Origin of the sequence: Paraburkholderia sp. UCT2, from assembly GCF_014397665.1 — a bacterium.
GTDB classification, from domain to species: Bacteria; Pseudomonadota; Gammaproteobacteria; order Burkholderiales; family Burkholderiaceae; genus Paraburkholderia; species Paraburkholderia tuberum.
Map to the genome: position 1 here is coordinate 1 of NZ_VZQO01000043.1, position 56,667 is coordinate 56,667.

General features: G+C 64.9%; 53 protein-coding genes and 1 pseudogene (1 of these 54 only partly in view). 24 read left to right on the plus strand and 30 right to left on the minus strand.

All coding sequences use genetic code 11. From position 1 onward, the window contains the following. Window positions 1-125: 125 nt before the first annotated feature. The 4 genes from F6X39_RS27745 to F6X39_RS27760 all read right to left on the minus strand — a co-directional run bounded on the left by F6X39_RS27745 (window position 126) and on the right by F6X39_RS27760 (window position 3,495). Complete coding sequence (locus F6X39_RS27745; RefSeq protein WP_187618935.1) at window positions 126-1,403, minus strand: MFS transporter; 1,278 nt, start codon at window positions 1,401-1,403, stop codon at window positions 126-128. Between the two features lie 278 nt (window positions 1,404-1,681). Next, window positions 1,682-2,251, minus strand: a complete 570-nt coding sequence (locus F6X39_RS27750) for a YceI family protein (RefSeq protein ID WP_184034536.1) — start codon at window positions 2,249-2,251, stop codon at window positions 1,682-1,684. Between the two features lie 111 nt (window positions 2,252-2,362). Then, window positions 2,363-2,926: a YceI family protein gene (locus F6X39_RS27755; RefSeq protein WP_187618936.1), complete on the minus strand. Its 564-nt coding sequence runs from the start codon at window positions 2,924-2,926 to the stop codon at window positions 2,363-2,365. A gap of 8 nt (window positions 2,927-2,934) precedes the next feature. After that, window positions 2,935-3,495, minus strand: a complete 561-nt coding sequence (locus tag F6X39_RS27760; protein WP_187618937.1) for a cytochrome b — start codon at window positions 3,493-3,495, stop codon at window positions 2,935-2,937. Between F6X39_RS27760 and F6X39_RS27765 the strand changes: the two genes are divergently transcribed. The 8 genes from F6X39_RS27765 to F6X39_RS27800 all read left to right on the plus strand — a co-directional run bounded on the left by F6X39_RS27765 (window position 3,494) and on the right by F6X39_RS27800 (window position 10,682). After that, complete coding sequence (locus F6X39_RS27765; protein ID WP_187618938.1) at window positions 3,494-3,742, plus strand: hypothetical protein; 249 nt, start codon at window positions 3,494-3,496, stop codon at window positions 3,740-3,742. The two genes, F6X39_RS27760 and F6X39_RS27765, sit on opposite strands and share 2 nt — an antisense overlap. Before the next feature lie 203 nt (window positions 3,743-3,945). Then, window positions 3,946-4,737 (plus strand): paraquat-inducible protein A, encoded by a 792-nt coding sequence (locus F6X39_RS27770; protein ID WP_184034545.1) that lies wholly within the window; start codon window positions 3,946-3,948, stop codon window positions 4,735-4,737. Between the two features lie 7 nt (window positions 4,738-4,744). After that, window positions 4,745-5,395: a paraquat-inducible protein A gene (locus tag F6X39_RS27775; protein ID WP_184034548.1), complete on the plus strand. Its 651-nt coding sequence runs from the start codon at window positions 4,745-4,747 to the stop codon at window positions 5,393-5,395. Continuing rightward, window positions 5,388-7,049 carry an intermembrane transport protein PqiB gene (locus tag F6X39_RS27780; protein WP_187618939.1) on the plus strand — a complete coding sequence of 554 codons (1,662 nt, stop codon included), beginning with the start codon at window positions 5,388-5,390 and terminating at the stop codon, window positions 7,047-7,049. The genes F6X39_RS27775 and F6X39_RS27780 overlap by 8 nt, the downstream gene beginning before the upstream one ends. Continuing rightward, window positions 7,046-7,819 carry a membrane integrity-associated transporter subunit PqiC gene (locus F6X39_RS27785; RefSeq protein ID WP_184034554.1) on the plus strand — a complete coding sequence of 258 codons (774 nt, stop codon included), beginning with the start codon at window positions 7,046-7,048 and terminating at the stop codon, window positions 7,817-7,819. Before F6X39_RS27780 ends, F6X39_RS27785 begins: the two co-directional genes overlap by 4 nt. Before the next feature lie 180 nt (window positions 7,820-7,999). Further along, on the plus strand, window positions 8,000-9,286 hold the full coding sequence (locus F6X39_RS27790) for a class I SAM-dependent RNA methyltransferase (RefSeq protein ID WP_187618940.1): 1,287 nt from the start codon (window positions 8,000-8,002) through the stop codon (window positions 9,284-9,286). 228 nt (window positions 9,287-9,514) lie between these two features. Next, entirely contained in the window at window positions 9,515-9,898 is a 384-nt protein-coding gene (locus F6X39_RS27795) for a VOC family protein (protein WP_184034560.1), read from the plus strand. Window positions 9,899-9,938: 40 nt separating this feature from the next. Continuing rightward, window positions 9,939-10,682 carry a helix-turn-helix transcriptional regulator gene (locus tag F6X39_RS27800; protein ID WP_187618941.1) on the plus strand — a complete coding sequence of 248 codons (744 nt, stop codon included), beginning with the start codon at window positions 9,939-9,941 and terminating at the stop codon, window positions 10,680-10,682. 293 nt (window positions 10,683-10,975) lie between these two features. Here F6X39_RS27800 and F6X39_RS27805 read toward each other — a convergent pair whose 3' ends face one another. Further along, window positions 10,976-11,395 carry a type II toxin-antitoxin system VapC family toxin gene (locus F6X39_RS27805; protein WP_187618975.1) on the minus strand — a complete coding sequence of 140 codons (420 nt, stop codon included), beginning with the start codon at window positions 11,393-11,395 and terminating at the stop codon, window positions 10,976-10,978. Continuing rightward, complete coding sequence (locus tag F6X39_RS27810) at window positions 11,392-11,643, minus strand: type II toxin-antitoxin system prevent-host-death family antitoxin (protein WP_184002374.1); 252 nt, start codon at window positions 11,641-11,643, stop codon at window positions 11,392-11,394. Before F6X39_RS27810 ends, F6X39_RS27805 begins: the two co-directional genes overlap by 4 nt. Window positions 11,644-11,817: 174 nt before the next feature. Here F6X39_RS27810 and F6X39_RS37060 point away from each other — a divergent pair. After that, window positions 11,818-11,907 (plus strand): annotated as a pseudogene (locus tag F6X39_RS37060) (DNA-binding transcriptional regulator); the annotation flags it as partial. A 52-nt stretch (window positions 11,908-11,959) separates the two neighbouring features. Here the strand turns inward: F6X39_RS37060 and F6X39_RS27815 are convergent. Genes F6X39_RS27815 through F6X39_RS27825 form a run of 3 tightly spaced genes read right to left on the minus strand, consistent with a single transcriptional unit; the run spans window position 11,960 to window position 14,891 of the window. Continuing rightward, window positions 11,960-13,411, minus strand: a complete 1,452-nt coding sequence (locus F6X39_RS27815; RefSeq protein WP_090803056.1) for an NAD(P)(+) transhydrogenase (Re/Si-specific) subunit beta — start codon at window positions 13,409-13,411, stop codon at window positions 11,960-11,962. Further along, the gene (locus tag F6X39_RS27820) at window positions 13,412-13,738 is read right to left on the minus strand and encodes an NAD(P) transhydrogenase subunit alpha (RefSeq protein WP_018419437.1); all 327 of its coding nucleotides are present in this window, start codon (window positions 13,736-13,738) and stop codon (window positions 13,412-13,414) included. Between the two features lie 10 nt (window positions 13,739-13,748). Continuing rightward, window positions 13,749-14,891, minus strand: a complete 1,143-nt coding sequence (locus F6X39_RS27825; RefSeq protein WP_187618942.1) for a Re/Si-specific NAD(P)(+) transhydrogenase subunit alpha — start codon at window positions 14,889-14,891, stop codon at window positions 13,749-13,751. 251 nt (window positions 14,892-15,142) lie between these two features. Here F6X39_RS27825 and F6X39_RS27830 point away from each other — a divergent pair, with 251 nt between their 5' ends. From F6X39_RS27830 to F6X39_RS27865, 8 genes are all read left to right on the plus strand, one after another. After that, a complete protein-coding gene (locus F6X39_RS27830) occupies window positions 15,143-15,622 on the plus strand; it encodes an NUDIX hydrolase (RefSeq protein ID WP_184034572.1) in 480 nt (159 codons plus the stop codon). A gap of 58 nt (window positions 15,623-15,680) precedes the next feature. Continuing rightward, window positions 15,681-16,934, plus strand: coding sequence for a tRNA 2-thiouridine(34) synthase MnmA (gene mnmA / locus F6X39_RS27835; RefSeq protein WP_187618943.1), 1,254 nt, complete (start codon window positions 15,681-15,683; stop codon window positions 16,932-16,934). A gap of 262 nt (window positions 16,935-17,196) precedes the next feature. Next, complete coding sequence (locus F6X39_RS27840) at window positions 17,197-18,807, plus strand: FMN-binding glutamate synthase family protein (protein WP_187618944.1); 1,611 nt, start codon at window positions 17,197-17,199, stop codon at window positions 18,805-18,807. Window positions 18,808-18,988: 181 nt separating this feature from the next. After that, complete coding sequence (gene glyQ, locus F6X39_RS27845) at window positions 18,989-19,996, plus strand: glycine--tRNA ligase subunit alpha (protein ID WP_008921090.1); 1,008 nt, start codon at window positions 18,989-18,991, stop codon at window positions 19,994-19,996. 15 nt (window positions 19,997-20,011) lie between these two features. After that, window positions 20,012-22,111 carry a glycine--tRNA ligase subunit beta gene (glyS, locus tag F6X39_RS27850; protein ID WP_187618945.1) on the plus strand — a complete coding sequence of 700 codons (2,100 nt, stop codon included), beginning with the start codon at window positions 20,012-20,014 and terminating at the stop codon, window positions 22,109-22,111. Between the two features lie 10 nt (window positions 22,112-22,121). Beyond that, complete coding sequence (gmhB, locus tag F6X39_RS27855; protein ID WP_184034583.1) at window positions 22,122-22,676, plus strand: D-glycero-beta-D-manno-heptose 1,7-bisphosphate 7-phosphatase; 555 nt, start codon at window positions 22,122-22,124, stop codon at window positions 22,674-22,676. 38 nt (window positions 22,677-22,714) lie between these two features. Then, window positions 22,715-23,473 (plus strand): lysophospholipid acyltransferase family protein, encoded by a 759-nt coding sequence (locus tag F6X39_RS27860; RefSeq protein ID WP_187618946.1) that lies wholly within the window; start codon window positions 22,715-22,717, stop codon window positions 23,471-23,473. A gap of 48 nt (window positions 23,474-23,521) precedes the next feature. Then, complete coding sequence (locus tag F6X39_RS27865) at window positions 23,522-24,415, plus strand: M48 family metallopeptidase (RefSeq protein ID WP_187618947.1); 894 nt, start codon at window positions 23,522-23,524, stop codon at window positions 24,413-24,415. Between the two features lie 9 nt (window positions 24,416-24,424). Here the strand turns inward: F6X39_RS27865 and F6X39_RS27870 are convergent, their stop codons facing one another. The 5 genes from F6X39_RS27870 to F6X39_RS27890 form a co-directional block, all read right to left on the minus strand. After that, entirely contained in the window at window positions 24,425-25,174 is a 750-nt protein-coding gene (locus F6X39_RS27870; protein ID WP_184067183.1) for an IclR family transcriptional regulator, read from the minus strand. A 100-nt stretch (window positions 25,175-25,274) separates the two neighbouring features. Then, window positions 25,275-26,027, minus strand: a complete 753-nt coding sequence (locus F6X39_RS27875; protein WP_311539811.1) for an amino acid ABC transporter ATP-binding protein — start codon at window positions 26,025-26,027, stop codon at window positions 25,275-25,277. Next, a complete protein-coding gene (locus tag F6X39_RS27880) occupies window positions 26,024-26,668 on the minus strand; it encodes an amino acid ABC transporter permease (protein WP_187618948.1) in 645 nt (214 codons plus the stop codon). Before F6X39_RS27880 ends, F6X39_RS27875 begins: the two co-directional genes overlap by 4 nt. 21 nt (window positions 26,669-26,689) lie before the next feature. Then, window positions 26,690-27,406 (minus strand): amino acid ABC transporter permease, encoded by a 717-nt coding sequence (locus tag F6X39_RS27885; RefSeq protein ID WP_187618949.1) that lies wholly within the window; start codon window positions 27,404-27,406, stop codon window positions 26,690-26,692. A 51-nt stretch (window positions 27,407-27,457) separates the two neighbouring features. Then, window positions 27,458-28,294: a transporter substrate-binding domain-containing protein gene (locus tag F6X39_RS27890; protein WP_184034601.1), complete on the minus strand. Its 837-nt coding sequence runs from the start codon at window positions 28,292-28,294 to the stop codon at window positions 27,458-27,460. 351 nt (window positions 28,295-28,645) lie between these two features. Between F6X39_RS27890 and gloA the strand changes: the two genes are divergently transcribed. Then, the gene (gene gloA, locus F6X39_RS27895) at window positions 28,646-29,041 is read left to right on the plus strand and encodes a lactoylglutathione lyase (protein ID WP_184034604.1); all 396 of its coding nucleotides are present in this window, start codon (window positions 28,646-28,648) and stop codon (window positions 29,039-29,041) included. A gap of 218 nt (window positions 29,042-29,259) precedes the next feature. Next, window positions 29,260-30,207 (plus strand): DMT family transporter, encoded by a 948-nt coding sequence (locus F6X39_RS27900; protein ID WP_187618950.1) that lies wholly within the window; start codon window positions 29,260-29,262, stop codon window positions 30,205-30,207. A 42-nt stretch (window positions 30,208-30,249) separates the two neighbouring features. Here F6X39_RS27900 and rsmA read toward each other — a convergent pair whose 3' ends face one another. From rsmA to F6X39_RS27920, 4 genes are all read right to left on the minus strand, one after another. Next, the gene (gene rsmA / locus F6X39_RS27905; RefSeq protein WP_184034614.1) at window positions 30,250-31,092 is read right to left on the minus strand and encodes a 16S rRNA (adenine(1518)-N(6)/adenine(1519)-N(6))-dimethyltransferase RsmA; all 843 of its coding nucleotides are present in this window, start codon (window positions 31,090-31,092) and stop codon (window positions 30,250-30,252) included. A gap of 108 nt (window positions 31,093-31,200) precedes the next feature. Further along, window positions 31,201-32,211, minus strand: a complete 1,011-nt coding sequence (pdxA, locus tag F6X39_RS27910) for a 4-hydroxythreonine-4-phosphate dehydrogenase PdxA (protein WP_187618951.1) — start codon at window positions 32,209-32,211, stop codon at window positions 31,201-31,203. A gap of 13 nt (window positions 32,212-32,224) precedes the next feature. Then, window positions 32,225-33,589, minus strand: a complete 1,365-nt coding sequence (locus F6X39_RS27915) for a peptidylprolyl isomerase (RefSeq protein WP_187618952.1) — start codon at window positions 33,587-33,589, stop codon at window positions 32,225-32,227. A gap of 65 nt (window positions 33,590-33,654) precedes the next feature. Continuing rightward, on the minus strand, window positions 33,655-36,027 hold the full coding sequence (locus F6X39_RS27920) for an LPS-assembly protein LptD (RefSeq protein WP_187618953.1): 2,373 nt from the start codon (window positions 36,025-36,027) through the stop codon (window positions 33,655-33,657). A gap of 224 nt (window positions 36,028-36,251) precedes the next feature. Here F6X39_RS27920 and F6X39_RS27925 point away from each other — a divergent pair, with 224 nt between their 5' ends. Next, entirely contained in the window at window positions 36,252-37,319 is a 1,068-nt protein-coding gene (locus F6X39_RS27925; RefSeq protein WP_187618954.1) for an aminoglycoside phosphotransferase family protein, read from the plus strand. Window positions 37,320-37,322: 3 nt separating this feature from the next. Beyond that, a complete protein-coding gene (gene murU / locus F6X39_RS27930; RefSeq protein ID WP_187618955.1) occupies window positions 37,323-38,036 on the plus strand; it encodes an N-acetylmuramate alpha-1-phosphate uridylyltransferase MurU in 714 nt (237 codons plus the stop codon). Window positions 38,037-38,039: 3 nt separating this feature from the next. Here the strand turns inward: murU and F6X39_RS27935 are convergent, their stop codons facing one another. Further along, window positions 38,040-39,938, minus strand: a complete 1,899-nt coding sequence (locus F6X39_RS27935) for an ABCB family ABC transporter ATP-binding protein/permease (RefSeq protein ID WP_187618956.1) — start codon at window positions 39,936-39,938, stop codon at window positions 38,040-38,042. Between the two features lie 206 nt (window positions 39,939-40,144). Here F6X39_RS27935 and F6X39_RS27940 point away from each other — a divergent pair, with 206 nt between their 5' ends. Both F6X39_RS27940 and F6X39_RS27945 read left to right on the plus strand, forming a co-directional pair. Next, on the plus strand, window positions 40,145-40,540 hold the full coding sequence (locus F6X39_RS27940) for an acyl-CoA thioesterase (RefSeq protein ID WP_090803024.1): 396 nt from the start codon (window positions 40,145-40,147) through the stop codon (window positions 40,538-40,540). 124 nt (window positions 40,541-40,664) lie between these two features. Further along, window positions 40,665-41,276 carry a glutathione S-transferase family protein gene (locus F6X39_RS27945; protein ID WP_187618957.1) on the plus strand — a complete coding sequence of 204 codons (612 nt, stop codon included), beginning with the start codon at window positions 40,665-40,667 and terminating at the stop codon, window positions 41,274-41,276. A 61-nt stretch (window positions 41,277-41,337) separates the two neighbouring features. Here the strand turns inward: F6X39_RS27945 and F6X39_RS27950 are convergent, their stop codons facing one another. Continuing rightward, window positions 41,338-44,538 carry an EAL domain-containing protein gene (locus F6X39_RS27950; protein ID WP_187618958.1) on the minus strand — a complete coding sequence of 1,067 codons (3,201 nt, stop codon included), beginning with the start codon at window positions 44,536-44,538 and terminating at the stop codon, window positions 41,338-41,340. Between the two features lie 210 nt (window positions 44,539-44,748). Further along, entirely contained in the window at window positions 44,749-45,225 is a 477-nt protein-coding gene (locus F6X39_RS27955; protein ID WP_184062390.1) for a nitrate reductase associated protein, read from the minus strand. A gap of 158 nt (window positions 45,226-45,383) precedes the next feature. Between F6X39_RS27955 and fdhD the strand changes: the two genes are divergently transcribed. After that, window positions 45,384-46,268, plus strand: a complete 885-nt coding sequence (gene fdhD, locus F6X39_RS27960; RefSeq protein WP_187618959.1) for a formate dehydrogenase accessory sulfurtransferase FdhD — start codon at window positions 45,384-45,386, stop codon at window positions 46,266-46,268. Between the two features lie 65 nt (window positions 46,269-46,333). Here the strand turns inward: fdhD and F6X39_RS27965 are convergent, their stop codons facing one another. From F6X39_RS27965 to aspS, 9 genes are all read right to left on the minus strand, one after another. Further along, window positions 46,334-47,104 carry an enoyl-CoA hydratase gene (locus tag F6X39_RS27965; protein WP_187618976.1) on the minus strand — a complete coding sequence of 257 codons (771 nt, stop codon included), beginning with the start codon at window positions 47,102-47,104 and terminating at the stop codon, window positions 46,334-46,336. A gap of 117 nt (window positions 47,105-47,221) precedes the next feature. Continuing rightward, complete coding sequence (locus F6X39_RS27970) at window positions 47,222-48,421, minus strand: acetyl-CoA C-acyltransferase (protein ID WP_187618960.1); 1,200 nt, start codon at window positions 48,419-48,421, stop codon at window positions 47,222-47,224. Between the two features lie 74 nt (window positions 48,422-48,495). After that, the gene (locus tag F6X39_RS27975; RefSeq protein ID WP_187618961.1) at window positions 48,496-50,931 is read right to left on the minus strand and encodes a 3-hydroxyacyl-CoA dehydrogenase/enoyl-CoA hydratase family protein; all 2,436 of its coding nucleotides are present in this window, start codon (window positions 50,929-50,931) and stop codon (window positions 48,496-48,498) included. 85 nt (window positions 50,932-51,016) lie between these two features. Then, window positions 51,017-52,804, minus strand: coding sequence for an acyl-CoA dehydrogenase C-terminal domain-containing protein (locus F6X39_RS27980; RefSeq protein ID WP_187618962.1), 1,788 nt, complete (start codon window positions 52,802-52,804; stop codon window positions 51,017-51,019). Between the two features lie 98 nt (window positions 52,805-52,902). After that, entirely contained in the window at window positions 52,903-53,502 is a 600-nt protein-coding gene (locus F6X39_RS27985) for a TetR/AcrR family transcriptional regulator (protein WP_187618963.1), read from the minus strand. A gap of 89 nt (window positions 53,503-53,591) precedes the next feature. Beyond that, a complete protein-coding gene (locus F6X39_RS27990) occupies window positions 53,592-53,771 on the minus strand; it encodes a hypothetical protein (protein WP_187618964.1) in 180 nt (59 codons plus the stop codon). 24 nt (window positions 53,772-53,795) lie between these two features. Beyond that, entirely contained in the window at window positions 53,796-55,055 is a 1,260-nt protein-coding gene (clsB, locus tag F6X39_RS27995; protein ID WP_184062400.1) for a cardiolipin synthase ClsB, read from the minus strand. Beyond that, window positions 55,052-55,567, minus strand: coding sequence for a dihydroneopterin triphosphate diphosphatase (nudB, locus tag F6X39_RS28000; RefSeq protein ID WP_187618965.1), 516 nt, complete (start codon window positions 55,565-55,567; stop codon window positions 55,052-55,054). Before nudB ends, clsB begins: the two co-directional genes overlap by 4 nt. A gap of 220 nt (window positions 55,568-55,787) precedes the next feature. Next, window positions 55,788-56,667, minus strand: partial view of an aspartate--tRNA ligase gene (gene aspS, locus F6X39_RS28005; protein ID WP_187618966.1) — the 3' end only. The gene runs 920 nt beyond the window's last position; the window shows 880 of its 1,800 coding nt (coding positions 921-1,800); its start codon lies off the right edge, out of view; it ends in the stop codon at window positions 55,788-55,790.

Here is a 56,667-nt window from a genome sequence, read left to right on the forward strand (position 1 = left end):
GTGCCTTTGCGCGCGTATTGCGGCGTCGGTCGTCGCTTGTTTGGCTCGGCCAAACGGCGCTCCTCTCTCCTTGCACTACGCGCGCAAAGGCACGTTCGCAAGCCCGTTATTAGCGTGAACAGGCCCTAGCGGAACCCCAGCTTGCGCCGTGCGCCGATCAGCGCCGCGATGCTCAGCAGCGCGGCAAACATCACGTAGTAGCTCGGCGCTGCCTTCGAACCGGTCGCGCTGATCAGCCACGCGATGATGAACGGCCCGAAGCCGCCGAAGATCGTCACCGCGATGTTATACGCGAGCGACATGCCGGTCGTGCGCGTCTGCACCGGGAATATCTCCGACAGCAGTCCCGGCGTCGCGCCGAAGTAGCCGCTGACGAGAAAACCGAACACGATCTGCCACACGATCAGCGTGCCGAAGCTCGGATGCGCGATCAGGAACGCGAACGCCGGATAGACGAGCACGAACAGCAGCACGGCCGCGCCCAGCATGATGCGTGTGCGTCCATGCAGGTCCGACCAATGCCCGGCCACCGGCGAGAACACCATCTGGATCAGACCCGTCACCGCGATCGCCGAGAACGCGACCGACGGCGCGAGCCCCAGTTGCCGCACGCCATAGGTCGGCATGAACAGCATCAGATACGCGGACACGGTCCCGAGGATCACCACGCCCATCGCGATCACGAGCCGCAGCTTCTGCGTCGCGAACGTATCGCGCAGCGGCGTCTGCGTCGTTTCGGCGGCGAGGAATTCGGGCGTCTCGTCGAGCCTGGTGCGGATGTAGAACGCAACGGGCCCGATCAGCAGACCGAAGAAGAACGGCACGCGCCAGCCCCACGATGCCATCTGTTCCGGCGACAGCTGGCCGGTCAGCAACGCGCCGAAACCGGCCGCGAGCAGCGTCGTCAGACCCTGGCTCGCCATCTGCCAGCTCGCGTAGAAGCCGCGCCGGCCCGGCACGTGCTCGGCGAGAAACGCAGTCGCGCTGCCGAATTCGCCGCCGGCCGAGAAGCCTTGCATCAGCCGCGCGAGCACGAGGATCAGCGGCGCGGCGAGACCGATGCTCTGGTAGGTCGGCAAAATCGCGATGATCAGCGTGCCGCTCATCATCAGCAGGATGGAAAGCGTGAGCGCCCCCTTGCGCCCGGCGCGGTCCGAGTACGCGCCGATCACGATCGCGCCGAGCGGCCGCATGAAGAACGACACGCCGAACGTGCCGAGCGTGAGCAGCAGCGATACGGTCTCGTTGCCGGCCGGAAAAAACAGCTTGGAGATGGTCACGGCGAAAAAGCCGTACACCACGAGGTCGAACCATTCGAGCGCGTTGCCGATCGAGGCGGCCACCACCGCGCGCCACGAATTCTGCCGGCTTCCCGCGACGCTTGCTGCTGTCGTTGCATTCATCCAGATCTCCTGTGCTGCGCGAAATATTTATCGACACGAACGCATAACGTCCGCCCAGGCCATCCCGGCAACGCGCAGCACCGGCATGACTGCTTGCGCTCTATTTAACTGAAAAAATAAAAGCGATGCGAGCGACAAATGGCCGAGGCGTTCGCAACGGGCGACAAAAAACCGCTTCGTCGGTGAACGACCGAAGCGGTTTTCGTATTGCGGCGCAGCGCGGATTGAATCGCAACTGCGGCCCGCGCGCGGCGCCGGCCGCGAAGCTGCCGGCGCGCCTACTGCTGCTTGATACCTTCCGACTGGATATGCAGGCGCGTCTGCATGCTGAAGCCGTACTTCGCGCCGAACTCCATGCCGTAATCGGCGCGATTGAATTCGGTGCTCGCCTCGACGCCGCAGACTTCGCGCTTGAGGACCGGGTGCTGCATGCACTTGAACGAATCGATCTTCAGATTCACCGGCTTCGTGATGCCGCGAATCGTCAGCGTGCCGATCACCTCGACGGGCTTGTCGCCGTCGAACTTGATCTCGGTGCCCTTGTAGGTGACGGTCGGATACTTCTCGACGTCGAAGAACTCGGCGGCCCTCAGGTGATCGTCGAGCTTCGGGTTGCCGGTCTGCACCGAAGCGGGATCGACGGTGACGTCGACGGTGCCGGTTTTGGCCGCGCGATCGAGCGTCACCGTTCCCGTGGTCTTCGTGAATTTGCCACGCCAGATCGACAGACCGCCAAAGTGGTCGGCCTCGAAGCTCGGAAACGTATGCATCGGATCAAGCAGATAGGTATCGGCGGCGAAGGCGCCGAGCGACAGCGACGAAGCCAGCGCGCCAACAGCGATCAACATGGACGTTTTCAATTCGTGCTCCTGTTTTGCGTTGAAAATCGCGGTGCAACCTGCGGTGGGAAAGCGGCCGCGCCCCACGTGGCGCGGCGGACCTCGCGAGCGCCGTGCGCGTTACTTGCGCGCGGCGACGATATGAAACTTGATCACGACCTCGTCGGCGACGACCGATGTGTCCTTCCATTCGCCGGTGCCGATGTCGAATTGCGAGCGCTTGATCGGCAGCGCGCCGTCGAAAGTCTGCATCGCGCCCTGCTGGCCGACCGTGACCGGCACCACGACCGTCTCCGACTTGCCCTTGATGGTCAGCTTACCGGTCACCTTGAACTGGCTGCCGCCGGCCGGCGCGATCGCGCTCGACACGAACGTCGCGCTCGGAAAGGTCTTCGCGTCGAACCATTCCTTGCCGCGCACCTGCTCGTTGTAGCTCTCGTCGCCGAGATCGTAGCTGGCGACGTCGATGTTGAGCTGCGCGCTGCCGGCCGTCGGTTTGGCCGGATCGAAGCTGACCTGCGCCGTGAACTTGTTGAACTTGCCTTCGACCGGCACGTTCATCTGCTTCGAGGTAGCCGTCACCGAACTCTTCGCGACGTCGACCTGCGCGAGCGCCGCGCCTGCGGCGCTCAGCGACGCCGCTGCGAACGCGGCCAGCATGTAGCGATAAAACGAACCCTTCATGGTTGTCCTTATTTGAGGAAGGGGATCATGCGCGACAGCAGGCCGTCGCGATCGAGCCATTGATGCTTGAGCGCCGCCGCGGTGTGTAGCGCGACCAGCACGAGCAACGTGTAATTCAACGCGATGTGCAGGTTCTTCAGCACTTCCTTCAGGTGCGGATCGGGCGCGATGATCCGCGGCAGTGGAATCAGCCCGAGGTAGACGACCGGCACGTTCGCCGCCGAGCTATACAGATAGCCGGACACGGGAATCACGATCATCAGCACGTACAGCAACAGATGTGTGACATGCGCGGCGCCACGCTGCCAGGTGGGCATGCGGCGCGGCATCGGCGGCGAGCCGTGGGTCGCGCGCCACAGGATGCGCACGATCGCGAGCGCGAACACGGTCACGCCGATCCATTTGTGCCACGAGAAATAGCGCAGCTTGGTGGGCGTGAAGCCCGGGATGTCGGTCATCACCCAGCCGAGCGCAAAGCCGCAGACGATCAGCAGTGCGATCAGCCAGTGAAACGCGATGGCGGTCCGCGTGTACGACTCCCGGGTACCGAACGATGGATTGAGTGTCATGACAGATCAACGCAGGCAGTTAGAAGTTAACGGCGCGCCGCGGCCAGCTATTCCGCGATCACCGCCGCGCATCGGCGCGGCACGCGCGGCCGATGCGGCGAACATCATCGCCACAAAAGGCCGCCGGGCATGCCACGGGCGCCATGCTACCCCAAGCGCGAAAAGCTGGCTGGAGCGCGTCGGCGGAACCGGCCCGAATTTTGCGCTGAAATGGCCCCAGGGCGCCGCGTCACCGCCCTTGCGTTGAACGATTCGGGGACCGAAAGCCCCGAAGCGACGCCATCTCAGGCCCGGACCAGCGCGCGCGGGGGACGGCGCCACGCCCCGCGCCGCGCGCGGCTCGCGTCGGTCGCGAGGCCGCGTTTGGTACTATTGCTGCTCACCGCCGTCCGACCCCTCGTAACGAGCAGGCCTTGCACGCCGCCACTACGTCGTTAGCCCATCTGCCGCATGGAACATGACAACCTGATCGCGTGCCATGAATGCGATACGCTGTTCCGCAAGCCACGGCTTGTCGGGCGCGTCGCCGCGCGTTGTCCGCGCTGCGGCGCGACGCTCTATCGCGGCGTCTCGCGCAAGCTCGACGCGATCTGCGCACTGACGCTCGCCGCGCTGATCACGTTCGTGATCGCGCAGGGCTTTCCGATCGTCGAACTCGAAACCAACGGCATCACGTCACAGACTACGCTGTTCGGCGCGCTCGTCGCTCTGTGGGGCGAGGACATGGAGATCGTCGCCGTGATGGTGTTCTGCTCGACGATCCTCTTTCCGTTCACCGAACTCGTCGCGCTGCTGTACGTGCTGGTGCCGCTACGCGCCGGCTACGTGCCCGCGCACTTCAATCGCGTGCTGCGCGCGATCCAGTTCGTGCGGCCGTGGGGCATGATCGAAGTGTTCATGCTCGGCGTGCTGATCACGATCGTGAAGATGGTGAGCCTCGCGCGCGTGATTCCCGAGGCGGCGCTGTTCGCGTTCGGCGCGCTGACGCTGATGTTCGCGGTCGTCGTCACATTCGATCCGCGCGTGCTGTGGGATGTCGCCGACGAGATCGACGCGAGCGGCGATCGGCCGTTGCCGCGCACGTCGGCCGACAGCGCGGCGGTCGCGGTCGGCTCGCTCGCCGGTCCGCCGGCGCCGTCCGCGCGCGTCGCGGGCTCGACCAGCGGCAGCGCTGGTGGCACAACCAACAGCACGGCGGACGGCACCCCGCCCGGCTTGCCGCCCACGCCGCGCGAAGGATGAGCCCGCGATGAAATACGTCACCGCGAAACGCGCGGGCCTGCTGTCCTGCCATTCGTGCGGGCGCGTCGAACCGCGCATCCGCTCGGTCACGCCGCAGCACTGCGGCCGCTGCGGCGCGCATCTGCACTCGCGCAACCCCGACAGCCTGATGCGCACATGGGCACTGCTGATCGCCGCGGCGCTGCTGTATATCCCGGCGAACCTGCTGCCGGTGATGCACACGTCGTCGCTGCTCGGCTCCGAGGACGACACCATCATGAGCGGCGTCGTCTATTTCTGGACTTCCGGCGACTGGCCGCTCGCGATGATCGTGTTCATCGCCAGCATCCTGGTGCCGATGCTGAAGCTCTCGGTGCTCGTGCTGCTCACCGTCACCGCGCAGCGCCGCTCGCGCTGGCGTCCGCAACAGCGCACGACGCTGTACCGGATGGTCGAGCGGATCGGCCGCTGGTCGATGCTCGACGTGTTCGTCGTCACGCTCACCGTGGCGCTCGTGCGTTTCAAATCGTTGGCCGTGATCACGGCCGGGCCGGGCGCGATCGCCTTCGGCTCGGTCGTGATCCTGACGATGCTGGCCTCCATGCAATTCGATCCACGACTCATCTGGGACCCCGTGGAAAGCCGTACCCCAACACCTCAGGATCTCGACCATGACTAGCCCGCAAGGACCGACGCCCGCTTCCGATGACGCGCCGCGCAACGATTCGAACGGACCCAGACTGCCGCCCCAACTGCCCGACCCCGAGATCGAGCCACGCAGCCGCTGGCTGCCGTCGCTCGTCTGGGTGATTCCGCTGATCGCCGCGCTGATCGGCATCGCGCTCGTGATCAGGTCGGTGAACGAGCGCGGGCCCGTGATCACGATCAGCTTCGTCAGCGCGGAAGGGCTCGAGCCGGGCAAGACCAAGGTCAAGTACAAGGACGTCGACGTGGGCGCGGTGAAGACGATCACGCTGTCGCAGGATCTGTCGCACGTGCTCGTGCAGGTGCAGTTGACCAAGGAAGGCGGAAAGTTCGCGGTCAAGGACTCGCGCTTCTGGGTGGTGCGTCCGCGCGTCGGCGCGAGCGGCGTGTCGGGTCTGACCACGCTGCTGTCGGGCTCGTACATCGGCGCCGACGCGGGCCGCTCGACCGAAAGCGAGAGCAACTTCGTCGGCCTCGAAACGCCGCCGCCTATCACCGGCGACCAGAAAGGCCACCAGTACACGCTGCACGGCGATTCGCTCGGCTCGATCGACATCGGCTCGCCGATCTTCTACCGGCGCGTGCAGGTCGGTCAGGTGGTCGGCTTCTCGCTCGACAGGGACGGCACCGGCGTGACGATGCGGGTGTTCGTGTCGGCGCCGTTCGACCAGTACGTCGGCACCAACACGCGCTGGTGGCATGCGAGCGGCGTCGATCTGCGGCTCGATTCGAGCGGCTTCAAGCTGAACACGCAGTCGCTCGCGACGGTGATCGTCGGCGGTCTGTCGTTCCAGTCGCCGCCCGGTCAGAACATGGGCCCGCAGGCGCCGAACAACCAGACCTTCCGCCTCGGCTCGGACGAAGCGGACGCGATGCGCGAACCAGACGGCGTGCCCTTGCGCGTCGTGATGAACTTCAACCAGTCGCTGCGCGGGCTGTCGATCGGCGCACCGGTCGATTTCCGCGGCATCGTGCTCGGCCAGGTGACCAATATCGGCATCGACTACGATCCGAAGACGCAGAGCTTCACGATGCCGGTCACGATGAACGTGTACCCGGACCGCCTCGGCAAGCGCTTCCGCGAGAGCTCGCCGCAGCCGGGCACGCTCGCCGGCGAGAACCTGATGCAGGAACTCGTCAGGCACGGCCTGCGCGGCCAGTTGCGCACCGGCAACCTGATCACGAGCCAGCTGTACGTGGCGCTCGATATCTTCCCGAAAGCGCCGCCGGCCAAGGTCGACGTGACGACCGATCCGCTCGAGCTGCCGACCATTCCGAACACGCTCGACGAATTGCAGCTGCAGGTCGCCGACATCGCGAAGAAGCTCGACAAGGTGCCGTTCGACCAGATCGGCGCGAATCTGAACACCGCGCTGAAGAACGCCGACCAGCTGTTCTCGCGTCTCGACAAGGAAGTCGTGCCGCAGGCGCGCGACACGCTGACGGCCGCGAAGCAGACCTTCAGTTCCGCCCAGGCAACCTTGCAGCAGGATTCGCCGATGCAGTCCGACGTTCATCAGGCGTTGCAGGAACTGACGCGCACGTTGCAGTCGCTGAACGCGCTGTCGGACTACCTCGAGCGTCATCCCGAATCGCTGTTGCGCGGTAAATCAGGAGATAAACCATGATGTTTGCCCGGCTCCCCCGTCCGCCGCGCGCGCTCGTGCGCGGTGCCGTACGCGGCGTCGCGTACGGCACCGCACTGGCTGCGGCTCTCGCCATCGCGGCGTGCTCGTCGCCGTCGAGCCGTTTCTATACGCTGGGTGGCGCGGATAGCGCAAGCACCGCCGCGAATGGCGCCGCGCCGGCCGTCGCGCGCACGAGCGCCGCGCCTGCCTGGCTGATCGAAGTCGCGCCGGTCAACGTGCCGCCGCAGGTGGCGAGAAATCAGCTGGTCGTGCAGACCGGGCCGACTCAGGTGCAGTTGCTCGAACAGGAGCGTTGGGCGTCGCTGCCCGGCGATGAAATCCGCCGCGCGCTGTCGACGAATCTGACGCAGCAGCTCGGCACCATCGATACGTTCGGCACCGCGCACCCCGACGACGCGGCCGTCTACCGGATCGCCATGAACGTGCAGCGCTTCGAGTCGTGGCCCGGCTCGCATGCGTTGATCGATGCGGTGTGGAGCGTGCGGGCCGTGCGCAGCAATGCGGTGATGACCTGTCGCAGCGTGGTCAGCGAGACGGTTGGCGGCGGGTACGACGCGCTCGTCGATGGACATCGGCGCGCGCTCGCGGAAGTGTCGACACAGATCGCGATGGGCGTGCGCGCGATGGCGGCAACGGCCGTCGCTTCCACGAACACGACGGGCCGGCCTTCGTCTTCGGCCAGACCGGCCGCGGCGCCGGCCGTGCCGCCCTGTCCTTCGGCGGGAACGGCCGCGGGAGCCGGCGCCTGACAGGCCCGGCTGGCGCGGCGAGCTCAACGGTGTCCGCATGCCGGCGGGCGTCGCCGGCCAAAGCGGGACGCGAGGCGAGATGACGCAACGACAGACGACGGCCCGGCGCGCCAATCGTGCCGGCCCGCCGACCCCGACCGCGTACAATAGCGCCTTATCCAACGCCTTGCGGCAACCTCAATGTCCTTCGATTTCTTCCTTCCTTGCCCGCGCGGGCTCGAAGCTCCGCTCGCGGCCGAACTCGCCGAAATTGCCGCCAAACATCTGAACGGCGCCGCCTTCACGGCCGGCGCCCAGGTACCGGGCGGCGTGCATTTTCGCGGCGGCTGGGCCGCCGGTATGGCCGCCAATCTGCACTCGCGTCTCGCGAGCCGCGTGCTGCTGAAAATCGCGGAGCGGCCCTACCGCAGCGAGCAGGACATTTACGCGCTCGCGCTCGAGCAGCGCTGGGAGCAGTGGTTCTCCGCGCACGAGACGCTGCGCGTCGACGTCACGGCGATCAAGTCGCCGCTGCGCAGTCTCGAGTTCACGACGCTGCGCGTGAAGGACGCGATCTGCGATCGTCTGCGCGAAAAGAGCGGCGCGCGGCCGAGCGTCGACACCGCGATGCCCGACGTGCGCGTGTTCGCGTTCCTGAGCGCGACCGACTGCACGCTGTACCTCGACACTTCCGGCGATCCGCTGTTCAAGCGCGGCTGGCGTCTCGACAAGGGCGCGGCGCCGCTGCGCGAAAACCTCGCGGCTGGCATTTTGCGTCTGACTGGCTGGCAGGCCGGCACGCCGCTCTACGATCCGATGTGCGGCAGCGGTACGTTCCTCGCGGAAGCGGCGCAGGTCGCGTTGAACATCGCGCCGGGCGTCGAGCGGCGCTTCGGCTTCGAGAAGCTCAAACAGTTCGACGCGCGGAGCTGGCAAGCGCTGAAGGGCGCCGCGCTCGAAGCGAAAAATGCGGCGCGCGGCGCGCGCGGCGCGGATCTGGAGATTTTCGGCAGCGACATCTCCGGCGACATGCTCGAAAAAGCGCGCGCGAACTTCGAGCGTGCCGGCTTGCCGCCCATTTCGCTCAAGCAGCTCGATGCGCGCGACATGACGCCGCCTGGCTCGGCGCCGGGCATCCTCGTCGCGAATCCGCCGTATGGCGAGCGGATCGAAGTGCGCGGCCGCAATGCGCGCGGCGAGCTTCGCGAAGGCCGCGGCAATCGCGACGACGACGGCTTCCGCCGCATTCAGGAAGAAGCGCCGGACAGCGAGTTTTTCCAGTTGCTCGGCAATGCGTTGAAGCAGCGCTTTGCCGGATGGCATGCGTTCATCCTGACGTCGGATCGCAAGCTTCCGGGGCAACTGCGGCTGCGCGAATCGACGAAGACGCCGCTGTTCAACGGTGCGCTCGAATGCCGGCTGTTCCGCTTCGATCTGATCGCGGGCAGCGTGCGGCAGCGTCCGCAGGGCGATACGCCGGCGGGCTGAGGCTGTTTCTAGCGGGGCGGCGCGCTGTCGTCGCCCTGTCGTCATCGCGTCGCTCGAAAAGCAGGCCACGCGCATGAGCGATGTGGTCGGCGTGTTTCAGTTGCTGGTGGGGTGAAGCGGTCGCGTCTTCGCACCCTACTGCCACCACGCTGTCAGCAGCACCCCCGCACACTCCTTCTCACGCCATCCGGCGCTTGAACGGCCTACTGCCAACCGAAGGAGAGTGTCATGTCCGCATTGCCCAAACTCGTTGCCTGGTTCGAAATCCCGTCCGTCGATTTCGATCGCGCGGTGCGCTTTTACGAAGCCGCGCTCGACGCCCCGCTGAATCGACAGGAGATCGGCGGCCAGCCGATCGCCGTGTTCAGCTACGAGGAGCCCGCGACCGGCGGCGCGATCGTCCACAATCCGTCGATGACGCCCGGCGTCGACGGCGTCACCGTCTACCTGAACGCGCTGCCCACCGTCGACGCGGCGCTTGCGCGCATCGAACGGGCGGGCGGCAAGACCGACGGCCCCGTGATCAAGCTGCCGCAGGACATCGGCTATATCGCGTTCTTCACCGATACCGAAGGCAACCGCCTCGGCCTGCATTCGCGCACCAACGGCTAAGCGCGCACCTGAAGCCGCTGCGCCCGGACCGAAGGCCGCCATGCGGCGCTATCATCGCGGGACCGTCCCCTTCCTCCTCTACCCGACGCCCACGATGACGCGCCGTGCCGACCGCCTGTTCCAGATCGCCGAGCTGCTGCGCGGCCGGCGCCTGACCACCGCGCAGCAACTAGCCGACTGGCTGAACATCTCGCCGCGCACGGTCTATCGCGACGTGCGCGATCTGCAATTGTCGGGGGTGCCGATCGAAGGCGAAGCGGGCATCGGTTATCGGCTGTCGCGCTCGGCAAGTCTGCCGCCGCTGACCTTCACCGCCGACGAACTCGCCGCGCTCGCCGCCGGCGCGCGCATGCTGGAATCATGGGGCGGCGCGGGCTTCGCGAGCGGCGCGCGGGGCGCGCTGGCCAAAATCGCATCGGCGATGCCCGCCGACAAGCGCGCGGCGCTCGAACGGCTCGCGATCTTCGCCCCGTCGTTTCACATCAAGGGGGATTTTTCGACGCAGCTCGACTCGCTGCATCGCGCGATCGATGCGCGCCAGGTGGTGCGCTTCGCGTACACCGACGCCAACGGCGCCGACACCGAGCGGCGCGTCTGGCCGCTCGCGCTCGCGTACTGGGGGGCGCGCTGGACGCTCGGCGCATGGTGCGAGCTGCGTGCTGATTTCCGCAACTTCGGACTGGAGAAGATGCGCGATCTCGAAGTGCTCGAGACGTATCCGGATCAGGAAGGCAGGCGGCTCGCGGATCTGCTGCGGCACGTAAACGCGAGGCCGAAAAGATGAAAAGGATCGCGGCGCGACGCACCGCGATCTCAGGGTCTGTTTACCGCTAACGAGCTACTCGACCGCCTTCACCATATCCTCGATCACCTTCTTCGCGTCGCCGAACACCATCATCGTCTTGTCCATGTAGATGCGTTGATGGTCATTGGGTCAAGCTCCCTATGAAAGCCCGCCGCATCAGGCTTACGGCCGCGGTGCCTGGCGATCCAGGCAGTTATCGCAGGTAAAACACATTCCGGTAAGTCCAGTTACCGGCATTGACCCGACGCGAAATTTTTCGCGTCCGCGAAAAATCACGCGGCCTGCCAAGGGTTCACAAGGCAGACGCCCGTTGCTACGAAATCAGCGACATTTCGCGTCACCACGGTCATACCATGAACGATCGCCGTAGCGGCGATAAGCGCATCACGCTCCGAGCGCCGATCCGGTACATGCAAGCGCGCGCAGCGTAAGGCAACGCCCGTATCGACAGGCAGCACGCGATCCGCAAATTCAGTTAAGACGTGCTCATCGAGCCATGCGCGCAGCAACGCGCCTTGGCTCGGGTCGCTGCGCTCCTTCAGCAAAACGCCCGTTGCCAGCTCCATGATCGTGATTGCAGAAACAAAGAGCGCCGAAGCATCGACGCTCTTTGCCCAGGCGACGAGGTTGGCATCCGCCCTGCGCCCCTTACGGAGTTCGGAAACGACATTCGTATCGATAACAAACATCAGAGTTCAGCCGGCCGGATAGATATATCCACGCGCGGCGGATCGAATTCAATGTCAGCAACCTCGGGCATGGCCAGGGCGTCCACGATGTTGCGACGCTGTCTGGCGAGAAGCCAGTATTCCTCGATGCTCAGCAAAACATGGGCGGGCCTGCCGCGATCGGTGATGAATACAGGGCCGTCCTTGGTCGCCTTTTTCGCCCGGGTCACGTCCTGATTGAGTTCCCTGCTGGATAAGGTCGTAATCGTCATATTCCCTCCCGCTACCGAACGTAGTAACGTTACTACATGTCAGGAATGTAGACAAGTCACTACGTTGTGAGTTCCGAAAGAGAAATTTTCGCGTCCGCGAAAAATCCGCCGACGGCGGCTCACTTATGCTCGCTCTCCTTATCGAGAGCGAGCAACGCAAGGTGGTCCTCCAGCGATCTCGAAGTGCTCGAGACGTATCCGGATCAGGAAGGCAGGCGGCTCGCGGATCTGCTGCGGCATCTGAACGCGAAGCCGAACAGATGAGAAGGATCGCGGTGACCCACCGCGATCCTGACGCCTATTCACCGCTAGCGAGCTAGTCGACCGCCTTCACCATGTCCTCGATCACCTTCTTCGCGTCGCCGAACACCATCATCGTCTTGTCCATGTAGAACAGGTCGTTGTCGAGCCCGGCGTAGCCCGCGGCCATCGAGCGCTTGTTGACGATCACGGTGCGCGCCTTGTACGCCTCGATGATCGGCATGCCCGCGATCGGCGACTTCGGATCGTTCTTCGCGGCCGGATTCACCACGTCGTTCGCGCCGAGCACGAGCACCACGTCGACCTGGCCGAACTCGCCGTTGATGTCCTCCATCTCGTACACCATGTCGTACGGCACTTCGGCTTCGGCGAGCAGCACGTTCATGTGACCCGGCATGCGGCCGGCCACCGGGTGAATGGCGTACTTCACCTCGATGCCCTTCTCGACCAGCTTGTCGGTCAGCTCCTTCAGCGCATGCTGCGCGCGCGCGACGGCCAGCCCGTAGCCCGGCACGATCACGACCGTTTCCGCGTTGCCCATCATGAACGACGCGTCATCGGCCGAACCCGATTTCACCGGACGCTGCTCCGCCGCGCCGCCCGCGGCCGCGCCCGGCTCGTTGCCGAAGCCACCGAGGATCACGTTGAAGAACGAGCGGTTCATCGCGCGGCACATGATGTACGACAGGATCGCACCCGACGACCCCACCAGCGAGCCGGCGATGATCAGCATCGGATTGTTCAGCGAAAAGCCGATGCCCGCCGCCGCCCAGCCCGAGTACGAGTTCAGCATCGACACGACCACCGGCATGTCCGCTCCGCCGATCGGAATGATGATCAGCACGCCGAGCACGAACGCGATGATCGTCATGATGATGAACGGCAGCCACGACTGCGTGAGGAAGAAGAGGACGCCGAAGCCGAGCATCGCGAGCGCGAGCATCAGGTTGATCAGATGCTGGCCGCCGTAGACGACCGGCGCACCCTGAAACAACCGGAACTTGTACTTGCCCGACAGCTTGCCGAACGCGATCACCGAGCCGCTAAAAGTAATCGCGCCGACGAACGTGCCGATGAACAGTTCGATGCGGTTGCCGTACGGCAGGAAGCCCTCGATCGGCACGTCGGGATCGACGAGGCCGAACGCGGCCGGCTCCGACACCACCCCATACGCGATGCACACTGCCGCGAGACCGATCAGCGAGTGCATCGCCGCGACCAGTTCAGGCATCTTGGTCATCTCGACGCGCGCGGCGACGAACGCGCCGATCGCGCCGCCGATCACGAGCCCGAACAGCAGCAGGCCGAGCCCGAGACCGAGATTGGAGCCAAGTACTTCGGCCTGCCGCGAGATCAGCGCGATGGTCGTCAGAATCGCGATCGCCATGCCGACCATGCCGAAGGTATTGCCGACGCGCGCGGTCTTCGGATTCGACAGCCCCTTGAGCGCCTGGATGAAGCAGACCGACGCGACCAGATACAGCAGCGTGACGACGTTCAGGCTCATTTACGTACCCTCCTTGCCGCCAGCCGGTAGTTTCCTGGGTTCCTTCTTCTTGAACATCTCGAGCATTCGCCGCGTGACGAGGAATCCGCCGAACACGTTGACGGCCGCGAGCGCCACCGCGATCGTGCCGAAGAACTTCCCGGCGCTGCCGACGGTGAGACCCGCCGCGAGCATCGCGCCGACGATCACGATCGCCGAGATCGCATTGGTCACCGCCATCAGCGGCGTATGCAGCGCGGGCGTGACGTTCCAGACCACGTGATAGCCGACGTAGATCGCCAGCACGAAGATGATCAGGTTGATCACCGTGTGATTGATGACTTCCATCTTCGGCCTCCTATGCGTTGCGCGTGACCTGGCCGTCGCGAGCCAGCAGCGTGGCCGCGACGATGTCGTCCGCGAGATCGATGTTCAGCGTGCCTTCCTTGGCGATAATCAGCTTCAGGAAGTCGAGCACGTTGCGCGCGTACAGCGACGACGCGTCGGCGGGCACCATCGCGGCGAGATTCGTGTAGCCGACGATCTGCACGCCATAGCGCACCACCACCTGGTCCGCCTCGGTCAGCGGACAATTGCCGCCGCGCCGGCCGTCGACTTCGGGGCCGCGGCCGGCCGCGAGGTCGACGAGCACCGAGCCCGGTTTCATCGCCTGCACGGTTTCGACCGACAGCAGCGTCGGCGCGGGGCGGCCTGGAATCAATGCGGTCGAGATCACCACGTCGGCCTGCCTCGCGCGCTCGTGCACGAGCGCCGACTGGCGCGCGAGCCACGACGGCGGCATCGGCCGTGCATAGCCGCCCACGCCTTGCGCGGCCTCGCGCTCCTCGTCGGTCTCGTAGGGCACGTCGAGGAACTTCGCGCCGAGCGATTCGATCTGCTCCTTGACGGCCGGGCGCACGTCGGACGCCTCCAGCACGGCGCCGAGGCGCTTCGCGGTGGCGATCGCCTGCAGGCCGGCCACGCCCGCGCCGAGAATCAGCACGCGCGCGGCCTTCACGGTGCCGGCCGCGGTCATCAGCATCGGCATGAAGCGCGGATAGAGCGTCGCCGCGAGCAGCACCGCCTTGTAGCCGGCGATGTTCGCCTGCGACGACAGCACGTCGAGGCTTTGCGCGCGCGTGGTGCGAGGCGCGGCTTCGAGCGCGAACGCGGTGACGCCGGCCGCGGCGAGCTTGCCCGCGTTGTCGGCGTTGAACGGATCGAGCATGCCGACCAGCGTCGCGCCGCGCTTGAGCAGCGGCAGTTCGGAATCGGTGGGGGATTGGACTTTGAGGACGAGATCTGCGCCGAATGCAGTGGCGGCATCGACGATTTCCGCGCCCACGGCCGTATAGGCGTCATCGGGAAAGCTCGCGCCGGCGCCGGCGCCGCTCTGGAGCGTGACCCGGTGGCCTTGCGCCACGTACTTCTTGACCGTCTCGGGCGTCGCGGCAACGCGGGTTTCATGCGCGCGCGTCTCGGCTGGCACTCCGATGTGCATCGTTGTTCCTCCTCGACTTCCTGTTTGACGACAGATCTGCCGACGAGGCTCGCCGGCTTGCACATGCAACGGCTAACGCAGGCCCCACTTTAACCGGAAACCGCCACATCACAAATATCGGGGTCGATGCGAATGCGCGGCAGACCGCCAAACTGTTACGGATCGGTCGCGATGCCACCTCGAACACGCTGCGAACCGGCTGCCAGCGGTCACCAGGCAGCCGGCGCGCATAACCGGTAAAATGCGCACCCATGAAACCGGAAACCTGGCGGCCGCACGTGACCGTCGCGGCGATCGTCGAGCGTGACGGGCGCTTCCTGCTTGTCGAGGAACACACTGCCGCCGGCCTGCGCCTGAACCAGCCCGCCGGCCACCTCGAGGCGGGCGAAACGCTGCTGGAAGCGGTGGTCCGCGAAACGTTCGAGGAAACCGCGCATCCGTTCGCGCCCGAGGCGCTCGTCGGCATGTACATGACCCACTTCGAGCGGCCGGACCGCGCGGGCACCACGTACCTGCGCTTCACCTATTGCGGCGCGGGCGGCGAACCGGACCCGGCGAGTTCGCTCGATCCCGACATCGTCCGCACGCTGTGGATGAGCGCCGATGAATTGCGCGCCTGCCCCGAGCGGCATCGCACGCCGCTCGTGATGCAGTGCATCGACGATTACCTGGCCGGCCGGCGTTTCCCGCTCGACGTCGTCCATACGCATTCGGTTGCGCCGAAGCAATAAGGCCGTCACGAGCGGCCCCATAGATCCATGCAGTCACGCAGCACCCAGTGAGTACCTTATGAGCAAGCGCAAAGTCGTAGTAGGCATGTCGGGCGGCGTCGATTCGTCGGTCACCGCGTGGCTGCTAAAGGAACAGGGCTACGACGTGGTCGGCCTGTTCATGAAGAACTGGGAAGACGACGACGACAGCGAATACTGCTCGACGCGCCAGGACTGGATCGACGTGGTGTCGGTGGCGGACCTGATCGGTATCGACGTCGAGGCGGTCAACTTCGCGGCCGAGTACAAGGACCGCGTGTTCGCCGAATTCCTGCGCGAATATTCGGCCGGCCGCACGCCGAACCCGGACGTGCTGTGCAACGCCGAGATCAAGTTCAAGGCCTTCCTCGATCACGCGATGTCGCTCGGCGCGGAAACGATCGCGACCGGCCACTACGCGCGCGTGCGCGAGAACGATGGCCGCTTCGAGTTGCTGAAGGCGCTCGACCATACCAAGGACCAGTCGTACTTCCTGCATCGGCTGAATCAGGCGCAGTTGTCGAAAACACTGTTCCCGCTCGGCGAAATTCCCAAGACGAAGGTCCGCGAGATCGCCGCGCAGATCGGCCTGCCGAACGCGAAGAAGAAGGATTCGACCGGCATCTGCTTCATCGGCGAGCGGCCTTTCCGCGACTTCCTGAACCGCTATCTGCCGACCAGGCCGGGCCCGATGAAGACCACCGACGGCAAGATCGTCGGCGAGCACATCGGCCTCGCGTTCTACACGTTCGGCCAGCGCAAGGGCATCGGTCTCGGCGGCAGCAAGGACGGCAGCGGCGAGCCCTGGTTCGCCGCCGGCAAGGATATTCCGACCAATACGCTGTACGTCGCGCAGGGACACGACCATCCGTGGCTGCTGTGCCATACGCTGTCGGCGGGCAACACGAGCTGGGTCGCGGGCGAGCCGCCGGCCGACGGCTTCGCGTGCGGCGCGAAGACGCGCTACCGGCAGGCCGACGCGGCGTGCACGTTCAACGCCCCGGCGGCAGGCGGTTCGGGCGAAGGCCTCTTCGAACTGAGCTTCGACGCCGCGCAATGGGCCGTCACGCCGGGCCAATCGGCGGTGCTGTATGACGGCGACGTGTGCCTCGGCGGCGGCATCATCGAACGCGCGATGACTGGGCAACCGGCCGAGCTGCCGCAGGATCAGGCGCCGAAGCAAACCCGCGCGCAGCGTCGCAAGCAGGCGCACAAGCCAAAGCAGCCGCAAGGCCAGGCGCAGGACGAGCCGCAAACCCCGCGGCAAAAAGCGGCTCTGCTCGGCGCGCGTTGAGCGATGCATAACGGCGGGCGCGGCGGGTCGTACCATTCCGACAGGTTCGCGCCGTTCACCATGTTTCCCCCGCCTGGCGCATTCACACACACTTCACCTTCGCGTGCGACGCTTGGCTCCCATTCGCAGGCCTTATCTTCGGGCTTCGCCGGTCCGCGTCGCACCGTGACCCGCAACCGCCAGTTTTCCCTCGCGACCGATACCGCCCGCACCCCCGTGCGGACGATGCCGCCGCCATGATCTTCACTGCACTGGAGTCCCCATGTTTTCTCGACGCTATCTGGCCATGTGGTGCGCAATCGCCGTCACCGCGGTATGTGCCGCGCTCGCCGCGACGCATCGCCTGTCGTGGTTCTGGATCCTCGTGCCGGCCGCGCTCGTCGCGCTCGGCGTGTTCGACCTGAGCCAACAGCGCCATGCAATCCTGCGCAATTACCCGCTGTGGGGCCACCTACGTTTCATTTTCGAATCCATCCGCCCGGAGATCCGTCAGTATTTCGTCGAAGACGATACCGACGAGAAGCCGTTCTCGCGCGCGCAACGCAGCATCGTCTATCAGCGCTCGAAGAACGATGTCGACAGTCGCCCATACGGCACGCGGATCGACGTGAAGGCGGTCGCGCACGAATGGATCAGCCACTCGCTCGCGCCGACCACGCTCGACGGTCACGACTTTCGCATCGTCGTCGGCCCCGATCGCGCGCGGCCGTATTCGATGTCGATCTTCAACGTGTCGGCGATGAGCTTCGGCTCGCTATCGGCCAATGCGATCATGGCGCTGAACCTCGGCGCGAAGAAAGGCAACTTCGCGCACGACACCGGCGAAGGTTCGATGTCGAAATATCATCGCGAACATGGCGGCGACATCATCTGGGAAATCGCGTCCGGCTATTTTGGATGCCGTAACGACGACGGCACCTTCAACGCCGGGAAGTTCGCGAAGCAGGCCGCCGAACCGCAGGTGAAGATGATCGAGGTGAAGCTGTCGCAAGGCGCGAAGCCCGGTCACGGCGGCGTGCTGCCGGGCGCGAAGATCACGCCCGAAATCGCCGAGACGCGCGGCGTGCCGATGGGCCGCGACTGCATCTCGCCGGCGACGCACTCCGAGTTTTCGACGCCGCGCGAGCTGCTCGAATTCGTCGAGCGGCTGCGCACGCTGTCGGGCGGCAAGCCGACCGGCTTCAAGCTGTGCATCGGGCATCCGTGGGAATTCTTCGGTATCGCGAAGGCGATGCTGGAAACGGGCATTCTGCCGGACTTCATCGTCGTGGACGGCGCGGAAGGCGGCACCGGCGCGGCACCCCTCGAATTCACCGATCACGTCGGCGTGCCGTTGCAGGAGGGGCTGCTGCTCGTGCACAACACGCTGGTCGGCATCGGTCTGCGGCAACGCATCCGCATCGGCGCGAGCGGCAAGATGATCACCGCGTTCGATATCGCGAAGACGCTCGCGATCGGCGCGGACTGGGTCAACGCGGCGCGCGGCTTCATGTTCGCGGTCGGCTGCATCCAGGCGCAGACCTGCCATACCGGCCGCTGCCCGACCGGCGTCGCGACCCAGGACCCGGTGCGCCAGCGCGCGCTGGTGGTGCCGGACAAGGCCGATCGCGTGTTCAACTTCCACCGCAACACGCTGCACGCGTTGCAGGAAATCATCCAGTCCGCCGGGCTCCGGCATCCGGCTGAGTTGCGCGCGCATCACATCGTGCGGCGCGTGTCCTCGCATGAGGTGCGGCTGATGTCGGATCTGCTCAAATATCTCGAACCGAACGACCTGCTCAACGGCAACTATCGCTATACCCTGTTCGAGACGTACTGGCCGATCGCGCAAAGCGATTCGTTCTCGCCGAAGGCGGAGCTGGCGGCGAGCTGAACGTGCGCGCGGCCCTTGCCGCGTCGCCTGTCGCCCAAAAACCGCATCGCGGCCCGTCCGACCCCGCAAAACGGGCCGCCCCCCTTCCTTTCCGTTAAAATCTCGGGTTTAGCACTTCGCTCCACGGCCCCCTCGCGCGCTTAGGCGCACGCGGCATGGCCCCATGCCCGAAAGGCACTTCATGCTCACGTTTCAGCAAATCATCCTGACCTTGCAGTCCTACTGGGACAAGCAGGGCTGCGCGTTGCTCCAGCCGATCGACATGGAAGTCGGCGCGGGCACGTCCCACGTCCATACGTTCCTGCGCGCGATCGGCCCCGAGCCGTGGCGCGCCGCCTACGTGCAGCCGTCGCGCCGCCCGAAAGATGGCCGCTACGGCGAGAACCCGAACCGTCTGCAGCACTACTACCAGTATCAGGTGGTGCTCAAGCCCGCGCCGGAAAACATTCTCGACCTGTACCTCGGCTCGCTCGAAGCGCTCGGCTTCGACCTGAAGCAGAACGACGTGCGTTTCGTCGAGGACGACTGGGAAAACCCGACGCTCGGCGCATGGGGGCTGGGCTGGGAAGTGTGGCTGAACGGCATGGAAGTGACGCAGTTCACGTACTTCCAGCAGGTCGGCGGTCTCGACTGCAAGCCGGTGCTCGGCGAAATCACCTACGGACTCGAGCGCCTCGCGATGTATCTGCAGAAGGTCGAGAACGTCTACGACCTCGTCTGGACCGAGTGGGAAGAACAAGGCCCGAACGGCCCCGAACTGCGCCGCCTGACCTACGGCGACGTGTATCACCAGAACGAGGTCGAGCAGTCCACCTACAACTTCGAGCACGCGAACGTCGATCTGCTGTTCACTTTCTTCAACAGCTACGAAGCGGAAGCGAAGCGCATGATCGATGCGCAGATCGCGCTGCCCGCCTATGAGCTCGTGCTGAAGGCCGGCCACACGTTCAACCTGCTCGATGCGCGCGGCGCGATTTCGGTCACGGAACGCGCGGCGTACATCGGCCGGATTCGCGCGCTGTCGCGTCTGGTCGCGCAGGCCTACTACGACTCGCGCGAAAAGCTCGGCTTCCCGATGCTCGGCAATCCGGTGCACGGCGTGCCCGGCCTCACCACCGACGAGCAGGAAGCCGCGATGCCCGCGTGGGCGCCGCCGCTGAAAGTCGAACGCAAGATCGACCAGGACTGACGAGAACTTCAACCAATGACTCAATCTCAACACGCTACCCTGCTCGTCGAGCTGCTGACCGAAGAACTGCCGCCGAAGGCGCTCGCCCGTCTCGGCGACGCCTTCGCCGAAGGTATTGCGCAGCGCCTCGCGGCGCGCGACCTGATCGAAGGCGAGCCGTCGTTCGAACGCTTTGCTACGCCGCGTCGTCTCGCGGTGACGATTCACAACGTGCGCGCGGTCGCGCCGGAAAAACACGTGCGCGAAAAAGTGCTGCCGGTTTCCGTCGCGCTCGATAAAGACGGCCAGCCCACCGCGCCGCTCGCGAAGAAACTCGCCGCGCTCGGCTTCCCCGACTTCACGGTGAACGACCTCGAACGCGCCCAGGACGGTAAAGCCGAAGCGTTTTTCCTGCGCTACGCGGCGCCGGGCGCGACGCTCGCCGACGGCCTGCAAGGCGCGCTCGACGAAACGCTCGCGAAGCTGCCGATCGCAAAGCCGATGACGTATCAGCGCCCGGACGGTTCGAGCGTGCAGTTCGTGCGCCCGGTGCATCGACTGACCACGCTGCACGGCGAAGAGGTCGTGCCGGTCAGCGTGCTCGGCATCGACGCCGACGACACCACGCTCGGCCACCGCTTCCTGTCCGAAGGCTTCGTGCAGATCCAGCATGCGCAGTCGTATGCCGAAACGCTCGAACACAGAGGCCGCGTGATCGCGAGCTTCGCGAAGCGCAAGGAAGCGATCCGCTCGCAACTGCTCGCGCAAGCCGGTGACGACAAGGTCTTGATGCCCGAAGCGCTGCTCGACGAAGTGACGTCGCTGGTCGAATGGCCGGTTGTCTATGAGTGCCGCTTCGAGGACGAATTCCTGCAAGTGCCGCAGGAATGCCTGATCCTGACGATGCAGACGAACCAGAAGTACTTCGCGCTGACCGATGCGAACGGCAAGCTGCGCTCGCGCTTCCTGATCGTGTCGAACATCGAGACGGCGACGCCGGTCGAGATCGTCGAAGGCAACGAGCGCGTGGTGCGTCCGCGTCTCGCCGATGCGAAGTTCTTCTTCACGCAAGACAAGAAGAAGCCGCTCGCGGATCGCGTGCCACTGCTCGCGAACGTCGTTTATCACAACAAGCTCGGCTCGGCGCTGCAACGGGTGGAGCGGCTCGAAGGACTGGCCGGCGCGATCGCCGCACTGACCGGCGCCAACGTCGCGCTCGCGACGCGCGCCGCGCGCCTCGCGAAAGCCGACCTGATCACCGACATGGTCGGCGAATTCCCTGAGCTGCAAGGCACGATGGGCACGTACTACGCGCGCCACGACGGCGAGCCGGAAGAAGTCGCGCTCGCATGCTCGGAACACTACCAGCCGCGCTTCTCGGGCGACGCCTTGCCCACCACCACGACCGGCACCGTCGTCGCGCTCGCCGACAAGCTCGAAACGCTGGTCGGCATCTGGGGCATCGGCCTGCAGCCCACCGGCGAGAAAGACCCGTTCGCGCTGCGCCGTCATGCGCTCGGCGTGCTGCGCATTCTGGTCGAGAAACAGTTGAACGTCGACTTCGTCGAGCTGCTGCGCATCGCTTATGCGCAATTCGCCGGCGTGCCGAACGTCGCCGATTCGACCGACGCGATCTACGAATTCAGCATGGACCGCCTGCGCGGCCTGCTGCGCGAACGCGGCTACGCGGCCGGCGAAATCGACGCGGTGCTCGCGCTGAACCCGACGCGGCTCGACGACCTCGTCGCGCGCCTCGACGCGGTGCGCGAATTCGCGTCGCTCGCCGAAGCGGCGTCGCTCGCGGCGGCCAACAAGCGTATCTCGAACATCCTGAAGAAGTCGGAAGGCGTGACGAATGGCGGCGTGCAGCCCAGCTTGCTCACCGAGGCAGCGGAGAAGGCGCTCAACGCGCAGCTCGAACAGGTCACGCCGCGCGTGCAATCGCAACTGGCCGTGCGCGACTACACCGGCGCGCTGACGGCGCTGGCCGCGCTGCGCGAGCCGGTGGACACGTTCTTCAACGACGTGATGGTCAACGCCGAAGACCCCGCGTTGCGCGCGAACCGTCTGGCTCTGCTCGGCGCGCTGCATCAGCAGATGAACTGCGTCGCCGATATTTCCCGACTCGCCGCCTGAGCACCGCGCCATGCCGATCAAGAAAGTGGTGATCCTCGACCGCGACGGTGTGATCAACGTCGACTCCGACGCGTTCATCAAGTCGCCGGACGAATGGGTCCCGCTGCCCGGCTCGCTGGAAGCGATCGCACGCCTGAACCAGGCCGGCTATCGCGTCGCGATCGCGACGAACCAGTCGGGCATCGGCCGCGGTCTGTTCGACATGGATGCGTTGAACGCGATGCATCTGAAGATGCACCGGATGGCGGCAGCGGTCGGCGCGCGCATCGAAGCGGTGTTTTTCTGCCCGCACACGGCGGAAGATCAATGCGAATGCCGCAAGCCGAAGCCCGGCATGCTGAAGATGATCACCGAGCGATTCGAGGTCGATCCGGCGCATACGCCGACGGTAGGCGATTCTCTGCGCGATCTGCAGGCGGGCGCTGCGCTCGGTCACCCGGTGCATCTGGTGCTGACCGGCAAGGGCCGCAAGACCCTCGCCGCGGGCGGCTTGCCCGAAGGCACGATCGTGCACGACGACCTGCGCGCGTTCGCGCTCGACTTTCTCGCCGACGCTCAGGAATAAACGCGCGCACCGCGCTCCCCCCCCCACCGACCACGCCGATGCGCTTTATCCGTTCCCTGCTGCTGCTGATTTATTTCGTTGTGTTCACGGTGCCGTACGCGACCGCGTGCTTCATCGCGTTTCCGTTCCTGCGCGCGGAAAACCGCTACTGGATGGCGGCCGGCTGGTGTCGTGTGACGCTGTGGACGGTGCGCTACCTGAACGGCATCCGCTACCGCATCGAAGGTTTCGAGAATCTGCCCAACGGCCCGGCCGTGCTGCTGTCGAAGCATCAGTCGGCGTGGGAAACGCTCGCGTTTCCGGCGATCATGCCGCGCCCGCTGTGCTACGTGTTCAAGCGCGAGCTCTTGTATGTGCCGTTCTTCGGCTGGGCGCTCGGCATGCTGAAGATGGTTCACATCAACCGCAAGGAAGGCAAATACGCGTTCGTATCGGTCACGAACCAGGGCAAGGCCCGCATGGCCGAAGGCGCATGGGTCATCATGTTTCCGGAAGGCACGCGCACGCCGACCGGCAAGCAGGGCAAGTACAAGACCGGCGGCGCGCGCTTCGCGATCGCGAGCGGTGCCCCCGTCGTGCCGATCGCGCACAACGCGGGCCGCGTGTGGCCGCGCAACTCGTTTCTTAAATATCCGGGTATAGTCACGGTGTCGATTGGCAAGCCGATCGACACGACGGGGCTCACGCCCGACGAAGTGAACACGCGCGTCGAGCAGTGGATCGAAGCCGAGATGCGCCGCATCGATCCGACTGCCTACAGCGCGGCGGCTAACGATTCCGCCGCCGCGCCCATCTGACGCGCCACGCCCTCGAACTCCGAAGGCGTATTGCGCGAAGCGAAGCCGATGCAGAAGTCTCCTACGCCGCAGCCCGCCGCGGCGCTCGAAAACCGGCAGCTCGATCTCCCGCTCTTCGCCGAGCCGGGGTCGACGTCGTCGTCTCCTTCACCTTCCGCGCCGGGTTCATTGGGCTCAGCGCCGGCCCTGCCGCCCGCCGCACCGCTCGCGCCGGACGGCAGCAAACTGCGCAGTCTCACCATGGGTTCACGCACGCTGCATTACGCGCTCAAGCGTTCCGCACGCCGCTCGATCGGCTTTGCGATCGACAGCACCGGCCTCACGATCACCGCGCCGCGCTGGGTCACGCTCGCCGATATCGAAACCGCGATCACCGAAAAACAGCGTTGGATTTTTACGAAGCTGATCGAATGGCAAACGCGCGTCGAGCAGCGTGCGTTGCCGAAGATCGACTGGCAAGACGGCGCCGAAGTGCCCTACCTCGGTCAGCCGGTGCGCGTGACGCTCGGCGCGCCGCAAGGCATGCTCGCGTTCAGCGCCGAGCACGGCGCGCTGCAAGTGCCGCTGCCGTTGCAAGCCGACCCGCAGCAGATCAAGGATCGCGTGCAGGGCTGGCTGCAAGGAGAAGCGAAGCGGCTGTTCGGCGAGCGTCTGGCGATCTACGCGCAGAAGCTGGGCGTCAACTATCGCGCGTATGCGTTGTCTTCGGCGGCGACGCGCTGGGGCAGTTGTTCGAGCGACGGCAAAATCCGCCTGAACTGGCGGCTCATCCACTTTCCGCTGTCGATCATCGACTACGTCGTCGCGCACGAACTGTCGCATCTGCGCGAGATGAATCACAGTCCGCGCTTCTGGCAGACGGTCGAATCGATTTTTCCGGAATTTCGCGAGGCGCGGCAGACACTGAAGTCGCATCCGCCGGAGCTGTTGCCGACGCTTTGAGGCCGGGCGCTATCTATGCGAGAGCGCTTTCGCGGACTGCAACAGATCGTCGAGCATCACGCCCCGCCTGTCCGGGCTCGTGTCGCGGCCGGTCATGAAACACAGCGCCGCAATCGGCAGTCCCGCACGGTCGCGAATCGGCGCTGCCATACAAAGCCTGAACGCATTCGAGAGTCCTTCGGTGCAGCAGTAGCCTCGTTCTTTTGCGGCCTGCACGTCGTTCAGGAATTCGTCGAATTCGATATTCACCCCGTTGTCGAGGATGAAATCTTCGGCCGGAATGAGCGCGCGAATCTCGTCGGCATTCAGGTGACCTAGCAGCAGACGTCCCGTGGCGGTCCACGGAATCGGCACTCTCACGCCGATGTCCGAACTGATGTTGAATGGCCGGGCACTGTTCTCGGATAACACGACCGTGTACTTGTTGCCTTCCAGCATGCACAGCTGCGTGGTCTCGTCGTACTTCCGTACCAATGCCAGAATGGATTGATGCGCGCGGCTAATCAGATCGTTGTGCGTTGCATAGTCGGACCCGTAGTAGTGCATCTCGCGCCCGAAGAACACGCTCCCATCCGCGGCCGTCTCGAGCCAGCCCACTTCCGCGAGAATCGCGACCAGCTCGTAAATGCTCGAACGCGGCGCGCCGGTCGCCTCGATTAATTCGCGCATGGTCAGCGGGCGTTGGGCGACGTGCAATTGCCGGAACATCGCGATGACGCGATCCACGCCTCTCGCCCGAGACGATTCGGTTACAGCCATGCGTTCACTCCGTAAAGCGTTCATCCGACCGGTTGTCTTTCAAGCGACGTGAGTTTATCGCGCGGCAGACCCGCGAAAGCGACTTTGAGGCCACGACAGATCAATGGTCGAGGACTCTGTGCAGAAACTGCCGCGTGCGTTCGTTCGCGGGATTGACGAAGATCTGTTCCGGATCGCCCTGCTCGGCGATGACGCCCTTGTCCATGAAGACCACGCGGTCGGCGGTCTTGCGGGCAAAGCCCATTTCATGCGTGACGACGACCATCGTCATGCCGTCGCGCGCGAGCCCACGCATCACCTCGGTGACCTCGCCGACCAGCTCCGGATCCAGCGCGGACGTCGCCTCGTCGAAGAACATGATGCCGGGCTCGACCGCGAGCGCTCGCGCAATCGCCACGCGTTGCTGCTGACCGCCCGACAACTGGCTTGGATAGTGTGCCGCGCGGTCCGCGAGCCCGACACGGTCGAGTGTCTCCATGGCGCGCTTGCGCGCGTCGTCCGGACTCATGCGGCGTGCCTTGATAAGCGCGAGCGTGACATTGCCGAGCGCGGTCTTGTGAGGAAACAGATTGAACTGCTGGAAGACCATGCCGACATGGCCACGAATCTCTCGCGCTCGGCGCGGATCATGCATGGGCACATCGTTGACCCAGACCTCGCCGGAATCGGTGGTCTCCAATCCCGCCATGATTCGCAAGACCGTGCTCTTACCCGAGCCGGACGCGCCAATGAGCACCAGCACCTCGCCCGAGCGAACCTCGAGATTGATTTCGTTCAACACCCGAGTCGAACCGAATGCTTTACTGACGCCCGTCAGTGAAATGATGGGTCTGGTTTGGCTTTGGTTACTCACGACAATCTCCTGCGGTCATGGTGGCGCACCCATTGCGAGAGCGGGAAGCACACGGCGAAGTAAATGAGGGCGACGAGCCCGTAGATTTCCACGGGCTTTCCGACCCGGTCGACGATGGCCTGGCCACCATGCATCAACTCGGACATTCCGATCATGCTGACGATCGACGTGTCCTTGATGAGCGACAGATACTGACCGACGAGAGGCGGCAACACGATCTTTCCCGTCTGAGGCAGCACGACGAACGAGAACGACTGAGCCCGCGTGAGGCCGAGGATCTGAGATACCTCCCATTGACCTTTGGGTACCGCCTCGATCCCTGAGCGGAAGATTTCGGCGATGTAAGCGCCCTGATAGACGCTCAAGCCGATGACGCCGGCTGCGAAGACGTCGATCGCGTAACCGAAGTACGACACGCCGAAATAGATGAACATCAGCGTGATGAGTACCGGCGTGCCGCGAAACAGCTCCGTATAGAGTCTGGCAATGCGGGCTGTGCCCCACGGTCCGAACGACCGCAAGACGGCGGCGAAAAGGCCGATCAGCGTGCTGCCCACGATGGACGCAATGGAAAGCAACAGCGTCGTCACCAGACCCTGCAGCAGGATGGAGAAACTGGTTTTCAGCAATTCGACTGACATGATCCAACTCCAATCCGGGAATCAGGCCCGTTTCGTCCGGCGCATAAAGCCGGTCCGGAAACCGGTGCGCGCCGGCATGACGAGGGGAGGATGAAAGATCCGCGCTCCGAGCTGGCCCGCAAGCCAGGACAGTACGTTACTGAGCACGAGATACGCGACGAGCGTCACGCTGAACGTCTGAAGGTAGAGAAGCGTCCGCGAGTTGATCACGGTCGCAGTGCCGGTCAACTCCGGCAACGCAATGGCGGACAGCAGCGACGTACCGAGCAGCAACTGGATCAGGTAGTTGACGATGGCCGGATAGACCGCGCGCGTCGCCTGCGGTAGCACGACCTCGACGAAGATCTGCGCGCGTTCGAGACCGAGAATGCCGGCGGCCTCGAGTTGGCCGCGCGGCACCGACTGTATGCCGGCGCGGAACACTTCCGATAGATAAGCACCGACGTTGACGCCGAGCGCAATGACGCCCGCCCAGTATGCGTCGAGCGAAATACCCGCCGACGGCAGACCGAAGAAAACGATGAAAATCTGCAAGAGAACAGGCGTGTTGCGGATGATTTCAACGTAGCCGCGAGCAATCAACCGAAATGGCGCGAGCGCAGAAACGCTGGCAAGCGCGGTCAACAAGCCGAGGACTAGCGCCAGTACGAATGCCAGCACGGTCACTTGCAACGTCAGCCAGCTCGCGCTCAAAAACTCGGGCACGTAGCCCCACAGAGTGAGCCACTCGTAACTCATCTCACCCTCCGCATCGTTCGGGTTTCAATAGATATCGGCATCTCCCGCTCCTCAAAACTGCGGATTGAGCGGGTAGCGCGGATCGGTGCCGAACCACTTGTTGTAGAGCTGCGCGTTGAGCTTCGACGCATTGACGTTGAAGAGGAACAGATTCAGGTAGTTGAGCCATTCCTGATCGCCGGCCTTGACGCCGAACGCGTTGTATTCGAGCGGGACCAGCGCTTCGTTCGTGACGGCAAGTTCAGGATCGAGCTTGGCCTGATACGCAAGAAAGTTGTTGTCCTCGATCATCGCGTCGGCCTGCCCCTGCTTGACGGCAAGAATCGCGGCCTGCGAGCTGTCGTATTCCTGGATCTTGATCGGGATATTCAGCGAGCGCACTTCGTCGCCATTGGTCGAGCCCTTGACCGTCGCAATCGTGCGACCGCCCATGTCCTTGATCGACTGAACGCCGCTATTTTTTCTGACCAGCAGTGCTTCGCTGGCAACCACGTAGGGGGTCGTGAATTCAATTACCTTCGCGCGCTCCAGATTACGCGTGAAGTTGCAGAACACGACATCCACTTTGCTGGTCTGCAGATTCGGAATCCGGTTCGCGCTCGTCGTATTCACGACCTCGAGCTTCACGCCCATCTGCTTCGCCAGTTCCTTCGCGAGGTCCACGTCATAGCCGTCTGGTTGGCCGTCCTTGTTATAGAACCCGAACGGCGCGAACGTCAGGCAGTCGCCGACGCGCAGCGTGCCTCGCTGCAGCACGGCCTGAAGCGTCGAGGGGGATGCCGCTGCGCTCTGCCCTGGCGTGGCAACCTTGGTGCAGCCGGTGATGGCGAGCAATCCAGCAACAGCGAACAGAAAGGCGGCTTGGGCGCCTCGTTTGGCAAGCTTCATGGCAGGGTCCTAAGCGGAGAAGAGTGGTCCGGAGCGGACGAATCGGCTTCAGCGCCTGTCTGCACGCTCAACGAATCGCCGGGTCACGCATCGATTGTCCGATATATCAGACTGCTATCTGACAAACCGGATTGATGCTGAGTGTTGGACACTAATATCAAACCGGCAACCGCACACAAACCCTTATTGCCCATACTTTTTTGTTCAAATAGGTCCGATCGAATTCCACGATGCGCATCGAGTCCGCAGTGGGCCGGGCGGGCGGCGCGGCTTCGGGCTCAAGCTATACGGCAATCATTTACAATTGCCGCAGGTCGACGCATTTATCCACAAACTATCAAAGGAGTCCTCATGCGAATCTTGCATACCATGCTTCGAGTCGGTGATCTGGACGCATCGATCCGGTTCTACACCGAAGTTCTAGGAATGCGCCTGCTTCGAAAGCACGACTACCCGGACGGGAAGTTCACCCTCGCATTCGTCGGTTACGAGGACGAATCCGAAGGCGCGGCGATCGAACTGACGTACAACTGGGACACGAGCAAGTACGACCTCGGAACCGGCTACGGTCACATCGCCCTCGAAGTCGACGACGCCTATGCGGCATGCGAAGAAGTGAAGAAACGCGGCGGTGTCGTTACGCGCGAAGCTGGGCCCATGAAACACGGCACGACTGTCATCGCCTTCGTCGCCGATCCGGACGGGTACAAGATCGAGCTGATACAGAAGAAGGGGCGAGTCGACTGACGTCCGGTGGCGAGCACGAGTCGCGCTGTCAGCCAGAACGATGAAAACACAGCCCGGCTTCACGTTGCACCCGGCGAATTGACGCCGGGCGAATTCGCCCGGCAATCTTGCCTCGTGCCGACGCCATCAAAAAACGCCGACTACTGACGCTCGGCGTTTTCGCCGCGCACCGGACCGACCGGCTCGCCGTGCACTCCCCACCTCTTCACCACACCGCCATGAGCACGACCACCGCCTTGCCCGCGCGCCGCACCCCGGATAGCTTCGCGATCCTGTTGATGATCGGCCTGTGCGCAATCTGGGGGCTGCAGCAAGTCGCGATCAAGACCACCAATGCGGCGGTGCCGCCGGTCTTTCAGGCGGGGCTGCGCTCGACGATCGCGGCGCTGCTCGTGTGGGCATGGGCACGCTCGCGCGGCACGCCGCTCTTTCGCGATGACGGCACGCTCGGCGCGGGCCTGCTCGCGGGCGTGCTGTTCGCGGCCGAGTTCGTCTGCATCTTTCTCGGCCTGACGCTGACGAGCGCCTCGCGCATGGCGGTCTTTCTGTACACGGCGCCGTGTTTCACGGCACTCGGCCTGCACTGGTTCGTCGATGGCGAACGCATGCGGCGCATCCAGTGGCTCGGCATTGTCGTCGCGTTCGCGGGGATGGCGCTCGCGTTCGCGGACGGCTTCCTGCACACGGACGCGGGCACGGCTGCAAGCGCGGTCCACGGCTCGACGCTCGCGGGCGCGGCCGGCGATGCGCTCGGCGTGCTCGGCGGCATCGCGTGGGCCGCGACCACGGTGATCGTGCGCGGCTCGCGGCTCGCGCGGACGAGCGCGAGCAAGACGCTGTTCTATCAGCTGACCGTGTCGGCGGTGGTGCTGCTCGCGCTGGCGCTGGGGCTCGGCGAGGTGCGCGTGGAAAGCGTGACGCCGCTCGCGCTCGCGAGCCTCGCGTATCAAGCCGTGATCGTCGCGTTCGTCAGCTATCTGTTGTGGTTCTGGCTGTTGACGCGTTACATCGCGTCGAGGCTGTCAGTGTTTTCGTTTCTGACGCCGCTGTTCGGCGTCACCTTCGGCGTGCTGCTGCTCGGCGAGTCGTTCAGCGCGCGCTTTCTGATCGCCGCGCTGCTGGTGCTGACCGGCATCGCGCTCGTCAACGCGCCGGCGAAACGGTAAGCGGGCTCGACGGCGGCGCCCCGCCGCCGTCGAGCGTCGAGTCTATTCCGGCGCAGCGGCCGAGCGCGCCGCCACCGCCTGCGCCACACTCACGTATTCGGCGACCGGCACGTCCTCCGCGCGGCGTTGCAGATCGAAGCCGAGCGCGTCGAAATCGACGGTGTCGCGCAGCGCGGCAAGCGTGTTGCGCAACATCTTGCGACGCTGCGAGAACGCCGCCGTCACCACCCCGCCGAGCACGCTTTCGTCGACCACCGGCAGTTCGTGCCGCTCGTACGGAATCATCCGCACGATCGCCGAATCGACCTTCGGTGGCGGCTGGAACGACTCGGGCGGCACATCGAGCTGCTTGTCGATCACGTAGCGGTACTGCAGCATCACCGACAGGCGACTGAACGCCTTCGTGCCCGGCTCCGCCACCATCCGCTCGACCACCTCGTTCTGCAGCATGAAGTGCTGATCGATCACGCGCTCCGCGAACGTCGCCAGATGAAACAGCAGCGGGCTCGAAATGTTGTACGGCAGATTGCCGACGATGCGCAGCGACGCCTTGTCGCCCGGTGCCGCGAGCGAGCCGAAGTCGAATTCGAGCGCGTCGCCCGCGTGCAGTTCGAGCAGGTTGCCGAACTTCGTCTTCAGACGGCCGATCAGATCGCGGTCGAGTTCGACCGCGTGCAGCGGCGTCTCGGGCGTCGCGAGCCGCTCGATCAGCGGCTCGGTCAGCGCGCCGAGGCCCGGCCCGATCTCGACCATGCGCTCGCCGCGCTGCGGCCGGATCACGTCGACGATCGAATCGATCACGCCCATGTCGACCAGGAAGTTCTGACCGAAACGCTTGCGCGCGAGATGGCCCTGGTGCCGGCCTTGCTGTCTGCTGGTGGACATCGGAGAAACGCTAGAAAGAAAACTGCTTGAGAATGAAAGACGTCACGGTGGAAACACGACGCCACGCGGCGCGTCACGAGCACCGCGACCGCCCACGCTACCCGCGCCTCAGCCCGCGCGACGATGCTGCGCCATCGACACCGCCGTGTCGATCGCGGCCATGAGGCTACCCGCGTCGGCGCGGCCGGTGCCGGCCAGATCGAGCGCGGTGCCGTGATCGACCGACGTGCGGATGATCGGCAGGCCGAGCGTCACGTTGATCCCTTCGCCGAACGTCGCGAATTTCAGCACCGGCAGGCCCTGGTCGTGGAACATCGCGAGCACGCAGTCGGCTTCGTCGAGATAACGCGGCTGGAACAGCGTGTCGGCCGGATACGGACCGCGCGCGTCGACGCCCTCGCCGTTCACCTGCTGCAACGCCGGCGTGATCACGTCGATTTCCTCGCGGCCCAGATAGCCGTTTTCGCCAGCGTGCGGATTGAGCCCCGTCACGAGGATGCGCGGCGCGGGCAAGCCGAAGTGGTGACGCAGGTCGTGATCGATGATGCGCAGCGTTGCAACGAGGCTTTCGATCGTCAAAGCCGCCGACACGTCCTTCAACGGCAGATGCGTGGTCGCAAGCGCGACGCGCAGCGGCCGCTTGCCGGTGCCCGCGAGCATCATCACGACGCGCGGCGTATGGGTGCGCTCGGCCAGATATTCGGTGTGGCCGGTAAACGGCACACCTGCGTCGTTGATCGTGCTTTTTTGCAGCGGCGCGGTGACGATCGCGTCGAACCTGCCGGCCACCGCGCCGTCGATCGCCGCATCGAGCAGATCGAGCACATAGCGGCCGTTCGCGGCGTCGAGCTTGCCTGCCTGCGCTGGTGCGCCAAGCGAGTGATGTTCGAGCCGCACGCGCGGGCCTGGCGCGAGCAGCGCCGCCCAATCGACGCCGACCGCGCGCGCGCGCTCAGCGAGCAGTTGCGCATCACCGAGCACGGTGAACTGCGCCTGAGGCCAGTGCGCCGCCGCGCCGGCCAGCGCCTGCGCGGTCAGCTCGGGACCGACGCCGGCGGGCTCGCCGGTCGTGATCGCGATCTGCAGCGGACGGTGGGTGGGCTGGGCAGCGCTCGTCATCGCATTGGCTCTGTTATTGCACGTTCGCCGTGGCCGGCTTCACTTCGACGTACGCGGTATCGCGCAGCTCGCGCAACCAGTCGGCATACGCCTGTTCCGCCTTGCGCTGGCCGATGGCCTGACGCGCGAGATCCATCTGCTGCGCAATCGAGCCTTGCGCATCGCGGCGGCCGAGCACCTGAATCAGGTGGTAGCCGTATTCGCTGCGCACCGGTTCGCTGATCTGACCGTCCTGCAGCGAGTTCATTGCGCGCTCGAACTCGGGCACCGTCTCGCCCGGGCTGACCCAGCCGAGGTCACCGCCTTGCGACGCCGAGCCGTCCTGCGAGTAGGTGCGCGCGAACTTCGCGAAGTCGCCGCCGGCGGCAATCTGGTTGCGGATGTCGAGGAGCTTCTGGCGTGCCTGCGGTTCGGACTGACCGTCGCCGACGCGCAGCAGAATATGGCGCACGTGCGTCTGCACGAGCTTCGGCGCGTCCGCGCTGGTGCCCTGGCCGGCACGGCGCTCGACCAGACGCACGATCTCGAAGCCGTCGTTGGTGCGGATCAGATCCGGATTGATCTCACCCGGACGCAGTGCCGACGCCGCCTTTACGAACTCGGGCGGCAGCTTGGACGGTGCGAGGAAGCCGAGATCGCCGCCGTTCTTCGACACGTCCGGCGCCTGCGAATTGGCTTTCGCAAGCTTTTCGAAATCCGCGCCGCCCTTCGCTTCGGCGAGCAGAGCCGCGGCCTTCTTCTGCGCCGCCTCGATGTCGGTCTCCGAGGCGTTGAGCGGCGCCTTCACGAAAATGTGCTGCATGTGCAGGTCGTTCGTCTGGCCGGCGCCCGGACCGCGCTGGCTGGCGATGTAGTTCGCGACCTCGGCGTCCGTCACCGTGATCTTGCTATCCACTTCCTTCTCGCGCAGACGCGACAGCGTCAGCTCCGTGCGCGCGTCGCTCGTGAAAGTGGTCCAGGGCACGCCTTGCGCCTCGATGCGTGCGCGGTACATGGCGAGCGACATGTTGTTCGCCTGCGCGAGACGCTCGAGCGTGCGTTGCACGGCCGCGTCGTCGATGGTGATGCCGTCTTCCTTGGCCTTCTGCAGCTGGATGCGCTCGAGCACCATCTGCGTGAGCACCTGCTGGCGCAACTGGTCCGTCGGCGGCACCGGAGCGTTCTGCTGGTTCAGCCGGTGCGCGATCAGACCGACCCGCTCGTCGAGCTCGCGCTGCGTGATGACACCGTTGTTGACCACTGCGGCGATGGTGTCCACCGTCTGGCCGCTATTGCCGCCCAATGCCTGCGCCTGTACCGACGCGACTGGAACGAAGGACGCCGCGGCGACGAGACCCGCCGCCAGTATTGCCAAGCGAAGCTGTTTCATGATTGCCACAGATACTCCAATGATGTCGGGCGCTTCGCCCGTCTTTTCGCAAGCCGTGAATGACCGGGCGACCGTCATTCGTAGTTGGTGAACCGCGACTCCGGCGGTGGCGGTGGCGGCAACGGCATGTAGCCGGCCACACTGCTGCGGAACGCGGTCATCAGCCCGTTGTCGACGCTCGACAAGCCCTTGAACGTCAACTGCGCCAGAAACCGTGTGCTCGACTGATTCTGTCCCGACGAGTTCAGGCCGTTCGCGTAGCGCTGGATGCCGGCGCCGAGCGTCCAGCAGTCCGCGTCGTATTGCAGGCCGACCAGGCCGTCGACGATACGGTGGCCACCCAGGTCGTAGTTGAACCGGCCCACACCGTACATCCGGTGCGTCAGCGGCCATTGGCCCGAAATCAGCACCTGATTGATCGGCTGGTTGTCGAGCGTGGTGTTGGCGCGCGTGTAGCGGTACGCGACGTTGATGACCTTGCCGCTCGCCGGACTGAACCCGAAGCCGACACTCGTCTTCGTGAGCTGGTTATTGTCCGCATTATATTGGAACGCCGTTTCCGAAGCGAAACCGGCGCCCAGCTTGATCGACGCGCCCGCGATCAGGTCCGAGTGCGTGGCCTGGGTACTGGTCTGGGTCGGCGTCAGCGTAACGCGCTGATCCCGGAAGTAATACTGCTGCGCGATCACGAAGCGCGCGCGCTCGTCGCCGGTGGACGGGTTGATGAAGCGCGTGGTGAGACCGGCGGTCAGGCGGTTCGCGTCGGCGATCCGGTCGTTACCGACGAACGTATTCGGCGTGAAGATTTCCGCGAGACCGAAGTCGGATTCGGCGGTATCGAACAGCGGCGCGTTGTTCTGATTGCGGTACGGCGTGTACACGTAGTACAGGCGCGGCTCCAGCGTCTGGATATAGTCCGCGCCGAAAATGCGCACCGAGCGCTCGAACGTCAGTCCCGTGTCGAACGTGAAGGTCGGAATCGACTCGGTGAAATTCTTCTGCGCCCCCGGCACGTTCGCCAGATCGGTGCCGATGTTGTTCAGGTTGTACGACGCAAAGTGCCACTGCACCTTCGGCGTGACGAAGTAGCCCGGCCCCACCACCGAATACGACAGGTACGGGTTGAACAGCACCCGCTGGCCTTCGCTCAGATCCGCGGTGGTGATGCGGAAGTTCGAGTAGTCGGCTTCAGCGCCGAAATCGAAGCCGCCGATGTTGTACTTCGCGTACTTGACGTTCAACTGCGGCTGGCGGCCGTACGGCGCGACCGACGGCTCCAGCGTCTGCCAGTGCTGCTCACGCGCGAGCACGGACCACGGTCCGTTGTTGTAGGTCAACCCGGCTTCCTGCTGATACAGGAGCTGGGTGCCGTTCATGAACTGGTTGACCGACGACGACAGGTCTTCCGGATAGGTGTTGTCCGAAACCTTGTTGTAATAGATGTAGCCGCCGAAGCCGTTACCGAAATTCTGGTTGTGCTGGATGTACAGCGCGTAGCGGTTGGTCTTCGTCAGGCGATCGTCGGGCAGAAATTCACCGGTGATCGACCCGGAATACGTCGGCGACAGATAGCGGAACGTGCTCTGCAACTGCACACCGCGCTTCGAGATCAGACGCGGCGTGACCGTCAGATCGCGATTCGGCGCGATGTTGAAGTAATACGGCACCGACAGCTCGAAACCGTTCGTCGAGCTCAGCGAGAACGTGGGCGGCAACAGGCCGCTGCGCCGATCGCCCGACAGCGGGAACGACAGCCACGGCGACGCGAACACCGGCACGCCCTGGAAGAACAGCACGCTGTTGTAGGCGACGCCTTCGTCCGCGCCGGTGTCGAAATCGAACTCGCTGCCCTTGATGTACCAGGCCGGATTGTCCGTGCACGCGCAGGCCGTGTAGGTGCCCTTCGTGAACACGGAGCGCTCCGCGTCGAGCAGGTCGACGCGCTGCGCGCTGCCCGAGCCGCCCGTCAGCGTGAAGTGGTACTTCGGCGCGGTCATGAAGCCTTCGGTCGAATCGACGCGCAGATGCGCTTCGGGTCCGATGAAGGTATTGCCGGTATTGATCACGTGGACATTGCCGTACGCATCGGCCATGTCCGTGTCCTGATCGTAGTGCAGGGCGTCGGCCTTGATCACGGACGTGTTGTGCCGCACTTCCGCCGAGCCCTTGGCGGCCAGATCCTGGTCGATCGTGCCGCTCGCGTGGTCGCCGAGCACGAAGGTGGCCGGCCGCTGGCCCGTTTGCAACGGATGATCCTCGAGCTGCGGCGCAAGCTGCATGCCCCACGGCGGGTAGACCGCCTGCGGTTGCGCAGCTTCCCCCACCAGCTGGGCGTGCGCAAGCGCGGGCATCAGGCCCGGAACGGCGATCAGCGCCGCGACGAGCCGCCTTTTGCGCGGCACTACTGCACAGGAAGGAGTGGTATCGGAAAGCTGTCTGGGCGGCATGTATCGTTTGGCGAGTCGACCCGTGCGCAAGCTTTCGTCGTCACGATCCACCGCCTGCACACCGCGACCGTTAGAGTCGGCTGCACGTCTGGATTCCCAATTTGCCGAGTGATAAGGCGGGCGGTGAAACGGAGCACGCGAAAGCTGGCGTGTGAGTCGCGTCAAAAAAGTCGTGGGGTATTATATGGCAAGACGTTGTCCCCAAGAATTTGCCGCCGCTTTTCATGACGCTGCCTTCCACCCAAGATTTCACCGACACCCGTCTCTGCCTGCTCAAGGCCTGGCTGCAAGGCCACGCGGCGCGCCATGCGCTCGAGCCCGACACCCTCGTTCCGGCCTCGTCCGACGCCAGTTTCCGCCGTTATTTCCGGCTCGCCGGTAAGGCGCCGCAAGGCAACGGCGCGGCCACGCTGATCGCCGTCGACGCGCCGCCGCCCGAAAAATGCCGCGAATTTGCACAGATCGCGCAATTGCTCGCCGCCGCCGGCGTGCACGTGCCGCGCGTGCTCGAGGTCGACTTCGACGCGGGCTTCATGCTCGTCACCGATCTCGGCACCGCGTCGTATCTGGGCGCGCTGACCGATGCGCAGGCCGCGGGCGACACGCGCGCGGCTCGCGCGCTGATGCGCGACGCGCTCGACGCGCTGATCCGCTGGCAGCTCAGCTCGCGCGAAGACGTGCTGCCGCCGTTCGACGAAGCGTTCCTGCACCGCGAGATGGAGCTGATGCCCGAGTGGTTCATCGGCCGGCACCTTGGCCGCGAGGTCGATGCCACCACGCGCGCGCTGCTCGATCGCACGTTCGCGCTGCTGATCGCGAGCGCGCGCGCGCAGCCGCAAAGCTTCATGCTGCGCGATTTCATGCCGCGCAATCTGATGATCGCCGAGCCGAACCCCGGCGTGCTCGACTTCCAGGACGCGGTGTACGGGCCGATCACGTACGACGTCGTGTCGCTGCTGCGCGACGCGTTCCTCAGCTGGGACGAGGAGTTCGAGCTCGACTGCTTCGCGTACTACTGGGAGCGCGCCAAAAAAGCCGGCCTGCCGGTCGATGCCGATTTCGGCGAGTTCTACCGCCAGCTCGAATGGATGGGGCTGCAGCGGCACATCAAGGTGCTCGGCCTGTTCTGCCGCATCAACTACCGCGACGGCAAGGCGCATTACATGAACGACCTGCCGCGCTTCATCGGCTATGCACGCAAGGTGGCGGAGCGTTACGCGCCGCTGCGCGGGTTCGCGAAACTGCTCGACGACCTCGACGGCCGCGCGCAGGAAATCGGCTACACCTTCTGACCGATGACGATGTCCGTAAAGAAAGCGATGATTTTCGCCGCGGGCCGCGGCGAGCGCATGCGTCCGTTGACCGACGCGTGCCCGAAGCCCTTGCTCGAAGCGGGCGGCAAGCCGCTGATCGTATGGCAGATCGAACGGCTCGCGCGGGCCGGCATCCGTAGCATCGTGATCAATCATGCGTGGCTCGGCGCGCAGCTCGAAGCCGCGCTCGGCGACGGTTCGCGCTGGCAGGTCGAGCTGCGCTACTCGCCCGAGCACGAGGCGCTGGAGACCGCGGGCGGCATCGCGCAGGCGCTGCCGCTACTGACCGACGAGGGCGCGGATCAGTTGTTCGTCGCGGTGGCCGGCGACGTGTACACCGATTACGACTACGCCGCGCTGCACGCGCACGCCGGCCGGCTGAAGGCGCTGCCCGAGCCCGGCATGCATCTGGTGATGGTGCCGAATCCGGGATTTCACCCGAACGGCGACTTTGGTCTCGTCGACGGCGTGCTGTCGCTCGACGCGCAGCCGCGCCTCACGTTCGGCAGTTTCGGTCTGTACGACACGCGCATGTTCCGCGATCTGCCGCGCGGCACGCGGCGCGCGCTGAGCCCGTATTACCGCGCGACCATCGCGCGTGGGCTCGCGAGCGGCGAGCTGTATGAAGGCTTGTGGGAGAACATCGGCACCCAGGCGCAGCTGGAAGCGCTCGATCGGCTGCTGCGCGCGCGCTGAGCTTTACTTCGCCGGGCTCTCACCTGCCCCGACTGCTTCCGCTCTTTCCACCGCATCCGTGGTGTGCGCGGCGCGCTGCTGCAGCGCCCACATCTGCGCGAACAAACCGTTCGCGCGCAACAGCTCCGCGTGCGTGCCGCGCTCGACGATGCGCCCTTTGTCCATCACGATGATCTGCTGCGCGTGCACGACCGTCGACAGCCGGTGCGCGATGATCAGCGTCGTGCGTTCGCGCGCGATCAGGTCGAGCTCATGCTGGATCGCGCGCTCGGAGCGTGAATCGAGCGCGGACGTCGCTTCGTCGAACAACAGGATCGGCGGATTCTTGAGTATGGTCCGCGCGATCGCGACGCGCTGCTTTTCGCCGCCGGACAGCTTGAGCCCGCGCTCGCCGACCGGCGTGCCGTAGCCCTTCGGCAGACTCTCGATGAACTCGTGGATATGCGCGGCGCGCGCCGCCGCGATCACTTCGTCGCGCGTCGCCGACGGTCGACCGTACGCGATGTTGTAGTAGATCGAGTCGTTGAACAGCACCGTGTCCTGCGGCACGATGCCGATCGACGCGCGCAGCGAATCCTGCGTGACGTCGCGAATATCCTGCCCGTCGATGCGAATCGCGCCGCCCGTCGCGCGGTCTAGATCGTAGAAGCGGAACAGCAGCCGCGCGAGCGTCGACTTGCCCGAGCCGCTGTGGCCGACCACCGCCGTCGTCGTGCCGGCCGCGATCGTGAAGCTCACGCCGTGCAGAATCTGCCGCGAAGGCTCGTACGCGAAGCTCACGTCGTCGAAGCGCACCTGCGCGCCGCTCACTTGCAAAGCCACCGCATTGGGCGCGTCGGGCACTTCCCGCGGTGCGCCGAGCAGCGAGAACATGCGGTCCATGTCGGTCAGGCTCTGCTTCAGCTCGCGATAGACCACGCCGAGAAAATTCAACGGAATATACAGCTGCAGCATGAACGTGTTGATCAGCACCAGGTCGCCGAGCGTCAGACGCCCGGCCATCACGCCCTGGGTCGCGCGCCACAGGATGAACACGAGCCCCGTGCCGATGATCGCCTGCTGCCCGAAGTTCAGCGCCGACAGCGAACGCTGCGACTTGATCGCCGCCGCGCGATAGCGCTTCAGGTTCTCGTCGTAGCGGCTCGCTTCCCACTCCTCGTTGCCGAAGTACTTGACGGTCTCGTAGTTGAGCAGCGAGTCGATCGCGCGCGAATTCGCCTTCGAATCGAGCTCGTTCATCGTGCGGCGAAAGTGCGTGCGCCACTCGGTGACCTTCACCGTGAACGCGATGTACACCGCGAGCGCGACGAACGTGACGATCGCGTAATAGGCCTCGTACTTGACGACGAAAAAGCCGAGCACGAGACCGACTTCGACGAGCGTCGGCAGGATGCTGTACAGCGAATAGGAAATCAGCTGCGTGATGCCGCGCGTGCCGCGTTCGATATCGCGCGACATGCCGCCCGTCTGCCGCTCCAGATGAAAGCGCAGCGACAGTCCGTGCAGATGGCGGAACACCTTCAGCGCGAGTTGGCGCACCGCGCTTTCGGTCACTTTCGAAAACAGCATTTCGCGCAACTCGGTGAAAAGCGACGTCGATAGCCGCACCACCGCATACGCGACCACCAGCAAGCCGACGCCGCCGAGCAGCACGATGCCGGGCGCGTCCTGCGCGCGGCCGAGCGCGGTCAGATGCCGGACCGACGCGAGACTGTCGACGATGCGCTTCATCACGATCGGCACGCCGAGGTTCGCGACCTTCGCGCCGATCAGGCAACTGAGCGCGAAGCCGACTCGCCATTTGTAGGTGGCAAGGTATGGCAGCAGCGACAGGATCGTTTGCCAGTCGTTGCGGGGTGCGGTGGAAATCGGCGAGGGTTCGGACGAAGGAGCGCGGCGCATAAATCGTGGGGAGAGTGTGGAGCTGCCGGAGTTCGCAGCGGCGCGCGGCGCGCGCGCTTCGCTGGGTGCTTTCCCGTACAATTCCTGATCTTTCTATTGTCGCAGAAGCCGACTGGCGGCGCTTTGCATGGCCTACTGTCGAACTGGCCCAGCCATTGCGTCAATGCGCGTCAATACACTCGAACACGTTTCCCAAGGATGTCCCGATGACCGATCTTCTTCAACTTCCGTCCAAGCCGTGCGCGCTGCGCGTCATGCCGCAGCCATCGGACGCGAACATTCACGGCGACGTGTTCGGCGGCTGGATCATGGCGCAGGTCGACATCGCCGGCTCGATTCCGGCAAGCCGTCGCGCGAATGGGCGGGTCGCGACGATCGCGGTTAATTCTTTCCTGTTCAAGCAACCGGTGTTCGTCGGCGATCTGCTGAGCTTTTACGCGGATATCGTGAAGACCGGCAATACGTCGGTGACAGTGTCGGTCGAGGTCTACGCGCAGCGGTTGAGGCTCTCGCAGGAAGTCGTCAAGGTCACGGAAGCGATCCTCACCTACGTCGCCACCGACAGCGACCGCCGTCCGCGCGCGCTGCCCGCGCTGGACTGAGCCGGCGAGGATGCTTAAGCTAGCGATTCCACGCGTCACGCGCCGCGCCGCCCGCTAGCCGTTCCGGCCGATCAGCGCACGAGGCCCGGGGCGCCCCCATAGTCGCTCTTCTCATGGAAACGAGATGAAACTGATCGGAATGCTCGACTCGCCCTACGTGCGGCGCGTCGCCATCTGCATGAAGCTGCTCGCGCTCGACTTCGAACACGAGTCGATTTCGGTTTTCCGCACCTACGACCGGTTCGCGAAGATCAACCCGGTCGTCAAGGCGCCGACGCTCGTCGCCGACAACGGCGCGATCCTGATGGACTCGACGGTGATCCTGCAGTATCTGGCAACGCTCGCCGGCCCCACCCCGCTGTTCCCGACGCAGGCCGACGCGGCGTTGCGCGCCGCGCGTCTGACGGGTCTCGCGCTCGCCGCGTGCGAAAAGAGCGTGCAGATCGTCTACGAGCGCAATCTGCGGCCTCAGGAGAAGCAGCATGAACCGTGGGTCGAGCGCGTGCGCGCGCAACTGCTCGCCGCCTATGCCGAACTCGAACGCGAGTTGGGCGAAGGGCCGCTGCCCGACACGCAGCAGCAGTTCAGCGCGGCGGACGTGGCCGTCGCCGTAGCCTGGCAGTTCACGCACATGATGCTGCCGGAGGCGGTCAGCAAGGCCGATCATCCGCGGCTCGAGAAGTTTTCCGCGTTCGCGGAAAGCCTGCCGGTGTTCAAGGACACGCCGGCTCAGTGACCGGCGTTGGACGCGACACGCGGCGACACGCGGCGACACCCGTCGCCGCGTCATGCTCCCCTCACGCCGGCTCCAGCTCCGGCACCAACCCGCCGTGCAGCAATTCGGAAATCGCTTCCGTCGATAGCGGCTTCGCGAAATAGAAGCCCTGCATTTCGTCGCACGCGCGTTCCTTCAGGAAGTCGAGTTGCGCCGACGTTTCCACGCCCTCGGCGATCACCTGCAACTTCAGCGAATGGGCGAGCGCGATGATCGCCGACGTGATCGTCTCATCGTCGCCCGATACGCCGATATCCGACACGAACGAGCGGTCGATCTTCAAGCGGTCCACCGGGAAGCGCTTCAGATAGCTGAGGCTCGAATAGCCGGTGCCGAAGTCGTCGATCGCGAGACCGATGCCGAGCGCGTGCAGTTCGTTGAGCATCGACACCGCTTCTTCCGCGTTGCGCATGATCGTGCTTTCGGTCAGCTCGAGTTCGAGGTACTTCGGTTCGAGTCCGGTCTCGTCGAGCACCTGCATCACGAGCTTCGCGATGTCACGCTGCTGGAACACCCGCGCCGACAGATTCACCGACACGCGCGCCGGCGGCAAGCCCTGATCCTGCCACGCCTTGTTCTGCCGGCACGCCTCGCGCAGCACCCACTCCGACAGCGGCCCGATCAGCCCGCTTTCCTCGGCGAGCGGAATGAACGACGACGGCTGCACGAGCCCGACCTCGGGATCGTGCCAGCGCACCAGCGCCTCGATGCCGACGATCTGTCCGCTGCCGATATCGACCTGCGGCTGATAGTGCAGCAGGAACTCGTTGTCACGCAGCGCGCGGCGCAGGCGTCGTTCGAGATTCAGGCGCGCGCCCGCGCTCGCGTTCATCTCCGGCTGATAGAACTGGAACGTGTTGCGCCCCATGTCCTTCGCGCGATACATCGCGACGTCGGCCTTCTTCATCAGCGTTTCGGCATCCTCGCCGTCCTGCGGGAACAGGCTCGCGCCCATGCTGCAGCCGACGTACAGCTCGGTGCCGTCGAGCCACACCGGCTCGGCGATCGACGCGCGCACGCGCTCCATCCACGTGATCAGCGATTGCTCGTCGACCGTGTCGGTCATCACGATCACGAACTCGTCGCCGCCGTGACGCGCAACCGTGTCGCTGGTGCGCGAGCAGCGCGCGAGCCGTTCGGCGACCACCCCGAGCAGCCGGTCGCCGACGCTATGGCCGAGGCTGTCGTTGACGTTCTTGAAGCCGTCGAGATCGAGGAACACGACCGCGACGCCCGAATGATGCCGCTGCGCGACGACGAGCGCATGTTCGAGCCGGTCGCGCAGCAGGTTGCGGTTCGGCAGCCGCGTAAGGCCGTCGTAGTTGGCCTGGTATTCGAGCTGCTCCTGATAGCGGATCAGCTCGGTCACGTCGTTGATGACGCCGATATGATGGGTGATCACGCCTTCCGCGTTCGGCACCGGCGCGATGAACAGCTGATTCCAGAACAGCGCGCCGTCCTTGCGATAGTTGCGCACCACCGCGCTGACCTCGCGATTCGCCGCGAGCGCCTCGCGGATCAACGCGACGCCTTCCTGGTCACGGTCGTCGCGTTGCAGCACGCGGCAGTCGTGGCCGATCACCTCGGCGGGATCGTAGCCGGTGATGCGCATGAACGCCGGATTCACGTATTCGATCAGATTGCCCGACGGCGACGGCGCGGTGATCAGGATCGCGTTGACGCTCGCGTCGAGCGCCCGGCTTTGCAGACGCAGCGCGAGATCGGCGCGCTTGCGCTCGGTGATGTCGGTGTACGAGCCGAGCACGCCGATCACCTGACCGCCGCCGTCGGTGAAGGGCAGCTTGCTCGTGACTGTCGTGCGGTGCAAGCCGTCGATCACGAAGTCGACCTCGAAGTTCATCTTGGGCACGCCGGTGCTCACGACTTCGCGATCGTGCTCGGTCAACAGGTCGGCGAACGCGCGCCACGCCAGGTCGGCGTCGCTCTTGCCGACCACCTGCTCGGGGTACGCGAGCCCCGCGTCGCGCGCGAATGCCATGTTGCAGCCGAGATAGCGCGAGTTCAGGTCCTTCCAGAAGATGCGCTGCGGAATGTTGTCGATCACCGCTTCGAGCATCTGATTCGAGCGCTGCGCTTCGGCTTCGGCGTTGATCTGGTCGGTCACGTCGTCCGCCAGCACGAACGAGGCGTCGCGGCCCATGAAGTTCAGTGCGTGATAGGACACGTTGACGCTGAGGATCGAGCCGTCCTTGCGCCGATGCCGCCAGATGCCCGCCATCGTGTGGCTCTGGCGGAGGTCGGCGCTACGCTGCAGGTGCGTCTCCAGTCGGCCGATTTCCGAGTTCGGGCGGATCGCGCGGATCGTCATGCCGAGAAACTCGTCTTCCGTGTAGCCGTATTGCTGGATCGCGGCCGCGTTGACGGCGAGGAAGCGCAGCGTGTCGCGATCGAAGATGTACATCGGCACGGTGTGATCGTCGAACAGGCTGCGAAAACGCTCGTCGTTGCGCACTAGCGCGCGGGCGCTGCGCAGCTTTTCGCGAGCGCTGTTCTCGCGCACGCCGAACGTGAGGAACAGCAGCACGCTGCCGGTGAGCATCGTCACGAGCAGCACGAACATAGCGCGCTCGCTGTCGCTCGCCGATGCCGCGAGCGAGATCTGCAACGAGCGGTTTTCCTCGCTGCGCAACGTGGCGAGCGCGGCTTCGACACGCTCTAGCGCGGGGGCAAGATGCGAGTTCGACGGCGCAGGGTCGAGGGATGCTTCGAATGCCGCGTCGAGGGGGGCCGCCCCTGGTGCTTCGGTCGATGCCGCGTGCGCCACGCCCGACGCCGCCCCCGACGCCGCGCTTGCCGCTCCGGGCAGGTCACTCGCATGGTTGCGCAGCGTGTCCTCGAGATCGTGCTGCAACGCGTGCCGCGCCGCGCTCAGGCTGGCGAGCGCCCCCGACATGTACGGCTCGCTCGCGAGCTCGTCGCGCAGTGATTGCTCGCGGCTCGCGAGTGTGTTCGTCATCGAAGCGGCCGCGTCGGGCGGCACCGGCTTGCCCGATTCTTTCAGGCGGTGCAGAGCGGCGAGCGCGTTATCGAGCGCGGCGTGATACGCATCGAGGTTCTGGCGCACGCTGGTCGAGCGCGCGAGGCGCGCATCGGCGTCGCGCTGCCCGCGAATCTGCGTGTACGCGACGAACGCGTTTGCACCGACCGCGACGACCACGACCGCAATATTGATCAGCAGTCGCTTCGATAGAAAAGGATTCATGGGTTCCGAACGTCAATCGTTCCGAGGGCGGGAGAGCGCGCTCGCTGCCGGTGCGTCGGGCCGCATCGATGCAAGTCTTTTACGCGCCATCCTTTGGATATCGGCAGCGATCGGAAGCGGGTTGAGGGTCGGCGTGAAAAAAATCTGATGATTTGGGGGAAGGCTGCGAGTTGGTGGGGTGCCTGGCTGGGAGCGGCTGGCCGGCCGCACCTAGCCGGCCGCTCCAAATTCCTTCATCGCCGGGACGAAATCGTGGCTCGCCTCGGGCTTGCGCGACAGCTTCGCGAGCACATAGCGCTTGAAAGGATCGAGCTCGGCCCAGCGCGCGACGCTCGGCGCGGCGAGACCGGCCAGCCCCGCCTGATGCGCGACACCGTCGGGCACGCTGTCGGTTTGACGCCAGGCCGGCGACTCCTCCGGCGTAAACCACTCCGGTTCGACGTTCGCGTGCGTGCGCAGCATCTCGAACAGCGCGTGATCGAAATTCGGTTCGATCTGCGTGTCGTCTTCGACCGGGAAACGCGCGAGCAGCTTACGATCTTCGAGCGGCAGTTGCTGCCACTGCGCGAGCGTGATGCGCAGCCCGAAACGGTCGAGATTGAAGCGCACCGACATCGGGATATAAGTGAAATTCTCCGAAGACGCGACCTCGAAGTCGAACAGAAGCGGTGCTTCGTTGAGTCCCATGTCAGTGCTCCTTGTCGGTGGCGGACAGCGTGCGGGCGTCGCTTGAGGTATTTTAGAACCTTATTCGCGCGACGGCGCCCCGCGCGGCGGCCGCCGCGAAGCACACGGCGAGGCCGGCGCACCCTTTGACGCGCGGCATGATACAGGAGTGAAGCAGCTTGAACGGACAGCAAAACGGGCGCCAAACCGGGCGGGCGGACGGCCAGCCCCACGCCCTCGACAGCGACGAACAACCCGGCGCGGTGCAACTCGAAGTGCGCCGCCATCGCGGCGCGGCGGTTGAAACCGCCACCGATCACGTCGGCCAGGAGTGGCCGGTCGCGCTCGTGTTCAACGGCATCTCGCACGCGGTGATGATGTGCACGCCGCGCGATCTCGAAGCGTTCGCGGTCGGCTTCGCGATTTCGGAGGGGATCGTCGAGCGCGGCAGCGACATTCAGGACATCGAGGTCGAACTGCACGGGCACGGCGAGCTGCCGCATGCCGAGGTGCAATTGCAGGTCGTGCAGCAGGCGTTCGCCGGTTTGAAGGAAAAGCGCCGCGCGCTCGCCGGGCGCACCGGCTGCGGCGTGTGCGGCATCGAAAGCATCGATCTGCTGGATCTGAAACCGCAGCGTGTACCCGACACTGGCTTCTTGCAGCGGCTCGCGCCCGATGCGATCGCACGCGCCGCGCGCGCGCTGCCCGAGCACCAGGCGCTCACTCGTTTGACGGGCGGCCTCCACGCGGCCGCGTGGTGTGATGCGCAAGGCGCGATCCATTATGCGTTCGAGGACGTCGGCCGCCACAACGCGCTCGACAAGCTGATCGGCCAGCTCGTGCTCGACCGCGCCGATACGCGCGACGGTTTCGTGTTTCTGTCGAGCCGCGCGAGCTACGAGCTGGTGCGCAAGGCCGCGCGCGTCGACGTGCCGATGGTCGCGACGATCTCGGCGCCGTCGTCGCTCGCGATTGCGATCGCGCGTGAGGCGGGCGTGCGGCTCGTGAGCTTCTGCCGCGAAGGCAGCTACGTCGATTACGACACCTGGCAGCAGCAAGCTTGAGCGATTGAAGCGGCGCAGCGACGATTCACGGCTTACCCACCCGAAGCCCGCCTGCGTCGCCCCCCTCAGTCGAACCGTCGGAAATCCGGCTTGCGCTTCTCGAAGAACGCCTTGAACGCCTCGCGCGCTTCGGGCGCAAGCAGCATCTTGCCGAAATGCACGGCTTCCTCGGTCATCTGCGTCTGCAGTTCCTGCTGGCTCGCGCGCTTCATCAGGCTCTTCGTCACGCGCAACGACGACGCCGGCAGCGCCGCCAGCTTCGCGGCCTGCGACGCCGCGAACGCGTCGACTTCGCCCGCCGGCAGCACGCGATTCACGAAGCCCATGCGGTGCGCTTCGGCCGCGTCGAACGCCTCGCCGAGCAGCAGTTTTTCCGCCGCCGCCTGGTAGCCGGCCACGCGCTGCAGCAACAGGCTCGACGCTGCTTCCGGGCACAGCCCGAGCTGCGTGAACGGCAGCGAAAAGCTCGCGGTGTCGGCCGCGTAGACCAGATCGCAATGCAGCAGCAGCGTCGTGCCGACGCCGACCGCCGGCCCCGCGACCGCCGCCACCACCGGTTTTTCCGCCGAACATAGCGCGCGCAGGAACTGGAACACCGGCGGGGTTTCGCCAACCGGCGGCGACTTCATGAAGTCCTCGAGATCGTTGCCCGCGCTGAACATGCCCGCGCTGCCGCGAATCAGGATCGCGCGCACCGACGCGTCGCCCTGCGCTTCTACGAGCGCGTCGGCCATCGTCTGATACATCGCGGCCGTGAACGCGTTTTTCCTGCCGGGCCGGTTGAAGCTGATGGTCAGCACCGCGTCGGCGCGCTCGACCAGAATATCCGTCGTCATCCCGTTCATCTCCTTGTGCTCCTGCTGAATGTAGAAACGGTTCGCAAGCCGCGCGGCCTGCGAACCGTTGCGCGGTCCCTGGTGGATCACAGAAGAATCCCCCGTTCGATCAGCGGCTCACAGACGCTCGATGATGCCCGCCGCGCCCATGCCGGTACCGACGCACATCGTCACCATGCCGTACTTGTAGTTGCGGCGGCGCAGGCCGTGCACCACGGTCGCCGCACGAATCGCGCCGGTCGCGCCGAGCGGATGGCCCAGTGCGATCGCGCCGCCGAGCGGGTTGATCTTCGACGTATCGAGGCCGAGGTCCTGGATCACCGCGAGCGATTGCGCGGCAAACGCCTCGTTCAGCTCGATCCAGTCGAGGTCGTCCTGCTTCAGGCCCGCGGCTTTCAGCGCGGCCGGAATCGCTTCCTTCGGGCCGATGCCCATGATTTCCGGCGGCACGCCGCGCACCGCGAAGCTGACGAAGCGCGCGAGCGGCGTCAGATTGAACTGCTTGAGGATTTTTTCCGACACGACGATCAACGCACCCGCGCCGTCCGACGTCTGCGAGCTGTTGCCGGCCGTGACCGAGCCTTTGTTCGCGAACACCGTGCGCAGCTTCGCGAGGCCCTCCATCGACGTGTCCGCGCGCGGACCTTCGTCGAGCGACACCTCGCGCGTTTTCACGTTGATCTCGCCGGTCGCGAGATCGGGCACGCGATCGACGATCGTGTACGCGGCGATTTCGTCGTTGAATTCGCCGGCTTGCTGCGCGGCGATCGCGCGGCGGTGCGATTCGACCGAGAACGCGTCCTGCGCTTCGCGGCTGATCTTCCAGCGCTCGGCGACTTTCTCCGCGGTCAGGCCCATGCCGTACGCGATGCCGACGTCTTCGTTGCGATCGAAGATATGCGGCGACAGCGACGGCTTATTGCCCATCATCGGCACCATGCTCATCGATTCGCAGCCGCCCGCGATCATCGCATCCGCCTCGCCGACGCGGATGCGGTCCGCGGCCATCGCGAGCGCGGTCAGACCCGACGCGCAGAAGCGGTTCACCGTGACACCGCCGACCGTGTTCGGCAGACCGGCGAGCAGCGCGCCGATTCGCGCGACGTTCAGGCCCTGCTCCGCTTCCGGAATCGCGCAACCGACGATCGCGTCTTCGATCACGCCGGTGTCGAGGCCGGGCACCTGAGCGACGGCCGACCTGATCGCGTGAACCAGCAGCTCATCCGGACGTGTGTTCCTGAACATGCCGCGCGGCGCCTTGCCGATCGGCGTACGGCTCGCGGCGACGATGTATGCGTCTTGCAATTGCTTTGCCATTTGGGAATCTCCTTTGTCGACCAGAGTTGGCCAAAGCTCTTACTCTGGTCCCATGCACATTGTGCGGTCGCCGCTTAATTGCGCACCGGCTTGCCGGTCTGCAGCATGCCCATGATCCGTTCCTGCGTCTTCTGCGTGCCGAGCAGCTCGACGAACGCGCGACGCTCGAGTTGCAGCAGCCATTCTTCGTCGACGAGGCTGCCCGCTTCGACGTCGCCGCCGCACACCGCTTCCGCGATGCGGCTCGCGATCAGGAAATCGTGCTCGCTGATGAAGCGGCCGTCGCGCATGTTGACGAGCGACGCCTTGATCGTCGAGATCGCCGAGCGTCCCGCGACCGGCACCTGGGTCGCGCGCAGCGGCGCACGGTAGCCCGCCGCGGCGAGCGCGCGCGCTTCCTTCTTCGCGACGTCGAGCAGTTCGAACACATTGAAGACGATCGTGTCGGAAGGCTTCAGGTAGCCCATCGCGCGGGCATCGAGCGCGGAGGCCGACACCTTCGCCATCGCCGCGTTCTCGAACGACTTCTGCAGGAACTTCAGCAGATCGTTCGTCGCGCCGACCTGGCTTGCCGCTTCGGCCGCGCGCAGCGCCGCTTCCTTCAGGCCGCCGCCCGCCGGCACGAGACCCACGCCGACTTCGACGAGACCCAGATAGCTCTCGATGTGCGCGACGCGCTTCGCGCTGTGCAGTGCGAGCTCGCAGCCGCCGCCGAGTGCGATGCCAGAGATCGCCGAGATCACCGGCACGTTCGCGTACTTGACGCGCAGCATGCCCTGCTGGAAATTCTTCACGAACGGCTCGATGCCCTTCGCGCCGCCCATCATGAACGCGGGCATCGCTTCTTCGAGGTTCGCGCCCGCCGAGAACGGACCGCCCGGCGTGCCGAGCTTCAGCGATGTGGGCTGCCACACGACGAGGCCCTTGTAGTCCTTCTCGGCCAGTTCGATCGCCTGCGTGAGCCCTTCGATCACCGCCGGTCCGATCGTGTTCATCTTGCTCTTGAACGACACGATCAGCACGTCGTCCTCGCCCGCGCGATCGTCGACCCATGCGCGCACCGCATCGGTCTCGAACAGCGTCTTGCCGTAGGTCTTCGGATCAGCGCCGGTTTCGCCGACGAGCGGCGCGCGGAACACCTGCTTGCGGTACACGTCGAGCGACGAGCGCGGCACGAAGGTCTGCGTGGCCGGTGACCACGAGCCTTCGGCCGTGTGCACGCCGCCCTTCTCGTCAACCGCGCCTTCGAGCACCCACGACGGCAGCGGCACGTTGGCGAGCGCCTTGCCCGCCGCGATGTCTTCCTGCACCCATTCGGCGACCTGCTTCCAGCCGGCCGTCTGCCAGCCTTCGAACGGACCTTCGTTCCAGCCGAAGCCCCAGCGGATCGCGAGATCGACGTCGCGCGCGTTGTCGGCGATCGATTCCAGATGCACGGCGATGTAGTGATAGACGTCGCGGAAGATCGACCACAGGAACTGCGCCTGCGGGTGCTGCGTTTCGCGCAACAGCTTCAGACGCTCGGCAGCCGGACGCTTCAGAATGCGGCCGACGAGTTCGTCTGCCTTCCCGCCGCCGTCGATATATGCACCCGTGTTCGGATCGAGCACCTTGATCGCCTTGCCTTCCTTCCTGTAGAAGCCGGCGCCGGTCTTCTGGCCGAGCGCGCCCTTCTGCACCAGTTCGGCGAGCACGGCCGGCGTTTCGTAGACCGGCAGAAACGGATCGTCCGGCAGCGTGTCCTGCATCGTCTTGATCACGTGCGCCATCGTGTCGAGACCGACCACGTCGGCGGTGCGGAACGTCGCCGACTTCGCGCGGCCGAGGCGCGCGCCGGTCAGGTCGTCCACTTCGTCAAAACGCAGGCCGAACTTCGCGGCTTCGGCAATAACCGCAAGGATCGAGAACACGCCGACGCGGTTCGCAATGAAGTTCGGCGTATCTTTCGCGCGCACGACGCCCTTGCCGACCACGCTGGTCAGGAAGGTTTCGAGCTGATCGAGAATTTCCGGACGCGTCGTCGCGGTCGGGATCAGTTCGACCAGATGCATGTAGCGCGGCGGATTGAAGAAGTGCACGCCGCAAAAGCGCGCCTTCAGTTCGTCCGCGAAACCTTCGGACAGTGCGGTGATCGACAGCCCCGACGTGTTGGTCGCGAAAATCGCGTTCGGGCCGATGTGCGGCGCGACCTTCTTGTACAGGTCGTGCTTCCAGTCCATGCGTTCGGCGATCGCTTCGATCACGACGTCGCACTCGGCGAGCTTGTCGATGTCGTCGTCGTAGTTCGCGGGCTGGATGTATTGCGCGTCGTCCTTCACGCCGAACGGCGCCGGCGACAGCTTCTTCAGATTTTCGATCGCCTTCAGCGCGATCCCGTTCTTCGGGCCTTCCCTGGCGGGCAGATCGAACAGCAGCACGGGCACCTTGGCGTTGATCAGGTGCGCGGCGATCTGCGCGCCCATCACGCCGGCGCCGAGCACGGCTACCTTGCGAATGATCAGATTGCTCACGTCGTTTCTCCGGAGAGTTGTGCGATGGCGCGAAGCGTCAGCCATGCTTCGCGCGATGTGTGTGGCCTCGCTCGATGTGCGAGCGTCAGAACAACGCTTCTTCGACGTCCATCATCGGCTTCGAACCGGCGCGCGCCTGGCGGATCGTCATCGCCGTTTCGGGCAGCAGCTTCGCGAAGTAGAAGCGCGCGGTCGCGAGCTTCGCCTTGTAGAACGGATCGCCCGATGCCTCCTTGTCCAGCGCGATACGCGCCATGCGCGCCCAGAAGTACGAGAACACCAGATGGCCGACCGTGCGCAGATACGGCACGGCCGCGGCGCCGACTTCGTCCGGGTTCTGCATCGCCTTCATGCCGATTTCCATCGTCAGTTTCTGCACCTTTTCGCCGATCTCGGCGAGCGGGTTCACGAACTCCTGCATCTCCGGCTTGATGCCTTCGGCTTCGACGAATTCGGCGACGAGCTTGCCGAACTTCTTCATCTTCGCGCCCATGTCGCCGAGCACCTTGCGGCCGAGCAGGTCGAGCGACTGGATGCCGTTGGTGCCTTCGTAGATCATGTTGATGCGCGCGTCGCGCACGTACTGCTCCATGCCCCATTCGGCGATGAAGCCGTGGCCGCCGTAGATCTGCATCGCGTGATTGGTGCCTTCGAACGCGTTGTCCGACAGGAACGCCTTCAGGATCGGCGTGAGCAGCGCGACGAGGTCGGCGGCTTCCTTGCGCTCGGCTTCGTCGGCATGCGACAGCTCCTTGTCGATCTGCAGCGCCGACCAGTACGAGAACGCGCGGCCGGCTTCGGCGTAGGCCTTCTGCGTGAGCAGCATGCGGCGCACGTCCGGATGCACGATGATCGGATCGGCGGCCTTTTCCGGCGCCTTCGGGCCGGTCAGCGAACGCATCTGCAGCCGCTCTTTCGCGTACGTGAGCGAGTTCTGATATGCGACTTCGGTGAGACCGAGGCTCTGCATGCCGACGCCGAGACGCGCGGCGTTCATCATGACGAACATCGCGTTCAAGCCTTTGTTCGGCTCGCCGACCATCCAGCCCTTCGCGTTGTCGAGATTGATCACGCAGGTCGCGTTGCCGTGGATGCCCATCTTGTGCTCGATCGAACCGCACTTCACGCCGTTGCGCTCACCGGGCTCGCCCGCTTCGTTCGGCACGAACTTCGGCACGATGAACAGCGAAATCCCCTTGGTGCCCTTCGGCGCATCCGGCAGACGCGCGAGCACGAGGTGAACGATGTTCTCCGCCATGTCATGCTCGCCGCTCGAAATGAAAATCTTCGTGCCGCTGATCGAGTACGAGCCGTCGCCATTCGGTTCGGCCTTCGTGCGCAGAATGCCGAGGTCGGTGCCGCAATGCGGCTCGGTCAGACACATCGTGCCGGTCCAGACGCCTGCGACGAGCTTCGGCAGATAGCGCTGCTGCAATTCCGGCGTGCCGTGCGCGTGCAGGCATTCGTACGCGCCGTGCGACAGGCCCGGATACATCGTCCACGCCTGATTCGCCGAGTTCAGCATTTCATAGAGCGCGTTGTTGACGAACGCGGGCAGTCCCTGGCCGCCGAATTCCGGGTCGCAACCGAGCGCCGGCCAACCGGCTTCGACGTATTGCCGATAGGCTTCCTTGAAGCCCTTCGGCGTGGTCACGACGCCGTCGCCGGCATACGTGCAGCCTTCCTGGTCGCCGCTGTAGTTGAGCGGGAACAGCACTTCGGAGCAGAACTTGCCGGCTTCCTCGAGCACCGCGTTGATCGTGTCGGCGTCGAGTTCGGCGTGCTTCGGCATTTGCCGAAGTTCGGCCTCGACGTTGAGCAGTTCGTGCAACACGAATTGCATGTCGCGCAGCGGCGCGGCGTACTGTCCCATGACTCTCTCTCCCTGGTTTGACAAAAAGCCAGGCCGTTGGCCGGGTCCGTGGTCGGACCTTCTGCGCCGCGCGTTTCCGGTAGATTCCGGCGACGCCGCTAACGGCTTTCGCTTTGATACGAATTAATCAGTTTTTCCAGCGCGGCCCACGTGAGACGCACCGCATCCGGCAGATGCAGAAAGCGCGCGTCGTGATGCAGGCCGAGCGTGACGCTATACAGTTCGAACAGCATCAGCTGCGGGTCGGTATCGGCGCGCAGATGCCCTTCTTCCATCGCTTGCGAGATCGCGCGCGTGAGCGCCGCACGCCACGTCGTCACGCTCAACACCAACTGCTCGCGCACCTGGCTATCCGCGCGGTCGTCGTATTCGACGGCGCCGCTGATGTAGATGCATCCGGTCGTGACTTCCTGAATGCGTTTCTCGATCCAGCGGGAAATCATCGCGCGCAAGCGCGGCAGACCACGCGGCTCGCGCAGGCTCGGGAAAAACACCTCGTCTTCGAAACGGCGGTGGTATTCGCGCACGACCTCGATCTGCAGATCCTCGCGCGACCCGAAATGCGCGAACACACCGCTCTTGCTCATCTGCATGCGCTCGGCCAGCAGACCAATCGTCAGACCTTCCAGTCCGTCTCGGCCTGCCAGATCGAGTGCTGCGTCGAGAATCGCGGCTCGGGTTTGTTCGCCTTTTCGCATAGCTGTTTTACCGTTCTAATGTGACCGAATTGAAAATCGAACGGCCGTACTATTATTGAGTGCTTGCCGTCCGCGAAACAAGGACTTTATTAGAAACCGGTTTCTAACCGGCTTCTAATTTTGCGGCTTTCGATCATCAGATCAATCAGATTTTTAGAGGCGTTTGCCTTGAATCGATGGTTGCCGATCGGCGCGCGCTGTTCTCGCGCGTGTTCTATTTCTTTGCCCCGCTTCGCTGGCGCCGCTTGATGGCCGACATGATGCGGCAAGCGCGGGCTCTCGTGCGAGTGGTATTAGTCGTAGCCGCCCACCGTCAGCAGCTTCATCGCGACGCGGTAGCTCGTGTACGCGATCCAGCTCAGCGCGCGCACGCGCGCCGGTCGCGATTCGTAGTGCGCTTCATCGATTGGGCGCGCGTCCGTGAACGCGTCGAGAATCGCGTCGCGCAGTTTGGGGATCGACGGATCGTTCACGAGCACGACGTTCGCTTCGTTGTTCAGCATCAGGCTGAGCGCATCGAGATTCGACGAACCGACCGTGCCCCAGTTCGAATCGACCACCGCGACCTTGCCGTGCAGCAGCGTCTTTTCGTATTCGGCGATCTGCACGCCTGCGCGCAACAGCGCGTGGTACAGGAACGGCACGGCGTAATCGAGCGCCTTGAACTCCTTGCGCCCGATGATCAGCTTCACGACCACGCCGCGCCGCGCCGCGAACACCAGCGCGCGACGCAGCTTGCGTCCCGGCATGAAGTACGGATTCGCGAGCAGGATTTCATGGCGCGCCTGGCCGATCGCGGCCAGATAAGCTTTTTCGATCGCGCGGCGGTTGATCAGGTTATCGCGCGCGACGAATGCGACGCACGGCTCGCCGCCGGCCCACAGTGCCTCGTTGCGGCGTCGCCGGCGTCTGCGCAGACTGCCAAGCGAGTTGGCGTCCTGCGACGACAGGTCGGGCTTCATCGAATCGAGCGGCCGATGGCCGACGCGAATCCGCCGCCACTGCACGTCGATTGCATCGCGCACGTCGGCGACCACCGGCCCGCGCAACTCGACCGCGAAGTCCCAGCGCCGGTACGGCAGCTTCTCGCCGTTGTTCTCGTAATCGTCGACGATATTGATGCCGCCGCAATACGCGATCTGATCGTCGATCACCGCGAGCTTGCGGTGCGTGCGCGAAAAGCCGAAGCGGCCGAACAGATGCGGGTTGTAGATGCGATGCTCGATGCCGCCGGCCGGCCATTGCTCGAACATCTTCAGGCGCGCGGTGCCGACGCCATCGGTGATCACGCGCACTCTGACGCCGCGCGCGGCAGCGCGAAGCAGCGCCTCGCTGACCGCGTGGCCGGCTTCGTCGTCGCAGAAGATATAGGTTTCGAGCGCGACGTTGTGCTCGGCCGCGTCGATGCGCTCGATCAGCGCGTCGAAGAAATCGTCGCCGGAGCGCAGCAGCTCGACCTCGTTGTTACTGGTGAAGCGGTAGCGCTGCCAGTAACGACGGCCGAGCAACGTGTGGCGCAGACGCGCCAAACGGCCCGAGCCGCCTGCGCTCACCGGCCACGCTCCCCGGCCAGCGGGCCGGATTGCGGGTCGACCGGGCGTGCGGCGAGCCGCCGCGGCAACTGCAGGATCGCATCGGCATTCGACGACGAAAAGCAGCGCGATGCGGCCTCTTCATATGGCAGCCACATATACGCGGTGTGTTCGCGCGGCGCGAGCGTCACGTCGATGCACTCGGGGACCTGCAGGCTGAACCAGTGCTCGGTGTTGTAGAGCACGCCCGCTTCGTAGCGGTAACGAAATTCCGGGTAGATCTCGTAGTCGATCGAGTAGTGCCAGTCGAACAACCCGCTGCGCGGCACCAGTGCGCCGCCGATCATGATGCCGGTTTCCTCGCCGACTTCGCGCACCGCCGTGTCGGCGAGCGGTTCGTCGAGCCGGTCTTTCGAACCCGTCACCGACTGCCAGAACGCCGCATGATCGGCGCGCTCGAGCAGCAGCACGTCGAGCGCAGGCGTATGAATGATGACGAGGACGGACTGCGGAATTTTCGGCGGTTTCGGCATGGCTCAAACTGGGCGCGACGATACGCGCGGTACATGTCGGATGACGGTCGAAAGGGTCTGGAAAGCGGTGGCTTCACTGTAACGCAAAAAATGAAAAAGGCGCTGAGGTGGAGATCACCTCAGCGCCTTTTCGTTTCGCTCGTGTGGTTTTTTTGCGGCCGCCGGCCCGCTGGCCGGCACACGCAAGACCGCTTGCTGGCCGCGCGCAGCGGCCGCGGTTTTATGCCTTCGGTTCCGGCGTACGCAGACGGATGTGCAGCTCGCGCAGCTGACGCTCGTCGACTTCGCTCGGCGCCTGCGTGAGCAGATCCTGCGCGCGTTGCGTCTTCGGGAACGCGATCACGTCGCGGATCGAGTCGGCGCCGGCCATCATCGTGACGATGCGGTCCAGACCGAACGCGATACCGCCGTGCGGCGGCGCGCCGTATTGCAGCGCGTCGAGCAGGAAGCCGAACTTCGCCTGCGCTTCTTCCGCGTTGATCTTCAGCGCGCGGAACACCTTGCTCTGCACTTCCTCACGGTAGATACGCACCGAGCCGCCGCCGATTTCCCAGCCGTTCAGCACCATGTCGTAGGCCTTCGCGAGGCAGCGCGCGGGGTCCGTTTCGAGGTACTCGAGGTGCTCGTCCTTCGGGCTCGTGAACGGGTGATGCGCGGCGACGTAGCGGTTGTCTTCCTCGTCGTATTCGAACATCGGAAAGTCGACGACCCACAGCGGCTTCCAGCCGGACTCGACGAGGCCGTTGGCCTTGCCGAATTCCGAATGACCGATCTTCAGACGCAGCGCGCCGAGGCTGTCGTTGACGACCTTCGCGCGATCCGCCGCGAAGAAGATGATGTCGCCGTCTTGTGCGCCGGTGCGCTCGATGATCGCCTTCAGCGCTTCGTCGTGCAGGTTCTTCACGATCGGGCTTTGCAGACCGTCACGGCCCTTCGCCGCTTCATTGACCTTGATCCACGCGAGACCCTTCGCCCCGTAGATGCGCACGAATTCCGTGTAGCTGTCGATGTCGCCGCGCGACAGCTCGCCGCCCTTCGGCACGCGCAGCGCCGCGACACGGCCGTCCTTCGTGTTGGCCGGGGTGCTGAACACCTTGAAG

Coding starts and splice junctions, on each gene's coding strand:
- pdxA (WP_187618951.1), bottom strand. CDS start 32,211: ATGACGAGCGCTGCCCAGCCCACCCACCGTCCGCTGCAGATCGCGATC.
- F6X39_RS27785 (WP_184034554.1), top strand. CDS start 7,046: ATGATGTTTGCCCGGCTCCCCCGTCCGCCGCGCGCGCTCGTGCGCGGT.
- F6X39_RS27825 (WP_187618942.1), bottom strand. CDS start 14,891: ATGCACATCGGAGTGCCAGCCGAGACGCGCGCGCATGAAACCCGCGTT.
- F6X39_RS27880 (WP_187618948.1), bottom strand. CDS start 26,668: ATGTCAGTCGAATTGCTGAAAACCAGTTTCTCCATCCTGCTGCAGGGT.
- F6X39_RS27980 (WP_187618962.1), bottom strand. CDS start 52,804: ATGGGACAGTACGCCGCGCCGCTGCGCGACATGCAATTCGTGTTGCAC.
- F6X39_RS27780 (WP_187618939.1), top strand. CDS start 5,388: ATGACTAGCCCGCAAGGACCGACGCCCGCTTCCGATGACGCGCCGCGC.
- F6X39_RS27830 (WP_184034572.1), top strand. CDS start 15,143: ATGAAACCGGAAACCTGGCGGCCGCACGTGACCGTCGCGGCGATCGTC.
- F6X39_RS27770 (WP_184034545.1), top strand. CDS start 3,946: ATGGAACATGACAACCTGATCGCGTGCCATGAATGCGATACGCTGTTC.
- F6X39_RS27965 (WP_187618976.1), bottom strand. CDS start 47,104: ATGACGACGGATATTCTGGTCGAGCGCGCCGACGCGGTGCTGACCATC.
- F6X39_RS27885 (WP_187618949.1), bottom strand. CDS start 27,406: ATGAGTTACGAGTGGCTCACTCTGTGGGGCTACGTGCCCGAGTTTTTG.
- F6X39_RS27765 (WP_187618938.1), top strand. CDS start 3,494: ATGACAGATCAACGCAGGCAGTTAGAAGTTAACGGCGCGCCGCGGCCA.
- F6X39_RS27935 (WP_187618956.1), bottom strand. CDS start 39,938: ATGCGCCGCGCTCCTTCGTCCGAACCCTCGCCGATTTCCACCGCACCC.
- F6X39_RS27920 (WP_187618953.1), bottom strand. CDS start 36,027: ATGCCGCCCAGACAGCTTTCCGATACCACTCCTTCCTGTGCAGTAGTG.
- F6X39_RS27760 (WP_187618937.1), bottom strand. CDS start 3,495: ATGACACTCAATCCATCGTTCGGTACCCGGGAGTCGTACACGCGGACC.
- rsmA (WP_184034614.1), bottom strand. CDS start 31,092: ATGTCCACCAGCAGACAGCAAGGCCGGCACCAGGGCCATCTCGCGCGC.
- F6X39_RS27790 (WP_187618940.1), top strand. CDS start 8,000: ATGTCCTTCGATTTCTTCCTTCCTTGCCCGCGCGGGCTCGAAGCTCCG.
- F6X39_RS27750 (WP_184034536.1), bottom strand. CDS start 2,251: ATGTTGATCGCTGTTGGCGCGCTGGCTTCGTCGCTGTCGCTCGGCGCC.
- F6X39_RS27745 (WP_187618935.1), bottom strand. CDS start 1,403: ATGAATGCAACGACAGCAGCAAGCGTCGCGGGAAGCCGGCAGAATTCG.
- gmhB (WP_184034583.1), top strand. CDS start 22,122: ATGCCGATCAAGAAAGTGGTGATCCTCGACCGCGACGGTGTGATCAAC.
- nudB (WP_187618965.1), bottom strand. CDS start 55,567: ATGCCGAAACCGCCGAAAATTCCGCAGTCCGTCCTCGTCATCATTCAT.
- F6X39_RS27950 (WP_187618958.1), bottom strand. CDS start 44,538: ATGAATCCTTTTCTATCGAAGCGACTGCTGATCAATATTGCGGTCGTG.
- F6X39_RS27985 (WP_187618963.1), bottom strand. CDS start 53,502: ATGCGAAAAGGCGAACAAACCCGAGCCGCGATTCTCGACGCAGCACTC.
- gloA (WP_184034604.1), top strand. CDS start 28,646: ATGCGAATCTTGCATACCATGCTTCGAGTCGGTGATCTGGACGCATCG.
- F6X39_RS27900 (WP_187618950.1), top strand. CDS start 29,260: ATGAGCACGACCACCGCCTTGCCCGCGCGCCGCACCCCGGATAGCTTC.
- F6X39_RS27755 (WP_187618936.1), bottom strand. CDS start 2,926: ATGAAGGGTTCGTTTTATCGCTACATGCTGGCCGCGTTCGCAGCGGCG.
- F6X39_RS27795 (WP_184034560.1), top strand. CDS start 9,515: ATGTCCGCATTGCCCAAACTCGTTGCCTGGTTCGAAATCCCGTCCGTC.
- F6X39_RS27925 (WP_187618954.1), top strand. CDS start 36,252: ATGACGCTGCCTTCCACCCAAGATTTCACCGACACCCGTCTCTGCCTG.
- F6X39_RS27860 (WP_187618946.1), top strand. CDS start 22,715: ATGCGCTTTATCCGTTCCCTGCTGCTGCTGATTTATTTCGTTGTGTTC.
- F6X39_RS27940 (WP_090803024.1), top strand. CDS start 40,145: ATGACCGATCTTCTTCAACTTCCGTCCAAGCCGTGCGCGCTGCGCGTC.
- F6X39_RS27890 (WP_184034601.1), bottom strand. CDS start 28,294: ATGAAGCTTGCCAAACGAGGCGCCCAAGCCGCCTTTCTGTTCGCTGTT.
- glyQ (WP_008921090.1), top strand. CDS start 18,989: ATGCTCACGTTTCAGCAAATCATCCTGACCTTGCAGTCCTACTGGGAC.
- murU (WP_187618955.1), top strand. CDS start 37,323: ATGACGATGTCCGTAAAGAAAGCGATGATTTTCGCCGCGGGCCGCGGC.
- glyS (WP_187618945.1), top strand. CDS start 20,012: ATGACTCAATCTCAACACGCTACCCTGCTCGTCGAGCTGCTGACCGAA.
- F6X39_RS27820 (WP_018419437.1), bottom strand. CDS start 13,738: ATGGAAGTCATCAATCACACGGTGATCAACCTGATCATCTTCGTGCTG.
- F6X39_RS27775 (WP_184034548.1), top strand. CDS start 4,745: ATGAAATACGTCACCGCGAAACGCGCGGGCCTGCTGTCCTGCCATTCG.
- F6X39_RS27840 (WP_187618944.1), top strand. CDS start 17,197: ATGTTTTCTCGACGCTATCTGGCCATGTGGTGCGCAATCGCCGTCACC.
- F6X39_RS27970 (WP_187618960.1), bottom strand. CDS start 48,421: ATGGCAAAGCAATTGCAAGACGCATACATCGTCGCCGCGAGCCGTACG.
- F6X39_RS27870 (WP_184067183.1), bottom strand. CDS start 25,174: ATGGCTGTAACCGAATCGTCTCGGGCGAGAGGCGTGGATCGCGTCATC.
- mnmA (WP_187618943.1), top strand. CDS start 15,681: ATGAGCAAGCGCAAAGTCGTAGTAGGCATGTCGGGCGGCGTCGATTCG.
- F6X39_RS27815 (WP_090803056.1), bottom strand. CDS start 13,411: ATGAGCCTGAACGTCGTCACGCTGCTGTATCTGGTCGCGTCGGTCTGC.
- F6X39_RS27800 (WP_187618941.1), top strand. CDS start 9,939: ATGCGGCGCTATCATCGCGGGACCGTCCCCTTCCTCCTCTACCCGACG.
- F6X39_RS27945 (WP_187618957.1), top strand. CDS start 40,665: ATGAAACTGATCGGAATGCTCGACTCGCCCTACGTGCGGCGCGTCGCC.
- F6X39_RS27955 (WP_184062390.1), bottom strand. CDS start 45,225: ATGGGACTCAACGAAGCACCGCTTCTGTTCGACTTCGAGGTCGCGTCT.
- F6X39_RS27865 (WP_187618947.1), top strand. CDS start 23,522: ATGCAGAAGTCTCCTACGCCGCAGCCCGCCGCGGCGCTCGAAAACCGG.
- F6X39_RS27810 (WP_184002374.1), bottom strand. CDS start 11,643: ATGACGATTACGACCTTATCCAGCAGGGAACTCAATCAGGACGTGACC.